Origin of the sequence: Roseateles sp., from assembly GCF_039929605.1 — a bacterium.
In the GTDB taxonomy this organism is placed as follows: domain Bacteria; phylum Pseudomonadota; class Gammaproteobacteria; order Burkholderiales; family Burkholderiaceae_C; genus Pelomonas.
The window spans coordinates 1-53113 of the sequence record NZ_JBDSQX010000194.1 but is presented as its reverse complement, the minus strand read 5'-3'; the positions used below and the strand labels follow the sequence as shown (position 1 = coordinate 53113).

The 53113-nt window shown below is 67.5% G+C and carries 54 protein-coding genes; 36 read left to right on the top strand and 18 right to left on the bottom strand.

All coding sequences use genetic code 11. The features are described from left to right. The 4 genes from ABIS05_RS26460 to ABIS05_RS26445 all read right to left on the bottom strand — a co-directional run. Window positions 1-860, bottom strand: an 860-nt coding sequence (locus ABIS05_RS26460; protein ID WP_348011591.1) for a sugar phosphate nucleotidyltransferase, incomplete at its 3' end; no start/stop codon positions are given. A 13-nt stretch (window positions 861-873) separates the two neighbouring features. Further along, the gene (galE, locus tag ABIS05_RS26455; RefSeq protein ID WP_348011590.1) at window positions 874-1890 is read right to left on the bottom strand and encodes a UDP-glucose 4-epimerase GalE; all 1017 of its coding nucleotides are present in this window, start codon (window positions 1888-1890) and stop codon (window positions 874-876) included. Then, entirely contained in the window at window positions 1890-3113 is a 1224-nt protein-coding gene (locus tag ABIS05_RS26450; RefSeq protein ID WP_348011589.1) for an outer membrane beta-barrel protein, read from the bottom strand. Before ABIS05_RS26450 ends, galE begins: the two co-directional genes overlap by 1 nt. A 10-nt stretch (window positions 3114-3123) precedes the next feature. Next, window positions 3124-4512 carry an undecaprenyl-phosphate glucose phosphotransferase gene (locus tag ABIS05_RS26445; RefSeq protein ID WP_348011588.1) on the bottom strand — a complete coding sequence of 463 codons (1389 nt, stop codon included), beginning with the start codon at window positions 4510-4512 and terminating at the stop codon, window positions 3124-3126. 167 nt (window positions 4513-4679) lie between these two features. On the opposite strand from ABIS05_RS26445, the gene ABIS05_RS26440 reads away from it, so the two are divergent. The 6 genes from ABIS05_RS26440 (at window position 4680) to aspS (ending at window position 11210) form a co-directional block, all read left to right on the top strand. Then, the gene (locus ABIS05_RS26440; protein WP_348011587.1) at window positions 4680-5174 is read left to right on the top strand and encodes a hypothetical protein; all 495 of its coding nucleotides are present in this window, start codon (window positions 4680-4682) and stop codon (window positions 5172-5174) included. After that, complete coding sequence (gene ubiB / locus ABIS05_RS26435; protein ID WP_348011586.1) at window positions 5171-6733, top strand: ubiquinone biosynthesis regulatory protein kinase UbiB; 1563 nt, start codon at window positions 5171-5173, stop codon at window positions 6731-6733. The genes ABIS05_RS26440 and ubiB overlap by 4 nt, the downstream gene beginning before the upstream one ends. A gap of 67 nt (window positions 6734-6800) precedes the next feature. Next, window positions 6801-8264, top strand: coding sequence for a sodium:solute symporter family protein (locus tag ABIS05_RS26430; protein ID WP_348011585.1), 1464 nt, complete (start codon window positions 6801-6803; stop codon window positions 8262-8264). 44 nt (window positions 8265-8308) lie between these two features. After that, window positions 8309-8647: an FmdB family zinc ribbon protein gene (locus tag ABIS05_RS26425; protein ID WP_348011584.1), complete on the top strand. Its 339-nt coding sequence runs from the start codon at window positions 8309-8311 to the stop codon at window positions 8645-8647. Window positions 8648-8658: 11 nt separating this feature from the next. After that, window positions 8659-9342: a DUF502 domain-containing protein gene (locus tag ABIS05_RS26420; protein ID WP_348063366.1), complete on the top strand. Its 684-nt coding sequence runs from the start codon at window positions 8659-8661 to the stop codon at window positions 9340-9342. Window positions 9343-9425: 83 nt separating this feature from the next. Beyond that, window positions 9426-11210 carry an aspartate--tRNA ligase gene (aspS, locus tag ABIS05_RS26415; RefSeq protein WP_348011582.1) on the top strand — a complete coding sequence of 595 codons (1785 nt, stop codon included), beginning with the start codon at window positions 9426-9428 and terminating at the stop codon, window positions 11208-11210. Between the two features lie 121 nt (window positions 11211-11331). Here the strand turns inward: aspS and mpl are convergent, their stop codons facing one another. Genes mpl through ABIS05_RS26400 form a run of 3 tightly spaced genes read right to left on the bottom strand, consistent with a single transcriptional unit; the run spans window position 11332 to window position 15001 of the window. Further along, on the bottom strand, window positions 11332-12711 hold the full coding sequence (gene mpl / locus ABIS05_RS26410; RefSeq protein ID WP_348011581.1) for a UDP-N-acetylmuramate:L-alanyl-gamma-D-glutamyl-meso-diaminopimelate ligase: 1380 nt from the start codon (window positions 12709-12711) through the stop codon (window positions 11332-11334). 27 nt (window positions 12712-12738) lie between these two features. Next, entirely contained in the window at window positions 12739-14025 is a 1287-nt protein-coding gene (gene hemL / locus ABIS05_RS26405; protein WP_348011580.1) for a glutamate-1-semialdehyde 2,1-aminomutase, read from the bottom strand. Window positions 14026-14044: 19 nt separating this feature from the next. After that, on the bottom strand, window positions 14045-15001 hold the full coding sequence (locus ABIS05_RS26400; RefSeq protein ID WP_348011579.1) for a bifunctional hydroxymethylpyrimidine kinase/phosphomethylpyrimidine kinase: 957 nt from the start codon (window positions 14999-15001) through the stop codon (window positions 14045-14047). Window positions 15002-15184: 183 nt separating this feature from the next. On the opposite strand from ABIS05_RS26400, the gene ABIS05_RS26395 reads away from it, so the two are divergent. From ABIS05_RS26395 to ABIS05_RS26365, 7 genes are all read left to right on the top strand, one after another. Then, the gene (locus tag ABIS05_RS26395; RefSeq protein ID WP_348011592.1) at window positions 15185-15337 is read left to right on the top strand and encodes a rubredoxin; all 153 of its coding nucleotides are present in this window, start codon (window positions 15185-15187) and stop codon (window positions 15335-15337) included. Window positions 15338-15398: 61 nt separating this feature from the next. Beyond that, a complete protein-coding gene (locus ABIS05_RS26390) occupies window positions 15399-15803 on the top strand; it encodes a response regulator (RefSeq protein WP_348011578.1) in 405 nt (134 codons plus the stop codon). Window positions 15804-15814: 11 nt separating this feature from the next. Further along, a complete protein-coding gene (locus tag ABIS05_RS26385; protein ID WP_348011577.1) occupies window positions 15815-16180 on the top strand; it encodes a response regulator in 366 nt (121 codons plus the stop codon). Between the two features lie 17 nt (window positions 16181-16197). Then, a complete protein-coding gene (locus ABIS05_RS26380) occupies window positions 16198-16728 on the top strand; it encodes a chemotaxis protein CheW (protein ID WP_348011576.1) in 531 nt (176 codons plus the stop codon). A 69-nt stretch (window positions 16729-16797) separates the two neighbouring features. Continuing rightward, window positions 16798-19170 (top strand): methyl-accepting chemotaxis protein, encoded by a 2373-nt coding sequence (locus ABIS05_RS26375; RefSeq protein WP_348011575.1) that lies wholly within the window; start codon window positions 16798-16800, stop codon window positions 19168-19170. Between the two features lie 197 nt (window positions 19171-19367). Beyond that, the gene (locus ABIS05_RS26370) at window positions 19368-25328 is read left to right on the top strand and encodes an Hpt domain-containing protein (RefSeq protein ID WP_348011574.1); all 5961 of its coding nucleotides are present in this window, start codon (window positions 19368-19370) and stop codon (window positions 25326-25328) included. Between the two features lie 4 nt (window positions 25329-25332). Further along, complete coding sequence (locus ABIS05_RS26365; RefSeq protein ID WP_348011573.1) at window positions 25333-26376, top strand: GGDEF domain-containing protein; 1044 nt, start codon at window positions 25333-25335, stop codon at window positions 26374-26376. On the opposite strand, the gene ABIS05_RS26360 is transcribed toward ABIS05_RS26365, so the two are convergent. After that, entirely contained in the window at window positions 26373-27806 is a 1434-nt protein-coding gene (locus tag ABIS05_RS26360) for a deoxyribodipyrimidine photo-lyase (protein WP_348011572.1), read from the bottom strand. The two genes, ABIS05_RS26365 and ABIS05_RS26360, sit on opposite strands and share 4 nt — an antisense overlap. Window positions 27807-27829: 23 nt before the next feature. Between ABIS05_RS26360 and ABIS05_RS26355 the strand changes: the two genes are divergently transcribed. The 6 genes from ABIS05_RS26355 (at window position 27830) to ABIS05_RS26330 (ending at window position 32590) form a co-directional block, all read left to right on the top strand. Next, on the top strand, window positions 27830-28408 hold the full coding sequence (locus ABIS05_RS26355; protein WP_407074859.1) for a YqgE/AlgH family protein: 579 nt from the start codon (window positions 27830-27832) through the stop codon (window positions 28406-28408). A 164-nt stretch (window positions 28409-28572) separates the two neighbouring features. Further along, window positions 28573-28971: a Holliday junction resolvase RuvX gene (gene ruvX, locus ABIS05_RS26350; protein WP_348011570.1), complete on the top strand. Its 399-nt coding sequence runs from the start codon at window positions 28573-28575 to the stop codon at window positions 28969-28971. Continuing rightward, window positions 28968-29453 carry a bifunctional pyr operon transcriptional regulator/uracil phosphoribosyltransferase PyrR gene (pyrR, locus tag ABIS05_RS26345; RefSeq protein ID WP_348011569.1) on the top strand — a complete coding sequence of 162 codons (486 nt, stop codon included), beginning with the start codon at window positions 28968-28970 and terminating at the stop codon, window positions 29451-29453. The genes ruvX and pyrR overlap by 4 nt, the downstream gene beginning before the upstream one ends. Continuing rightward, entirely contained in the window at window positions 29453-30415 is a 963-nt protein-coding gene (locus ABIS05_RS26340) for an aspartate carbamoyltransferase catalytic subunit (protein ID WP_348011568.1), read from the top strand. The genes pyrR and ABIS05_RS26340 overlap by 1 nt, the downstream gene beginning before the upstream one ends. Before the next feature lie 142 nt (window positions 30416-30557). Then, complete coding sequence (locus tag ABIS05_RS26335) at window positions 30558-31862, top strand: dihydroorotase (protein ID WP_348011567.1); 1305 nt, start codon at window positions 30558-30560, stop codon at window positions 31860-31862. 8 nt (window positions 31863-31870) lie between these two features. Beyond that, window positions 31871-32590 carry a lysophospholipid acyltransferase family protein gene (locus ABIS05_RS26330; RefSeq protein ID WP_348011566.1) on the top strand — a complete coding sequence of 240 codons (720 nt, stop codon included), beginning with the start codon at window positions 31871-31873 and terminating at the stop codon, window positions 32588-32590. Here the strand turns inward: ABIS05_RS26330 and ABIS05_RS26325 are convergent. Both ABIS05_RS26325 and ABIS05_RS26320 read right to left on the bottom strand, forming a co-directional pair. Next, window positions 32587-33351: a TIM barrel protein gene (locus ABIS05_RS26325; protein ID WP_348011565.1), complete on the bottom strand. Its 765-nt coding sequence runs from the start codon at window positions 33349-33351 to the stop codon at window positions 32587-32589. The genes ABIS05_RS26330 and ABIS05_RS26325 overlap by 4 nt on opposite strands. Continuing rightward, a complete protein-coding gene (locus ABIS05_RS26320; RefSeq protein WP_348011564.1) occupies window positions 33348-33941 on the bottom strand; it encodes a DUF4254 domain-containing protein in 594 nt (197 codons plus the stop codon). The genes ABIS05_RS26325 and ABIS05_RS26320 overlap by 4 nt, the downstream gene beginning before the upstream one ends. Before the next feature lie 65 nt (window positions 33942-34006). Between ABIS05_RS26320 and ABIS05_RS26315 the strand changes: the two genes are divergently transcribed. Beyond that, the gene (locus ABIS05_RS26315; protein WP_348011563.1) at window positions 34007-34942 is read left to right on the top strand and encodes a glycosyltransferase family 9 protein; all 936 of its coding nucleotides are present in this window, start codon (window positions 34007-34009) and stop codon (window positions 34940-34942) included. 34 nt (window positions 34943-34976) lie between these two features. Here the strand turns inward: ABIS05_RS26315 and gpmA are convergent, their stop codons facing one another. Further along, on the bottom strand, window positions 34977-35720 hold the full coding sequence (gpmA, locus tag ABIS05_RS26310) for a 2,3-diphosphoglycerate-dependent phosphoglycerate mutase (protein ID WP_348011562.1): 744 nt from the start codon (window positions 35718-35720) through the stop codon (window positions 34977-34979). A gap of 88 nt (window positions 35721-35808) precedes the next feature. On the opposite strand from gpmA, the gene ABIS05_RS26305 reads away from it, so the two are divergent. From ABIS05_RS26305 to ABIS05_RS26290, 4 genes are all read left to right on the top strand, one after another. Next, entirely contained in the window at window positions 35809-36219 is a 411-nt protein-coding gene (locus tag ABIS05_RS26305; protein ID WP_348011561.1) for a rhodanese-like domain-containing protein, read from the top strand. Between the two features lie 13 nt (window positions 36220-36232). Further along, the gene (gene grxC, locus ABIS05_RS26300; protein ID WP_348011560.1) at window positions 36233-36493 is read left to right on the top strand and encodes a glutaredoxin 3; all 261 of its coding nucleotides are present in this window, start codon (window positions 36233-36235) and stop codon (window positions 36491-36493) included. A gap of 130 nt (window positions 36494-36623) precedes the next feature. Continuing rightward, window positions 36624-37097, top strand: a complete 474-nt coding sequence (secB, locus tag ABIS05_RS26295; protein ID WP_348011559.1) for a protein-export chaperone SecB — start codon at window positions 36624-36626, stop codon at window positions 37095-37097. Between the two features lie 72 nt (window positions 37098-37169). Further along, complete coding sequence (locus ABIS05_RS26290; protein ID WP_348011558.1) at window positions 37170-38177, top strand: NAD(P)H-dependent glycerol-3-phosphate dehydrogenase; 1008 nt, start codon at window positions 37170-37172, stop codon at window positions 38175-38177. 3 nt (window positions 38178-38180) lie between these two features. On the opposite strand, the gene ABIS05_RS26285 is transcribed toward ABIS05_RS26290, so the two are convergent. The 3 genes from ABIS05_RS26285 to ABIS05_RS26275 all read right to left on the bottom strand — a co-directional run bounded on the left by ABIS05_RS26285 (window position 38181) and on the right by ABIS05_RS26275 (window position 40981). After that, window positions 38181-39632: a SulP family inorganic anion transporter gene (locus tag ABIS05_RS26285; RefSeq protein WP_348011557.1), complete on the bottom strand. Its 1452-nt coding sequence runs from the start codon at window positions 39630-39632 to the stop codon at window positions 38181-38183. A gap of 91 nt (window positions 39633-39723) precedes the next feature. After that, entirely contained in the window at window positions 39724-40194 is a 471-nt protein-coding gene (trmL, locus tag ABIS05_RS26280) for a tRNA (uridine(34)/cytosine(34)/5-carboxymethylaminomethyluridine(34)-2'-O)-methyltransferase TrmL (protein ID WP_348011556.1), read from the bottom strand. 31 nt (window positions 40195-40225) lie between these two features. Continuing rightward, on the bottom strand, window positions 40226-40981 hold the full coding sequence (locus ABIS05_RS26275; protein ID WP_348011555.1) for a ComF family protein: 756 nt from the start codon (window positions 40979-40981) through the stop codon (window positions 40226-40228). Window positions 40982-41004: 23 nt separating this feature from the next. On the opposite strand from ABIS05_RS26275, the gene ABIS05_RS26270 reads away from it, so the two are divergent. From ABIS05_RS26270 to ABIS05_RS26240, 7 genes are all read left to right on the top strand, one after another. Continuing rightward, on the top strand, window positions 41005-41922 hold the full coding sequence (locus ABIS05_RS26270; protein WP_348011554.1) for a biotin synthase: 918 nt from the start codon (window positions 41005-41007) through the stop codon (window positions 41920-41922). Window positions 41923-42103: 181 nt separating this feature from the next. Next, window positions 42104-43294 carry a cytochrome c oxidase subunit II gene (gene coxB / locus ABIS05_RS26265; protein WP_348011553.1) on the top strand — a complete coding sequence of 397 codons (1191 nt, stop codon included), beginning with the start codon at window positions 42104-42106 and terminating at the stop codon, window positions 43292-43294. 28 nt (window positions 43295-43322) lie between these two features. Continuing rightward, on the top strand, window positions 43323-44978 hold the full coding sequence (gene ctaD, locus ABIS05_RS26260; RefSeq protein WP_348011552.1) for a cytochrome c oxidase subunit I: 1656 nt from the start codon (window positions 43323-43325) through the stop codon (window positions 44976-44978). A gap of 6 nt (window positions 44979-44984) precedes the next feature. Continuing rightward, window positions 44985-45095, top strand: coding sequence for a cytochrome oxidase small assembly protein (locus ABIS05_RS26255; protein ID WP_348011551.1), 111 nt, complete (start codon window positions 44985-44987; stop codon window positions 45093-45095). Window position 45096: 1 nt separating this feature from the next. After that, a complete protein-coding gene (locus ABIS05_RS26250; RefSeq protein WP_348011550.1) occupies window positions 45097-45711 on the top strand; it encodes a cytochrome c oxidase assembly protein in 615 nt (204 codons plus the stop codon). Then, complete coding sequence (locus ABIS05_RS26245) at window positions 45708-45947, top strand: DUF2970 domain-containing protein (protein ID WP_348011549.1); 240 nt, start codon at window positions 45708-45710, stop codon at window positions 45945-45947. The genes ABIS05_RS26250 and ABIS05_RS26245 overlap by 4 nt, the downstream gene beginning before the upstream one ends. 35 nt (window positions 45948-45982) lie before the next feature. After that, window positions 45983-46867: a cytochrome c oxidase subunit 3 gene (locus tag ABIS05_RS26240; protein ID WP_348011548.1), complete on the top strand. Its 885-nt coding sequence runs from the start codon at window positions 45983-45985 to the stop codon at window positions 46865-46867. 56 nt (window positions 46868-46923) lie between these two features. Here the strand turns inward: ABIS05_RS26240 and ABIS05_RS26235 are convergent, their stop codons facing one another. Continuing rightward, the gene (locus ABIS05_RS26235) at window positions 46924-47142 is read right to left on the bottom strand and encodes a twin transmembrane helix small protein (protein ID WP_348011547.1); all 219 of its coding nucleotides are present in this window, start codon (window positions 47140-47142) and stop codon (window positions 46924-46926) included. A 30-nt stretch (window positions 47143-47172) separates the two neighbouring features. Here ABIS05_RS26235 and ABIS05_RS26230 point away from each other — a divergent pair, with 30 nt between their 5' ends. The 5 genes from ABIS05_RS26230 to ABIS05_RS26210 are packed head-to-tail and all read left to right on the top strand — an operon-like array spanning window position 47173 to window position 51154. Beyond that, entirely contained in the window at window positions 47173-47883 is a 711-nt protein-coding gene (locus ABIS05_RS26230; RefSeq protein WP_348011546.1) for an SURF1 family protein, read from the top strand. Beyond that, window positions 47849-48538 carry a hypothetical protein gene (locus ABIS05_RS26225; protein WP_348011545.1) on the top strand — a complete coding sequence of 230 codons (690 nt, stop codon included), beginning with the start codon at window positions 47849-47851 and terminating at the stop codon, window positions 48536-48538. The genes ABIS05_RS26230 and ABIS05_RS26225 overlap by 35 nt, the downstream gene beginning before the upstream one ends. Beyond that, window positions 48538-49638 (top strand): COX15/CtaA family protein, encoded by a 1101-nt coding sequence (locus ABIS05_RS26220; protein WP_348011544.1) that lies wholly within the window; start codon window positions 48538-48540, stop codon window positions 49636-49638. Before ABIS05_RS26225 ends, ABIS05_RS26220 begins: the two co-directional genes overlap by 1 nt. Window positions 49639-49640: 2 nt before the next feature. Beyond that, window positions 49641-50543 carry a heme o synthase gene (gene cyoE / locus ABIS05_RS26215; protein WP_348011543.1) on the top strand — a complete coding sequence of 301 codons (903 nt, stop codon included), beginning with the start codon at window positions 49641-49643 and terminating at the stop codon, window positions 50541-50543. Beyond that, the gene (locus ABIS05_RS26210) at window positions 50540-51154 is read left to right on the top strand and encodes an SCO family protein (protein ID WP_348011542.1); all 615 of its coding nucleotides are present in this window, start codon (window positions 50540-50542) and stop codon (window positions 51152-51154) included. Before cyoE ends, ABIS05_RS26210 begins: the two co-directional genes overlap by 4 nt. Window positions 51155-51198: 44 nt before the next feature. Here the strand turns inward: ABIS05_RS26210 and rpoH are convergent, their stop codons facing one another. The 3 genes from rpoH to ABIS05_RS26195 form a co-directional block, all read right to left on the bottom strand. Beyond that, window positions 51199-52116 carry an RNA polymerase sigma factor RpoH gene (rpoH, locus tag ABIS05_RS26205; protein ID WP_348011541.1) on the bottom strand — a complete coding sequence of 306 codons (918 nt, stop codon included), beginning with the start codon at window positions 52114-52116 and terminating at the stop codon, window positions 51199-51201. Between the two features lie 145 nt (window positions 52117-52261). After that, window positions 52262-52762, bottom strand: a complete 501-nt coding sequence (locus ABIS05_RS26200) for a chemotaxis protein CheW (RefSeq protein ID WP_348011540.1) — start codon at window positions 52760-52762, stop codon at window positions 52262-52264. Between the two features lie 32 nt (window positions 52763-52794). Next, the coding region (locus ABIS05_RS26195) for a response regulator (RefSeq protein WP_348011539.1) at window positions 52795-53113 on the bottom strand (319 nt) is incomplete at its 5' end.

Genomic DNA, 53113 nt, shown 5'->3' with positions numbered 1-53113 from the left:
GCCTCCCAGGCGCCGAGGTCGTTCCAGCCGGCGTCCAGCGCGACCATGCGCAGCGGGATGTCGGTGCCCGGGCAGCGCTCCATGACGGCGTAGTCGACGGACTCGCTCGGCACGGTGGCGAACTCGGTTTTGCCCGGGCGAACGAACTTCGCGTCGGTCTTGCGAACAGCCCAGGCGGCGCGGGTGGCCCCGGCGATGTCGGGGCGGAAGCGCTCCAGCGCCTTCATCCAGACGCTGGCGCGCAGCACAAACATGCCGCTGTTCCAGTAGTAGTCGCCCTCAGCGAGATAGCGCTGGGCGGTCTCTAGGTCGGGCTTCTCGACGAACTGGGCCACGGCCAGGCCGCCGGCATCGCCCTGGGTGCGGATATAGCCGTAGCCGGTCTCGGGCCGATCCGGCGTGATGCCGAGGATGGCGATGGCGCCGTCTGCGGCCAGGCGGACGGCGTCCTGCAGCGCGGCCGTGAAGGCGGCGCCGTTGGTGACGGTCTGGTCGGCGGGCGTGACGACGAGTACGGGATCATTGCCGCCTTCGAGGCCGGCCAGGGCGGCCAGCGTCAGCGCCGGAGCGGTGTTGCGGCCCAGCGGTTCGAGCAACACGCTGCTGGGTTCATGGCCGGTTTCGCGCAGCTGGTCGAGCACCAGAAAGCGGTGCTCTTCGTTGCCGACGATGCAGGGGCCGGTCATCTCGAACTCGGGTGAGGCGAGGGCCGCGAGGCGGCGTGCAGCGAGCTGGAACAGGCTCTCATTGCCCGACAGCACGAGAAACTGCTTGGGATAGCCGGCACGCGACAGCGGCCACAGCCGGGTGCCGGAGCCGCCGGCCATGATGACGGGCAGAACGGAGATCTTGGAAGCCATAGCGCTTTTTAATTCAGTCGAAACCTTGGGGATTGGTGTGCTGCCAGCGCCAGCTGTCTTCGCACATGCGGGCGAGATCCAGTTGCGCCTCCCAGCCAAGCAACTCGCGGGCCATCGCGGGGTCGGCCCAGCAGGCAGCGATGTCACCGGCGCGGCGGGCGACGATCTCGTAGGGCACGCTACGGCCACTGGCGGCCTCGTAGGCGTGCACCAGATCGAGCACGCTGTAGCCCTGGCCGGTGCCCAGGTTGACGGTCAGCGAGCCGGGGTGATCCAGCAGGCGGCGCAGCGCGGCGACATGGCCTTCGGCCAGGTCGGTCACGTGGATGTAGTCGCGCACGCCAGTGCCGTCCGGCGTGGCGTAGTCGCCGCCGAACACCGACAGCTTGTCGCGCCGGCCCACCGCCACCTGCGCCACATAGGGCATCAGGTTGTTGGGCGTGCCGCGTGGGTCCTCGCCGATGCGGCCACTCTCGTGGGCGCCGACCGGGTTGAAGTAACGCAGGCAGGCGGTCTGCCAGGCACTGTCGGCCACGCCGAGGTCGCGCAGGATCTGTTCGCCCATCAGCTTGGTGGCACCGTAGGGATTGGTGGCCGAGGTCGGCGCGTCCTCGCGCAGCGGCAAGGCCTCCGGTGCGCCGTAGACGGTGGCGCTGGAGCTGAAAACGATGCGCAAGCAGCCGTGGCGCTTCATCGCCTCGCAGGTGTTGACGAGGCCGCCGAGGTTGTTGCGGTAGTAGGCCAGCGGCTGGCTGACCGATTCGCCCACGGCCTTGTAGGCGGCGAAATGCACGACCGCTGCGGGTTGGTAGCGCGCGAAGATTTCGTCCATCTGCGCTGCGTCGCAGACGTCGGCACGCTCGAACTCAATGGGCGCCGTAGCCAATTCAGCCAAGCGCTCCAGCACGAGCGGCGAACTGTTGACGAAGTTGTCGACGCCGACGACACGGTAGCTGGCGCTCTGCAGCGCAAGCCAGGTGTGCGAGGCGATGTAGCCGGCCGCGCCGGTGAGCAGGACGGTGGTGGTCATCAGTAGACGATGGCTTGGCCGGTGCAGCCGTAGCTGTTGGCGCTGTAGATGTACTGAGGCACGCTGTTGTCGCGGTTGACGTGGTCGTACTGGCAACCCAGGCTGAAGCTGCGCGAGATGGCCCAGCGCAGGCCGACGTTGTAGCTCTTGGTGTCGTCCAGGGCGCCGGTCAATGCGACGCCGGAGTCGCTGTTGCGCCTGGCGCTGTTGGCGCTGGCGCGGGCGCTGAGACTCAGCTTGCTCGTCAGCGCATAGCTGCTGCCGAGCTGCCACGTGGTGTAGACACGATTCAGGTCGCCTGTATTGACGCTACTTTCCTGCCCCGTGTCGCGCGCGTAGTTCAGATTGAACTGCAGCTTGGCCGTCGGCGACCAGTTCCAGCCGACCGAGCCCGTCGTGCCGCTGAAGTCGCGCAACCGATCCATGCTGTTGTTGGCCTTGCTGCGGCTGATGCGCGTGTTCACGGTACTGTGGCCGCCGATGCGCCAGCGTGTTGTGAAATCGATGTCGTCTCGGGTGTAGTCGTTTTGATCGGTGATCGCCTTGGGCAGCAAGGTGTCAGGATCTAGCGTGAAGAGGCCTGTGGGATATCGCGGGTTCGTGCCCTTGGTGCGGCGACCCGCGAGGCCCAACCGAACATTGCCTGCAGGTGTCAAGTAAATGCCCAGCGAGCCGGTGTTCTGGCGGTAGACGTAGCGGTCGTACTCTTCTGCGCTGAAGTTGCGGCTGCGTTGCGTCCAGGCGCCTTCCAGCGTGTAGCGCGTAGCAACACCCATGCGAATTTGAGCCTGGTATTCGTCCGTGCTTTCAATGTTCTTTTTGAAGATTTGCGCAACGCCGCTGGTGTTGAAGTCGGCCAGCGACCGGTCCGATTTGGCACTCAGCACACCGGACAACTTGCCCACCGTCTGCCAGTTCAGCGCACCTCGAATGCTGTGCGAACGGTAGTTCAGATCGCGGTTGGTGGAGTAGCGGTTGTTCTGCAGTGAACCGTCGACGGTCAGGTGCTGGCGGCCCAGGCGCTGGTCGATGCCGCCGAGCAGCCCGGCGCTGGTGACCGTGTCGCTGTTGGGCGCACTGGACTGCCGATAGACGTTGGAGACATGCGAGGCGCCGAGCGAGCCGCCGGCGTAGAACGGCGCCGTGTCATCCGTCTGGGCCTGGGCGGGGTTGGTCAGCGCAGCGATCGCGGCCAGAGCGATAAGCCCGATTCGGCAATCCATCAGAAGATTCTCAGTAGGCATGACGGTCAAACACCACCAGCCGCACCGTGCGCAGGATGATCTGCAGATCCAGGGCCAGCGACCAGTTGCGCAGATATTCAAGATCGTATTCAACCCGCGCGATCATCTTGTCGATGGTGTCGGTCTCGCCGCGCAGGCCGTTGACCTGGGCCCAGCCGGTGATGCCGGGCTTGACCTTGTGACGCACCATGTAGGCCTTGATGAGCTGGCGGTATTCCTCGTTGTGGGCGACCGCGTGCGGCCTCGGACCCACGATGCTCATGCGGCCTTGTAAAACGTTGATGAATTGTGGCAGTTCGTCCAGCGAGGTGCGGCGGATGAAGGCGCCAAAGGGCGTGATGCGGGAGTCGCCTTTGGTGGCCTGCTTGACGACGGCGCCGTTGTCCTGGGCGCGCATCGAGCGGAACTTGTAGACGACGATCTCCTCACCATCCAGGCCGTTGCGGCGCTGCTTGAAGATGACGGGCCCGGGCGAGCTGAGCTTCACGCCGATGGCTAGCGCCAGCAGGATCGGCGAGATCAGGATCAGGATGATCGATGCCAGCACCATGTCGCTGACGCGCTTGATGAGCTGGTTGGTGCCGGTGAAGGGGGTCTCGCAGATACCGACGACCGGCACGCCGCTGATGTCCTGCAAGCGGCCCTGGATGATGCTGATGCCGAACACATCGGGCACGAAGAACAGCGACGCCGTGGTGCCCTGCACCTGCTCCAACAGCTCGACGATGCGCGGCTGCGAGCCCAGCGGCAGCGTGATGTAGACCTCGCGCACACCCTTTTCGCGCACGAACTCGCTGAGCTTGGTGAGTGGGCCGATCAGTTCTGCTCCAGCGTCCGGGTGCAGGCGCTCGCGGTTGCGATCGTCGAAATAGCCCAGGCAGATGACGCCCTGGTTGTCGCGCAGCGCCTTGGTCACCTTGTGGCCCAGTGAGCCAGCACCCACGACCACCGCCGTGCGCCGGGCACTGGGGTCGCGTGAGCGCCAGCGCTGCAAACGGCGGCCCGCCTCGATGGCGATGATCTGGACGACCGGCGTGATGACGGCCCACCAGATCAGCACCTCTTCCTCGAAGTAGTGAAGGCTGCTGGTGGCATAGCCGCACAACAGCAGAATGCCCAGCAGCACCAGCCAGGATGAGATGACGTCGACCAGGGCGCTGGCCGGGTGGTCGTTGAAGCGGTTGCGACCGGGGAAGGTCAGTGCGAACACCAGCAGGCACAGCGTCAGCGTCGGGCGCAGGACGGGCTCATCGAAATGACCGTTCACCAGCAGGAAGGTCAGCACGATGATGCCGGGCTCCAGGAACGCGGCAATCAGCGATTCGACCGACTGCGGCGCGCTGTAGAACGTCCTTTTGTAGCTTCGATCCTCGAACATCGTGTCAGTCAGTGGCCCAGGTAGGGTAGTGGCTTGCAAAAAGCGATCCGGGATTCTCTACCAACAATTTTGACAACCGTTGCAGGCCCGTCCCCTGTTCAGGGTCCTGCCTACAATCTTGTCCTATGTCTGCGCACTGGCCATTTCCCTCTCTTTCGCCGCTGTTGATGCCTGCCCTTCAGGATCGCTTGGTGCTGCTCATCAACCATGTCGTTTCGCGCGAGCCCATCGCCGCGAAACGCCTGCAGCCACTCGCCGGGCGAGGGCTGGTGGTGCACCTGGCGCGGTGGCCGGCGCTGCTGCCGGCGGCGCCGGATTTGATACTTGGTGTTACACCCGCTGGACTGTTTGAGCGGCTGGACTCACCACCGCCGGGCGTTGGCGGCCTGCGCATCGAGATTGACGCTGCCAATCCTGCGAAGCTTGCCTTGGGTGCATTGAGCGGCGAGGCGCCCAGCGTCGGCGTGCAGGGCGATGCCGCCTTTGCCGGTGAAATGCACTGGCTGATGGACAACCTGCGCTGGGACATCGAGGACGACCTGGCCGGCATCGCCGGCCCCTTGGCCGCCCGCCAGCTGGCCCAGTTCGGTCGTGCCTTGCGGCGCACCCTGTCGGGCATGGTCGAACGCTTCGCGCCCAAGACGCCCGGTAGCGGCGCATGAGGTTTGTCTCTCGGTTGCTGGTCATCCTGTGGACGATCTGGCGTTTCGGCCTCGATGACCTGGCGCTCTCGGGCCTGCGCCGGCGGCGTTTCCAGGTCCTGAGGCGCATCACCCGGCTGGGTCGCCGCTGGCAGGAGCCTCGCGGCGTGCGTCTGCGCCTCGCTTTGGAGCGCCTGGGCCCCATTTTTGTGAAGTTCGGCCAGGTGCTGTCGACGCGGCGCGACCTGCTGCCGGTCGACGTTGCGCTGGAACTCGCCAAGCTGCAGGACCGGGTGCCGCCCTTCCCGGCGTCGTTGTCGCGCGAGATGGTCGAGCGTGCCTTCGGCCTGCCGCTGGAGGAGTTGTTCGGCAGTTTCGATGCCGAGCCCGTGGCGAGCGCCAGCATTGCCCAGGTGCATTTCGCAACGCTCAAGGATGGCCGCGAGGTGGCCGTCAAGGTGTTGCGCCCCGGCATGCTGGACGTCATTGACGACGACCTGTCGCTGATGCGCCGGCTCGCCGTGTGGGTCGATCGCTTCTCGGCCGACGGCCGGCGGCTCAAGCCGCGCGAGGTCGTCGCCGAGTTCGACATGTATCTGCACGACGAGCTGGATCTCGTCCGCGAGGCCGCCAACGCCGCCCAGCTTCGCCGCAACATGGCCGGGCTGGAGTTGGTGATGGTGCCCGAGATGCACTGGGACCTGTGCAGCCCCGAGGTCATCGTCATGGAGCGCATGAAGGGCGTGCCCATCTCGCAGCTTCAGACGCTGCTGGACGCCGGCATCGACATCAAGAAGCTGGCCCGCGACGGCGTGACCATCTTCTTCACGCAGGTGTTCCGCGACGGTTTCTTCCACGCCGACATGCACCCGGGCAACATCCAGGTGAGCCTGGCGCCCGAGACCTTCGGCCGCTACATCGCGCTGGACTTCGGCATCATCGGCACGCTGACCGAGGTGGACAAGGACTACCTCGCGCAGAACTTCATCGCCTTCTTCCAGCGCGACTACAAGCGCGTGGCCGAGCTGCACATCGCCTCTGGCTGGGTGCCGCCCGAGACCCGTGTCGACGCGCTGGAAAGCGCGGTGCGGGCGGTCTGCGAGCCTCATTTCGACCGGCCACTGAAGGACATCTCGCTCGGCCAGGTGCTGATGCGTTTGTTCCAGACCTCGCGCCGCTTCAACGTCGAGATCCAGCCCCAGCTCGTGCTGCTGCAGAAGACGCTGCTCAACATCGAAGGCCTGGGCCGCCAGCTCGACCCCGAGCTCGACCTCTGGGCCACGGCCAAGCCCTTCCTGGAGCGCTGGATGAACGAGCAGGTCGGCTGGCCGGCGCTGACCAAGCAGCTTCAAAAGGAGGCGCCGCGCTTCGCGCAGCTCATCCCTGCGTTGCCGCGCCTGCTGCATGACGCGCTGAAAAGCCAGGCGCAGCGCGGTGGCGACGCCGACATGCGCGCCCTGGTACGGGAGTTGCGCAGCACCAACCGGCTGCTGTCCGGCCTGGTGTGGGGCGCGGCTGGCTTCGGCATCGGTGTCGCGCTGGCCTGGCTGGCCCTGCGCGTTCTCGACCTCGGCTTCTGAGCCAGGCGCCAGCGCGGCGCCGCCATAATCCGCGCGAATTTTTTAGGCCCAACCCGTCGCCTCGTCCATGAACACCACGCTCATCGTCTTCGTCGTGCTCTATCTGCTCGGCACCCTGGGCATCGGCGTGTGGGCCGGCACGCGGATCAAGAACACGACGGACTTCGCCGTCGCTGGCCGCAGCCTGCCGCTGGTCATGGTCATCACGACCACCTTCGCGACCTGGTTCGGCGCCGAGACGGTCATGGGCATCCCGGCCAAGTTCGTGCAGGGCGGCCTCGGCGCCATCATCGAGGACCCCTTCGGCGCCGGCCTCTGCCTGGTCTTGGTAGGCGCCTTCTTTGCCGCCAAGCTGTATCGCAAGAACCTGCTGACCATCGGCGACTTCTACCGCCGGCGCTACGGCAAGGGCGTCGAGGTGTTCTGCTCGCTGGCCATCATCCTCAGCTACCTCGGCTGGGTGGCGGCCCAGGTCACGGCGCTGGGCCTGGTCTTCAACATCCTGACGGATGGCGCCATGAGCGCCGAGATGGGCATGATCGTCGGCTTGGCGGCGGTGCTGGTCTACGTCGTCATCGGCGGCTTCCTGGCCGTGGCCTGGACCGACTTCATCCAGATGATCGTGCTGGTCATCGGCCTGTCGGTGATCGCCGTTTTCTCGGCCGACCTGGCCGGGGGCGCCGGCAAGGTGCTCGACCTGGCCCGGCAGAAGGAGCTCGGCAAGGTCCTGCCCAATCCGAGCTTCACGGACATCGCGATGTTCCTCGGTGCTGCGCTGACGATGATGCTGGGCTCCATCCCGCAGCAGGACGTGTTCCAGCGCGTCATGTCCGCCAAGGACGCCAAGACCGCCCAGCGCGGCGCCATGATCGGCGGCTTCAGCTACATCGCCTTCGCCTTCGTTCCCATGTTCATCGTGCTGGCCGCCGTGGCCGTGATGGGCGACAAGGCGCTGGACCTGGCCCAGAACGACTACCAGCGCGTGCTGCCCACCTTCATCATGGGCCACATGCCGCTGCTGATGCAGATCCTGTTCTTTGGCGCGCTGCTGTCGGCCATCAAGAGCACGTCGTCGGCCACGCTGCTGGCGCCGACGACGAGCTTCGTCGAGAACATCCTCAAGCAGATCCGCCCGGGCATGAGCGACAAGCAGGCGCTGCTCGCGATGCGGGTGACGCTCGTTGTCTTCGCACTCGCGGTGCTGGCCTATGCGATCGCGCTACAGGGCACGCCCATCTACGAACTCGTCAGCTCCGCCTACCAGGTCACGCTGGTCGCGGCCTTTGTGCCGTTGGTCTTCGGGCTGTACTGGAGCCGCGCCACGACGCAAGGCGCCGTGTTCTCCATCTTTGCCGGCATTGCCGTCTGGGTGGCCTTCTTCCCGCAGATCTCGACCTGGGGCGAGTTCTTCCCCGGCCAGCTTGCAGGCTTGCTGGCCGCCCTGGTTGGCATGGTGATCGGCTCGCTGGCGCCGCAGTGGCTGACCGATCGGCAGGAGCACGTCAGCCATCATCTGCAGCCCCGCCCCTGAGCCTCCCCTAAAATGGCGGGCTTTTCGCCTTTGACCGAGCCGCCATGCCCATTTACGCCTACCGCTGCAGTGCCTGTGGCCACGCCAAGGACGTGCTGCAGAAGATGTCCGACGCGCCGCTGACCACCTGCCCGGCCTGCGCGGCTGAGAGCTTTACCAAGCAGGTCACTGCCGCCGGCTTCCAGCTCAAGGGTTCGGGCTGGTACGCGACCGATTTCAAGGGGAGTGGCACAGCCGCCCCGGCGGCCGCTGCCGTGACTGGCGCTGCGCCGGCTGCTGCGGGCGACGCACCCAAGGCTGAGAAGGCCGAGGCCAGCGCGACCCCATCGACGTCGCCCTCGTCATCGTCCACGCACGGCGGCGGCTCCTGCGCCTGCCATTGAACCGGGTCAACGTGGGCGCTTCCTTCCGCAAATATCTCGTCGCCGGCCTGCTGGTCTGGTTGCCGTTGGCCATCACCATCTGGGTGCTGGCCCAGGTGCTGGACGTCGTCAACGGCGTCTTCGGCTCCATGCTGGCGGCGCTGGCCCTCATCGTGCCGGCCTCGCTGCGCGACGGCCTGCTGGAGCTGCGCCACGTGCCGGGCCTGGGGCTGGTCATCCTGGTCGGCAGCCTGCTGGTCACGGGCGTTTTCGTGGCCAACATCTTCGGCCAGTGGCTGCTGACGCAGTGGGACCGGCTGATGTCCCACATCCCCATCGTCAAGAGCATCTACAGCTCGGTCAAGCAGGTGTCGGACACGCTGTTTTCCAGCAGCGGCAATGCCTTCCGCGAGGCGGTGCTGGTGCAGTACCCGCGCGCCGGCTCCTGGACGATCGCCTTCGTCACCGGCACGCCCAGCGGCGAGGTGGCCTGCCACCTGGAAGACGAGCACGTCAGCATCTACGTGCCCACCACGCCCAACCCCACGTCGGGCTTCTTCCTCATCGTGCCGCGCACCGACATCAAGCCGCTGCAGATGACGGTGGATGAAGCGCTGAAATACATCATCTCGATGGGCACCGTCGCCCCCATGCCGCATGGCGCGCAGCCCTGCGCGGCCGCCGCCGACGCCGTGAATCGAAATCAGCCGGGCTGAACGCCCCGGCAGGCGTTCAGCCCTGAGGGCCCCGCCCCCGACAGTGCCCACCCGACACCCCCGAAAAGAATCTGGAGATCTCCATGCGTACCTGCTATGCCGGCCAAGTCAGCGAAAAGCTGCTCGACCAGACCGTGACCCTGATGGGCTGGGCCCATCGCCGCCGCGACTTTGGTGGCGTCATCTTCATCGACTTGCGTGACCGCGAAGGCCTTGTGCAGATCGTCTGCGATGCCGACCGCGCGGACGTGCTCAAGGTGGCTGAAGGCGTTCGCAGCGAGTACTGCCTCAAGATCGTCGGCAAGGTGCGCGCGCGCCCCACCGGCACCGAGAACGCCAACCTCGTCAGCGGCAAGATCGAAGTGCTCTGCCACGAGATCGAGGTGCTGAACCCGTCGGTGCCCATCCCCTTCCAGATCGATGAGGACAACCTCAGCGAGACGACGCGCCTCACGCACCGCGTGCTGGACCTGCGCCGCCCCTACATGCAGAACAACCTGATGCTGCGCTACCGCGTGGCGATGGAAGTCCGCAAGTTTCTGGACGAGCACGGCTTCGTCGACATCGAGACGCCGATGCTGACCAAGTCCACGCCGGAAGGCGCGCGTGACTACCTCGTGCCCAGCCGGGTGCATGACGGCCACTTCTTCGCGCTGCCGCAGTCGCCCCAGCTGTTCAAGCAGCTGCTGATGGTGGCGGGCTTCGACCGCTACTACCAGATCACCAAGTGCTTCCGCGACGAGGACCTGCGCGCCGACCGCCAGCCCGAGTTCACGCAGATCGATATCGAAACCTCGTTCCTGACCGAGGAAGAGATCCGCTCGATGTTCGAGGGCATGATCCGCCACGTCTTCCGCAAGAACCTCAATGTCGAGCTGGGCGACTACCCGGTCATGAAGTACTCGGAAGCCATGCACCGCTTCGGGTCCGACAAGCCCGACCTGCGCGTCAAGCTCGAGTTCACCGAGCTGACCGACGCGATGACGACGGTGGACTTCAAGGTGTTCAGCGGCCCGGCCACCACGCCGGGCGGCCGCGTCGTCGCGCTGCGCGTGCCCAAGGGCGCATCCATGAGCCGTGGCGAGATTGACGCCTACACCGAGTTCGTCAAGATCTACGGCGCCAAGGGCCTGGCCTGGATCAAGGTCAACGAGGTGGCCAAGGGCCGTGAAGGCCTGCAGTCGCCCATCGTCAAGAACCTGCACGACGAAGCCGTTGCCGAGATCCTCAAGCGCACCGGCGCGCAGGACGGCGATCTGCTGTTCTTCGGCGCGGACAAGGCCAAGGTCGTCAACGACGCCATCGGCGCGCTGCGCCTGAAGGTCGGCCACAGCGAGTTCGGCAAGGCCAACGGCCTGTTCAACGACGTCTGGGCGCCGCTGTGGCTGGTCGACTTCCCGATGTTCGAGCACGACGAGGAGAACAACCGCTGGTCGGCCGTTCACCACCCCTTCACGGCGCCCAAAGACGGCCATGAAGAGCTGATGAAGACCGACCCGGGCGCCTGCATCGCCAAGGCCTACGACATGGTGCTGAACGGCTGGGAGCTGGGCGGCGGCTCGGTGCGTATCCACCGCGCCGAAGTGCAGGCCAAGGTCTTCGAGGCGCTCAACATCAGCGAGGAAGACCAGCGCGTGAAGTTCGGCTTCCTGCTGGACGCGCTGCAGTACGGCGCGCCCCCGCACGGCGGCCTGGCTTTCGGCCTGGACCGCATCGTCACGATGATGACCAAGGCCGATTCCATCCGCGACGTGATCGCCTTCCCCAAGACCCAGCGCGCCCAGTGCCTGCTGACCGGCGCGCCGTCGCTGGTGGACGAGAAGCAACTGCGCGAGCTGCACATCCGCCTGCGCACGCCGGCGGTCTGAAATGGTCGCCCCTCGCCCAGCGTCGCCGCGCTGAGCAAGGGCGAGGCTGGTCGGTCTCCGTAGGGGCGGCTCTAGGAGGCCGACGCGGCCAGCAACTTGTCGTGGACGCCGACCTCGGGCCTCAGGCCCGTGCGGCCAAGCTCTGCTGCAGCTTCTCGTGAATGCCGCCAAACGCGCCGTTGCTCATGCACAGCAGATGGTCGCCCGGCTTGGCGGCCTTGACGACGGCAGCCACCAGCGCATCCACGTCGGCACCCACGACGGCCTGAGCGCCCATCGGCGCCAGCGCTTCCTTGGCGTCCCAGGTCAGCCCCTGCTGGTTGCAGAAGACCAGGTCCGCCTCCTCCAGCGCCCAGGGCAGTTGCGCCTTCATCGTGCCCAGCTTCATCGTGTTGGAGCGCGGCTCGAAGATGGCCAGGATGCGCTCGGCCGGCGCGATGCGGCGGCGCAGGCCGTTGATCGTCGTACGGATGGCCGTCGGGTGATGGGCGAAGTCGTCGTAGACCTTGATGACGCCGCCAGTGCGGGCAACTTCGCCGCGCAACTCCATGCGCCGGCGCACGTTCTGGAACTCGGCCAGTGCCGCAGCCGACTGCTCGGGTGACACGCCGACATGCTCGGCCGCCGCGGTGGCTGCCAGTGCATTGAGCTGGTTGTGCTCGCCGATCAGACCCCACTCGACGCGGGCTACCTTCAGGCTGCCACGCAGCACGTCGAAGGCCTGCGGCTCGCCGCGCGCGCGCAGCATGCCGGCCTCTTCCTTCTTGGCGCCGAAGCGCTGCACCTCGCTCCAGCAGCCGCGCGAAATCACTCGCTGCAGCGCCTCCTCGCGGGCGTTGACGATGAGGCGGCCATTGGCCGGCACCGTGCGCACGAGGTGATGGAACTGCGTCTCGATGGCGGCCAGGTCCGGGAAGATGTCGGCGTGGTCGTGCTCCAGGTTGTTCAACACGGCCGTGCGCGGCCGGTAGTGAACGAACTTGCTGCGCTTGTCGAAGAAGGCGGTGTCGTACTCGTCCGCCTCGATGACGAAAGTCTTCCCTGCACCGAGACGGGCCGACACGCCAAAGTTCTGCGGTACGCCGCCGACGAGGAAGCCCGGTTGCTGCCCGGCATGCTCCAGGATCCACGCCAGCATGGAGGTCGTTGTCGTCTTGCCGTGCGTGCCGGCAACCGCCAGCACATGGCGGCCTTGCAGCACGTGATCGGCCAGCCATTGCGGGCCGGAGACATACGGCAGGCCAGCGTCGAGGATGGCTTCCATAAGCGGGAAGCGCTCGCCGCGCGTGACGACATTGCCGATGACGTAGGCATCGGGTTTGAGCTCCAGCTGCTCGGCGCTGAAGCCTTCGATCAGCTCGATGCCCAGTGCTTCAAGCTGCGTGCTCATCGGCGGGTAGACGCCGGCGTCGCAGCCGGTCACGCGATGACCTGCCTCACGAGCAAGCGTCGCCAGGCCACCCATGAAGGTGCCGCAGATGCCGAGGATATGGAGATGCATGTCGATGGGCCCAAGCGAGGGCAGGGGTCAGCGCAGGGCGGTGCGAGCGGCCGAAAGCGTGGCGTCGAGGTCGACCTGCGTGTGAGCCGCTGACACGAAACCCGCTTCGTACAGGGCCGGAGCAAGATAGATGCCGGCATCCAGCATCGCGTGGAAGAAGCGGTTGAAGCGCTCCTTGTCGGTGGTCATGACCGTCGTGTAGTTCTGCGGCAGGTCCGACATCAGGAAGAAGCCGAACATGCCGCCCTCGCTGTCGGCGCTGAAGGGCACGCCGTTCTCGGCGGCAACGGTCTTCAGGCCGTCGACCAACTGCCGCGTCCGTGCCGACAGCGCCTCGAAGAAGCCCGGCTTCTGGATCTCGCGCAGCGTCGCCAGCCCACAGGCCGTGGCCACCGGGTTGCCTGACAGCGTGCCGGCCTGGTAGACACCGCCGAGTGGCGCCAGGTGCTGCATGACTTCCCGCCGGGCGCCAAAGGCCGCCAGCGGCATGCCGCCGCCGATGACCTTGCCGAAGACCGAGATGTCCGGCGCGAAGCCGGGAATCAGCCCGGCATAGTGGGCCTGGGCGCCGCCGAGGCCGACGCGAAAGCCCGTCATCACCTCGTCCAGCACCAGCAGCGCGCCATGCTGCGTGCACAGGCGGCGCATCGCGCTCACGAAGGGCAGCGAGGCGCGCACGAAGTTCATGTTGCCCGCGATGGGCTCGACGATGACGCAGGCCAGCTCAGCGCCGAGCTCCGCGAAAGCGGCTTCGAGTTGCTCGACGTTGTTGTATTCCAGGACGACCGTGTCCGCCGCCGCGCCCGGCGTCACGCCCGCGCTGGTCGGGTGGCCGAAGGTGGCCAGGCCCGAGCCGGCCTTCACCAGCAGCGCGTCGGTGTGGCCGTGATAGCAGCCCTCGAACTTGATGAACTTGGCCCGGCCGGTCGCACCGCGCGCCAGGCGGATGGCGCTCATCGTCGCCTCGGTGCCCGAGCTGACCAAGCGCACCTGGTCCATGCTGGACACGAGCTTCAGGATCTCTTCGGCCAGCTCGATCTCGCGCTCCGTCGGTGCGCCGAAGGAGAAGCCGTCGACCGCCGCCTTCTGCACAGCCTCCAGCACGGCGGGGTGGCCGTGGCCGAGGATCATCGGCCCCCAGGAGCCGATGTAGTCGACATAACGCTTGCCTTCAGCGTCGTAGATATGGGCACCTTCACCGCGGGCGATGAAGCGCGGTGTGCCGCCGACGGCACGGAAAGCCCGCACGGGCGAGTTCACGCCGCCGGGGATGACGCGCGCGGCGCGCTCGAAGAGCTCGGTATTGCTGGCCATGGAAAAAGGGGGAATGGGCTCAGTGCATGCGCCGCGGCATCTTGGGCGACGGCTCGGTTTCGGCTTCGGCCTCAAGCGGCTCGAAGGTCGGCTCGGCGCCGTCGTCGTCGTCCTCCGGCGGTAGCGCCCAGAAGAAGCGGTCGGGCACGACATTGCCCATGCCGGGCCGGAAGCCCGAGTCCAGCGACTGGTCCAGGAAGGACAGCGCCTCGCTGACCGCCGAGTGCAGCTCCGCGCCCACCGACAGCAACGCCGCCAGCGCCGCCGACAGCGTGTCGCCGGCGCCGACGAAGGAGGTCTCGAAGCGCTCGAACTTCTCACCGGTGATGGGCCCCTGCGAGTTCGCCAGCACGTTGTCGATGAACTGGTTGGGCAGCTGGATGCCGGTCACCAGCACATGCTGAGCGCCCGACTGAGCGGCGGCCACGGCCAGCTCGCGGGCCGACGGCGAACGCTCGTTGTCCCAGTCGGGCAGCAGGAAGTCGGTCAGTGTCTTGTGGTTGCCGACCAGCACCACCGTCTGCGGCAGCACCAGCTCGCGCAGCGCGTCCAGGTACTGCTGCTGGTCGTCCTCGTCGATCCAGGCGACCGAGGGTACGTAGGTCACCAGCGGCACGTCCGGGTAGTCGCTCAGCACCTCGGCCACGGCGCTGACGGCCTCGGCGTTGCCGAGGAAACCGACCTTCCAGGCCGTGATGGGTACGTCTTCCAGGATGTGGCGCGCCTGCTCGGCGACGATGTCGGCGTCGAGATTCTCGTGTTCGAAGATCTCGGCCGTGTCGCGCAGCACGATGGCCGTGACGACCGGCAGGCAGTGCGCGCCCATGGCCGCGATGGTGGCTACATCACCGGCCAGGCCGCCCGCGCCGGAGGCATCGCTGGCGTTGAAACTCATCACGCAAGCGGGCGGCGGGCTTTCTTGTTCGTCCTGCAGTTGGTCGACCTCAGGGGTAGGGGAGAGGGGATTTGGGCTCATGGGAGGTCGTGGCGGTCGCGGCCGAAGAGCTGCCGAAAAGCGTGAAGTCTGCCGCTAAAAGGGCGTTTTCTGGGCCCTAGGCACAGGCGTTTGCCCTCAGCATTGCGCTTCTGAGCACTGGCTAGAATCAGCCGATTGTAGTGAGCAAACTCTGAGCGACACGTGAGCGAACCCAGTACCTGGATGTGCCTGATCTGCGGATGGATCTATGACGAAGAAACGGGTGACCCCGATCATGGCATTGCGCCCGGCACCAAGTGGGTCGATGTGGATATGAACTGGGTCTGCCCAGACTGCGGCGCGCGCAAGGAAGATTTTGAGATGGTGCGCATCTGACGCGCCTTTGCAAGCCGCCGAGTAGGCCCGGACCCGAGCTCAAGCTCCGAGGAGACAAGGTTTGAACGAGCAAGTTTCCGCTGCAGGCCCGACCCGGGTCCTGGTCATTGACGACAGCAACACCATTCGCCGCAGCGCCGAGATTTTCCTGAAGCAGGGCGGCCATGAGGTGGCCCTGGCCGAGGACGGCTTCGACGCGCTGGCCAAGCTGGGCGACTTCCGGCCCGACCTCGTTTTTTGCGACATCCTGATGCCGCGACTTGATGGCTACCAGACCTGCGCCATCATCAAGCGCAACCCGGAGTTCTCGGGCGTGCCGGTCATCATGCTGTCGTCCAAGGACGGCCTTTTCGACAAAGCGCGCGGGCGCATGGTGGGCTCGCAGGACTACCTGACCAAGCCTTTCACCAAGGACCAGTTGCTCCAGGCGGTGCTGCAACACCGTCGGCAAGAAGCGCGTACCTAAAGAGATCTGCCATGAGCATTCACAACATCCTGCTGGTTGACGATTCCAAGACCGAACTTCACGCCCTCTCCGAGATGCTGGTCAAGCGCGGCTACAGCGTGCGCACGGCCGAGAACGGCGAGGAGGCGATGAAGCGTCTGGCCGAGGCCAAGCCCGACCTGATCCTGATGGACGTCGTCATGCCCGGCCAGAACGGCTTCCAGCTGACCCGTGCGATCACGCGCGACGAGCGCTACCTCGGCGTGCCCGTCATCATGTGCACGAGCAAAGGCCAGGAGACCGACAAGGTCTGGGGCATGCGTCAAGGCGCCAGCGACTACGTCGTCAAGCCCGTCAAGGCCGAAGAGCTCTTGGCCAAGATCAAAGCCCTCGGCTGAAGCCACAGGGCGCTGACATGGCGAACAAGACTGCACTGCGTGAACTGCAACAGCGCCTGGCCGAGCGCATGCAGGCCGCGCGCGAGACCACCCTCATCGCCAGCTGGCTGGCTGTCGAGTCCGCGGGCGTTGGCCTGCTGTTCTCGCTGAAGCAGGCCAGTGAAATCTTCGCGCCGGTGCCCATCAAGCCTGTGCCCTACGCCAAGCCCTGGCTGGCCGGCGTGGCCAACCTGCGCGGCGGCCTGTTCACGGTCGTGGACCTGGCCGTCTATCTCGGCCTGCGCGAGGTGGCGGCCACCCGCGCCGTGGCACCCCAGGCCCGGCTCGTGTCGCTGAGCACCGAGCTGAACCTGAACTGCGCGCTGCTGGTCGACCGCTTGGCCGGCCTGCGCAGCGACGAACAATTGCCGCTGGCTGCCGAGCAGCCCGCTGGGCCACTGCCGCGTTTTGCTGGCGCCCTGCGCCGCGACGAGGCCGGCCGCCACTGGCAGGAAATCAATCTGGAAGCGTTGTCAAAGCAGGAGAACTTCCTGCACATCGTTGCGTGATGCGCGCTTCCTAGCTTCAAAGCCTGCGCAGGTACGCGGGCACCACAAACACTGAAGAACGAGGGTCAGATGAGCCTGCTGGACAAGATCAGGGGAAAGTCCGAAGTCGATGAGTCGCCGATGGCGACGCGTGAGGCTCCCGATACGACCATCGACTCGCGCGGCGGCGCTGGTTTCGACGCGACCCGCAACGCCGACTCCACGCTCGCCGGCATCGAGGTGCCCGTGCGCACCGTAGCCTTCGTGCGGGAGGATGCACCGTCCATCATCTCGCCGGCCATGCCGACCGAGCCGGGCCCGAACAGCGAGTTCCCGGCCAGCTCCCTCAATTTTGCGCACACGACCAGCCAGGCGGCCGACTCGGCGACGCTGACTTCGGCTCCGTCGACAGGCGCCGAGAAGCTGGGCGACCTCGTTGGCCGCCACCGCCAGACGGTGCTGACCGGCCTTGTTGCCCTGGGCCTGCTCGGTACTGCGGCGTCCGTCGGCCTCGTGCTCGTCAACTCCAACCGCAGTGCGGCGCAGGTGCGCGCGGCGGGCCAGGCGCTGATGCACTCGCAGCGGATGGCCAAGTCGGTGTCTGCGGCGCTGGTGGGCAACCCCGCGGCTTTCGCGGAATTGCGCGAGTCGGTGGGCACGCTCAGCGGCGTCGTCAACAACCTGCGTACCGGTGTGGGTGAACTGAAGGTCGCGCCGGCCAGCGTGCAGCCGACGCTGAACTCGCTCATGCCTTTCGTCCAACGCGCCGAGAAGAACGGCGCGATCGTTCAGAACCAGGAAAAGATCCTGACCCAGGTCGGCCAGGCGCTGCGCGCCATTAACCGCCAGTCCAGCGACCTGCTCGAAAGCGCCGAGGCCGTGTCATCTCAAGCGCTGCAGATCGGCGCCACGGCGGGCGAGGTCTCCGCAGTCGGCCAGTTGGTCATGCTGACCCAGCGTATCGGCAAGAGCGCCAATGAGTTCCTGACGCAGGAAGGCGTGAACCCCGAGGCGGTGTTCCTTCTGGGCAAGGACTTGAACTCCTTCAAGCTCATCACCGAGGCCCTGATCAACGGCAGCCCCGAGTTGCGCCTGAACGCCGCGCGCGACCCGCAGCTGAAGGAACGCCTGCAAACCCTGCTGAAGCAGTACGAGCAGACCCGCACGCAGGCGGCTGCCATTCTGGGCAACCTGCAGGGCCTGGTGTCGGCCCGTGAGGCGCAGACGGCCATCCTGGGCGACTCGGAACCCCTGCGCAAGAGCCTCGAGCAAGCCGCGTCCGAGCTGGAGACGTCCGGCGGCGCCGGTTGGGGCCTGATCCTCTTGCTGGTGGCCTCGCTGGCTGCCCTCGTGGCCGGTGCCTTCGGTTTCCTGCGGCTCTTCGTGGCCGATCAGTCCGAGCGTGCGGCGCTGGCCGAATCCCAGCAGCGCGACGCCGAAGCCCAGGAGCAAGAGGCCAAGCGCGTCAACGACGCCAACCAGGCGGCCATTTTGCGTTTGATGAACGAACTGTCCTCGGTCGCTGAAGGCGACCTGACGCAGCAAGCCACCGTGACGGAGGACATCACCGGCGCCATCGCCGACTCGGTGAACTACACGGTGGAAGAACTGCGCAACCTGGTCGGCCAGGTGCAGATGACGGCAGCCCGTGTGACGGATACGACCGGCGCGGTCGACCAGACGTCCACCGACCTGCTGGCCGCGTCCAAAGAGCAACTGCACGAGATTCGAGCCACCGGCGAGGCCGTGCTCGGCATGGCGAGCCGAATCACCGACGTGTCTGCCCAGGCGCAGACTACGGCCGGCGTGGCGCGCCAGAGCCGGCAGGCCGCCGAACAGGGCCTGGCCGCGATGCAGAACAACATCGCCGGTATGAACACCATCCGGGACTCCATCCAGGAGACCTCCAAGCGCATCAAGCGCCTGGGCGAGTCTTCCCAGGAAATCGGCGAGATCACGGAGCTGATCTCGGACATTACGGAACAGACCAACGTGCTGGCCTTGAACGCCGCCATCCAGGCCGCGTCCGCCGGTGAAGCCGGCCGCGGCTTCTCGGTGGTTGCGGAAGAAGTGCAGCGACTGGCCGAACGCTCCGGCGACGCGACGCGCCGGATTGCCGCGCTGGTCAAGACCATTCAGACCGACACCCACGACGCCGTTGCCGCCATGGAGCGCTCGACGCGCGGGGTGGTGGAAGGTACCCAGCTGTCCGACGCGGCCGGCCGCGCGCTGGAAGACATCGACAGCGTGTCCCGCCAGCTGGACGGACTGATCGGGCAGATCTCCACACAGGCGCAACAGGAGGCCGAGCACGCCAACGAGGTGGCATCGAACATCCAGCACATTTTTGCGGTGACGGAGCAGACCTCCGAGGGCACACGCTCCACCGCCCAGATGGTGCATGAGCTGTCCCGTTCCGCCGAGGCGCTGCGTGCGTCCGTGTCCCGTTTCAAGGTCGCCTGACATGAGGCCCCTCGCCAAGTCTTGCCGCGCTGAACGCGGGCAAGCCCAGTCGCTCCCCCGAGGGGACGGCGATGCTCGCGGTATCGAACCGCAAGCACATCGCCCAACGCGGGCCGGCTTGGGAGCGGCCCGGCGCTCGGCCCGCAATACCCGCATTTCATCCATTGGGGTGGCGCGTGGCGCCGTGAATCACTGATATGGACAGCTCCCTGAGAGACTCCGAACTCCCGGCCGACCTCAGCCCACTGGCGTGGGTGCAGGAGGAATTGCGCCGTTCGCTCGAGGCGGTGCACAAGACGCTGCGCCGCCTCGTTCGCGACGGCAGCGACAACCGCCTGACGGCCTTCGGCACCGACACCCAGCCCAGCGTGCCGCTGCAGCAGGCTGCGGCCCAGCTCCACCAGGTCAGCGGCGTGCTGTCGCTCGTCGGCCTGCCGGCCGGCGCGGCTGTGCTGCGCGCCGCCGAGACGGCCGTCGGCCGCCTGGCCGAGCGTCCGCTTGAGGTCGAGGCCAGCACGGTCGACACCATCGAGCGTGCCGACTTCGCCCTGCTCGCCTACGTGGCCCGCCTGCTGGCCGGCAACAAGACCTCGACGCTGGCCCTCTACCCCAGCTACCGCGAGCTGCAACTGCTCAACGGCGCCGAGCGCGTGCATCCGGCCGACCTGTGGCAACACGACTGGGCCTGGCGCAGCGTGCCGATCGAGAACGGCGTGCTGCCGCGTTCGCCCGAGGCCGTGCGCGCGCCCTTCGAGGCCGCCTTGCTGCGCCAGATGCGCGAGCCCGGTTCGGCGCATGCGGCCCATCTGTCCGGCCTGTGCGCCGGCCTTTCGGCGGCCTTGCCCGCCGGCCAGGGCCGCACGCTGTGGCAACTCGCCGCTGCCGTCTTCGAAGGCCAGGCGCTCAAGCTGCTGCCGAGTGACGGCTACACCAAGCGACTGGGCTCCAAGCTGCTGCATGAGCTGCGCCTGATTGGCGCCAGCGGCCGCGGCGAGCAGGACGATCCCCAGCGCGAACGTCTCGCCCAGGACTTGCTGTTCTTCTGTGCCCAGTGCCGCGTCACCCAAGGTGCCGGCCCGCGCCTGGCGGCCGTGCACGAGGCCTACCGCCTCGGTGACGAGCACGTCGGCGACTATGAAGACGCCAGCCTCGGCCGCATCGATCCGGCCTGGGTCATCCAGGCCAAGCGCCGCGTGATGGCCGCCAAGGAGGGCTGGTCCAGCGCCGCCGAGGGTGACCAGCACCGCATCGGCAGCCTGGACGAGCAGTTCGCCGGCCTGGCCGAGTCTTTGACACGCCTGTTCCCGAGCGGCGAGGTGCTGGCCCAGACGCTGCAGCGCGCCGTCGTCGCGACCTTGCGCTCGCGCAGCACGCCGCCGCCCGCGTTGGCGATGGAAGTTGCCACCAGCCTGCTCTACGTCGAGGCCGCGCTTGAAGACGCCGCCTTTGACCAGCCCGAACAGGCCGAACGCGTCCGCCGTCTGGCGCGCCGCGTCGAGGCCGTCGCCCACGGTCAGCCGGCCGAGCCGCTGGAAGGCTGGATGGAGGAGCTCTACCGCCGCGTCTCCGACCGCCAGACCCTGGGCAGCGTCGTTCACGAATTGCGTGCCAGCCTGTCCGAGGTCGAGAAGCAGTGCGACGACTACTTCCGTGACCCAGCTCGCCGCGAGCTGCTCATCCCCGTGCCTGGACAGTTACAGACCATGCGCGGTGTGCTCAGCGTGCTGGGCCTGGATCAGGCCGCCCAGGCCACGCTGCGCATGCGCGACGAGGTGGACAGCCTGGCCAGCACCGAGATCGACTTCGAGCGCGCGGCTGCGCGCGGCGTTTTCGAGCGTCTGGCCAACAACCTCGGCGCCCTGGGTTTCCTCATCGACATGCTGAGCGTGCAGCCGGCCCTGGCCAAGCGCATGTTCGAGTTCGACGAGTCCACCGGCCGCCTGGATGCCGTCATGGGCCGCCGTGACGGCGCCGTCGAGCTGCCTGACTTCGAGGCCAGTGGCTTCCATGTCGACATGGGCGACGAGCCCGTTGATTCATCGTCATCGCACGTGGCCACGCAGCCGCTGCGCATCGACCTGGCGTCGCTGGACCTGCCCGACCTCAGCCTGCCGGACCTGGATCTGTCTGAATCGGCCCCCGCCCCCGCCCCCGCCCGCGTGTCAGCGCCCGCCCGAGCCCCGGCCGAACCGAGCGTTGCAGACGACCCGGAGATGCGCGAGATCTTCCTGGAGGAGGCCGAGGAAGTCATCGGCAATGCCCGCGCCGCGCTCGCCACGCTGCGCGAGGCCCCGGCCGACCATGGCCAGCTCACCATCATCCGCCGCGCCTTCCACACCCTTAAGGGCAGTGCCCGCATGGTGGGTCTGAACGAATTCGGCGAAGGCGCCTGGTCGTGCGAACAGCTCTACAACACCCGACTGGCCGAGCACTCGCCGCACGCTGATGCAGCGTTGCTGGGCTTCACGGTCGAGGCGCTGGACTACTTCACCCACTGGCGCGAACAGATCGCCGGCAACGAGCCCGGTCAGAGCTCGCCCGAGCCGCTGCGCCGCAGCGCCGATGCGCTGCGCCTGAATGGCGAGCAGCTGCCGTTGACACCGGCCGGTTCGTCGAGCGAAGTCGACCTGCCGCTGGAACCCGAAGGTGGCGTCGAGGTCATCGAGTTCGACATCGATCCGATGGCCGAGGCAGCACCGGAGCCCGAGCACATGCCCGAGCACATGCCCGTGCCCCAGGGCCTCGACATCAGCCTGCCGGCCGCCGACGAAGCCGAGAGCTTCGCGCCGGACTTCCTCCTCGACCTGCCCGAGCCGGCCGCTGCTGACGTGCTTGCCGCCGAGGTTGCGCTGGCCCTGCCCGAGGAGGAGCCCACGCTGGACTTCAGCGAGCACCCGACCGAGCTGATGCCGCATCAGGCAGAAACCACCCAGCCGATGCCGCTGGCGGCTCCCGACGAATTGACGCTGGCCAACTTCCGCCTGGAGCTCGATCTGGACGAGCCCGCCGCCGAGCCGCAGCCGCTGCCTGCCGGCGAGCCGCCGCAGCAGCCCGAGGAAACCACGCTGGTCATTCCGGCGCTGCAGCCGCTCGAAGCCGAACCCGAGGCCGAGGCCGCCGTCGAGGAGCCCGACACCGAACTGCTCGAGGCGGACGAAGGCTACAAGGTCATCGGCTCGCTGCGCATCAGCATCGCGCTGTTCAACATCTTCCTGAACGAGGCCGACGAGCTGTCCCGCAAGCTGTCCATTGGGCTGGCCGAATGGTCGGTAGAGCAGCACCACACCGTGCCGCAGAGCTGCGAGGTGCAGGCCCATGCGCTGGCCGGCAATGCCGGTACCGTCGGCTATGACGATCTCTCCGCCCTGGCGCGCGAACTCGAGCACGCGCTCGGCCGCGCCCAGCGCGCCGTCGGCTACGAGCCGGAGGATGCCGAACTCTTCGTGCGCGCCGCCGACGACATCCGCCGCCTGCTGCACCAGTTCGCTGCCGGCTTCCTGAAGCCCAACGATCCCGACGTCATTGCCCGCCTGCACGCCTATCAGCCGCAGGAAGAGCCCCTGACGGCGGCCGCCCCGCTGGACGACCGGCCCATGCCTGTCCCCGCGCTGCATGACACCTTCGCCGGCGACCTCGAGGCCTTCCAGCCGGAAGGCCCGGCCACGCAGGCAGCGCCTCTCGTCGATGCCCCGGCTTTGCCGGCGCTGGCGGCTGCTGGCTTCGAACCCGAGCCCGAAGCCGGCCTGCCGGACAACATCGAGCCCGAGCTCTATCCGATCTTCGAAGAAGAAGGTCGCGACCTTCTGCAAGACCTGCACGGCGCCTTGCGCGACTGGCTTGCCGAACCGGGCGAGCTGGGCCGCTCCGACGCCTGCATGCGCGCCCTGCACACCTTCAAGGGCGGCGCCCGTCTCGCCGGCGCCATGCGCCTGGGCGAGCAAGCCCACAACCTGGAGTCGGCCATCGAGGCTCTGCTGCAAGCCGGCACGGCCGACCACGGCCAGGTCCAGGCGCTGCAGCATGACGGCGATGCGTTGGAGCACGCCTTCGAGGAACTCGGCCGCAGCCTGAGCGCGCCCGCCACCGTTGCACCGGTGGCGACACCCGTGGCGGCCCCCGTCGTCGCTGCGCCGGCCCCCGCGCCGGTGGTGGCACCGGAGCCGGAGTCTCGCTACGAGCCGCTCGCCCGTTTCGCGCAGCCGGCGCCGGTCGTCGAGGAGGTCGCGTCCGAGCCGGCCCGTCAGATCGACTGGAGCCGCTTCGCCGACAACACCGAGGTCGCTGCCGGCAGCGACAACCTCGCCATCGGCCAGGCCCTGGTGCGCGTGCGCGGCAGCTTGCTGGAGCGCATGGCCACCCAGGCCGGCGAGGTCAGCATCCGCCGCGCGCGCATGGAGTCCGAGCTGGCCCAGATGAAGGGCGCGCTGCTCGACCTGGACGACAACCTGGAGCGCCTGCGCACCCAGCTGCGCGAGCTGGACCTGCAGGCCGAAGCCCAGATGCATGCCCAGCAGGAGCTGGCGCAGCAGGGCGGCCGCGAGTTCGACCCGCTGGAGTTCGACCGCTACACCCGCTTCCAGGAACTGACCCGCATGCTGACCGAGTCGGTCGGTGACGTGGCGACGCTGCAGCGCACGCTGAGCCGCAACGTGCAGGCCGGTGAAGACGAACTGGCCGCGCAATCGCGGCTGACGCGCGAGCTGCAGGACGACCTGCTGCGCACCCGCCTCGTCGACTTCGATTCCGTTGGCGAGCGCATGCACCGCGTCGTGCGCCAGGCCGCGCGCGATGCCGGCAAGCAGGTCAAGCTGGAGATCACCGGTGGCCAGACCGAGCTGGACCGCTCGGTGCTGGAACGCACGGCAGGCGCCTTCGAGCACCTGCTGCGCAACAGCGTCGCGCACGGCATCGAGGCACCGGAAGTGCGCGTGGCCGCCGGCAAGGAGGCGGCCGGCACGTTGCGCATCGAGGTGGGCCAGCACGGCAACGAAGTGCGGCTGAATTTCGTCGACGACGGCGCCGGCCTGAACCTCGCCCGCATCCGTGAGCGTGGCCTGCAGTTGGGCCTGATCGCGCCGGATGCCGAGCTCGATGACGCACAGCTGCGCCGTCTCATCTTCGCGCCCGGCTTCTCCACGGCCAGTCAGATCACCGAGCTCAGCGGTCGCGGCATCGGCATGGACGTCGTGCGCGCTGAAGTCGGCACGCTGGGCGGCAGCATCGAAACCACGTCCACCACTGGCAAGGGCACCAGCTTCCTGCTGCGCCTGCCGCTGACCACGGCGCTCACCCAGGTCGTGTTGCTGAAGAGCGCCGAGCAGGTGGTGGCCGTGCCGGCGGCGTTGATGCAGTCGGTGCAGCGCGTGCCCGTTGATGCGGTCGAGGCGGCCTATGCCACCGGCAAGCTGCAGCACGGCGGCGCCGAGTTGCCGTTCTACTGGCTGGGCGGCCTGCTTGGCCACGGCGGCCGCGGCCACACCCACGGCAAGCATGCAGCCGTCGTGCTGGTGCGTAGCGCTCAGGCCTCGCTGGCGCTGCACGTGGACGAAGTGGTTGGCAACCAGGAAGTCGTCGTCAAGAACCTCGGCGCTCAGCTCAACCGGGTGCCGGGCCTGGCGGGCATCAGCCTGCTGGCCTCTGGCGACGTCGCGCTGATCTACAACGTCGTGGCCCTGGCCGACTGGTACGGCGCCGACGCCCAGGCACGCCTCGCGGCGGCGCGGGGTGAGTTGTCCGAGCACAAGCCGGTTGCACCGGACGCCGAGGAACTCGTGCTGGCGCCGCTGGTGCTGGTGGTCGACGACTCGTTGACCGTGCGCCGCGTGACGCAGCGCCTGCTAGAGCGCGTGGGCTTTCGTGTCACGCTGGCCAAGGACGGCCTGGATGCGATGGAAAAACTGTCGGGCGACGAGCTGCCCTCGGTCGTGCTGTCGGACATTGAAATGCCCCGCATGGACGGGTTCGACCTGGTGCGCAACATGCACGCCGATTCGCGCCTGGCCAAGCTGCCGGTCATCATGATCACCTCGCGCATCGCCCAGAAGCACCGCGACTACGCGGCCCAGCTCGGCGTTGACCACTACCTCGGCAAGCCCTATGACGAAGAGCATCTGCTGGGGTTGATCCGGCAATACACGAAATCTGCGGTGGTAGTCTGACGGCATGTCCCAGGTTGTCGACCATCTTGCGGAGCTGACCGGCTTCCGTGACCGTGACGTCATGGACGTCACGCTCGTCATGGCGCTGCGCGACCTGCTCGAGCCCGAGTCGGCCGCCATCTACCGTGCCGTCGGTGAGCCCGGCCAGGAACGCTGGCTGACCCGCGCCCACCTGCGCGCGGGTGACGCCGTCGCCACGGCCGACCCGCTGTGGGCCAAGCCCGAGACGCTGCCGCTCGTGGCCACCCATCCGCTGCGCCTGGAGGCCATGCGCACTCGCAGCGTCACGCAGGTGGCCCAGGGCGGGAAGTGGCTGTACCTGTTTCCCATTGCCACGGATCGCGACGTCATCGGCGTCATCGAGATCCTGTCCACGCGCCGGCTCGGCACGGGCGCGCAGCGCATGGTCAGCAGCGTGCTGCGGATCTATCACAACTTCCAGGGCCTGCTCGACTACTCCGAGCGCGACACGCTGACCGGCCTGCTCAACCGCAAGACCTTCGACGAGAGCTTCCTGAAGGTGCTCTCCGACATCCCGGCTCGGCCGGCGGCCTCCCATGAGGCCGAGGACCGCCGCCATGAACCGGCCCAGCAGCACTACGTGATCGGCGTCATCGACATCGATCATTTCAAGACCGTCAATGACCGTTTCGGCCACCTGATCGGCGACGAAGTGCTGCTGCTGCTGTCGCGCCTGATGCGCGGCTCCTTCCGCTTCCACGACATGCTCTACCGCTTTGGCGGCGAGGAGTTCGTCGTCTTGATGCGTTGCGACGAAGAGATCCACGCAGGCGAGGCTTTCGAGCGCCTGCGCCTGAACACCGAGCGTTATGTCTTCCCCCAGGTCGGCTGCATCACTGTCAGCATCGGCTTCACCGAAGTGCGCAGTGGCGACGGGCCGGCAACCGCCTTTGAGCGCGCCGACAAGGCCGTCTACCACGCCAAGGGTCACGGCCGGAACCAGGTTCACAACTACGCGGCGCTGGTGGCCAGTGGCTTGATCCAGGAAACCGTCCAGCACGACAACAGCGACGCCGAGCTGTTCTAGACCTTCCGGGTCTTCACGACCGCATAGCGCGCCAGCGTCCGTTCCCGGGCCACGGCGTGGTCGACGACCGGCCTTGGATAGTCCACCCCCTGCATCGCCAACGGCGCGCGCTCCCAGGGCGCGTGGATGGCCTTGGCGTCGATGCCGGCCAGCTCCGGGCAGTGGCGGCGGATGAAGCGGCCCTCGGCGTCGAACTTCTCGCTCTGGCTGGTCGGGTTGAAGATGCGGAAATAGGGCTGGGCGTCGCAGCCGCTGCTGCTGGCCCATTGCCAGCCGCCGTTGTTGGCGGCGAGGTCGTAGTCCAGCAACTGCTGGGCGAAGTAGGCCTCGCCCCGCCGCCAATCAATGCCGAGATCCTTGGTCAGGAAGCTGGCCGTGATCATGCGCAGGCGGTTGTGCTGGTAGCCGGTCTGGTTGAGCTGGCGCATCGCGGCGTCCACCAGCGGGTAGCCGGTGCTCCCGAAGCACCAGGCCTGGAACAGCGTGTCGGCATGCTCGCCTGTCTCCCACGCGATGCCGTCGTACTCGGGCCGGAAGGCCGCGCCCATCGCGTGCGGGTGGTGGTGCATGACCTGGTGATAGAAGTCGCGCCAGATCAGCTCCGACAGCCAGACCTCGGCGCCGTGGTCGCCGCCCTGCATCAACTGATGGGCGATGCGCGCCAGCCGGCGGATGGACACCGTGCCGAAGCGCAGGTGCACGCTCAGGTAGCTGGGGCCCTTGACGGCGGGGAAGTTGCGCTTCTCGTCGTATTGGTCGATGCGGTCCAGGAAGTCGTCCAGCAGCGCCTCGGCGCCGCGGCTGCCCTGGCCAACGTGTTCGGTCAGCCCGGCCGGCTCGAAGCCGATGTCCTTCAGCGAGGGCACGCCCTTGGCCAGCGTCGTCTTGGCAAACGCATGCGTGCGCCGCTCGACCGGGTAGCTGCTGAGGTAGAACTCATCCACCTTGCGCAGCCAGGCGTTCTTGTAGGGCGTGAAGACGCCATACGGCCCGCCCGCAGCCGTCATCACTTCGCGGCGCTCGAAGACGACGTGATCCTTGAACGTGCGCAGCTCGGCGCTAAAGGTTTTCAGCCGCTCGGCCACCAACGCGTCGCGCAGCAGCGCCTGCGGCTCGTCGTCGTGGTTGGCGAACACCGCCTGCGCGCCCAGCTCAGCGGCCAGCTTCGGGATCTCGTCCGTAGCAAAGCCATGGCGCACGATCAGCGCCCCGCCGAGCCGGCGCAGGTCTTCGTCCAGCGCCTGCAGCGCGCCAAGGATGAACTCGACGCGCCGGTCTGCGCGGGGCAGGGTGTCGAGGATGTCGCGGTCCAGGATGAAGGCGCAGAAGACTTGCTTGGCGCTGGTCAGCGCACGGTAGAGCGCGGCCTGGTCATCGGCGCGCAAATCGCGGCGGAACCAGATCAGCGCGCGGTCCAGAACGGGTTTCATCCCTGAAGAATAAAATGCCCCGCATGCCTGCCGCCCGGATCGTCCTGACCAATCAATTCCTCATCGCCATGCCCGGCATGGCCGACGAGGCCTTCGCAGGCACCGTGATCTACCTCTGCGAGCACAACGACAACGGCGCCCTGGGCCTCGTCATCAACAAGCCCATCTCGCTGACGCTGGGCACGCTGTTCGAAAAAGTCGAGCTCAGCCCGCCCAGCGACCCGCTGGCCGAGACGCCCGTCTATTACGGTGGGCCGGTGCAGACCGACCGCGGTTTCGTGCTGCATGAGCCACTGGACGAGCAGGGCGGCCACTACAACGCCACGCTGGCCGTGCCCGGCGGGCTGGAGATGACGACCAGCCGCGACGTGCTCGAGGCGCTGTCCAACGGCGCCGGCCCGCGCAAGATCCTCGTCACGCTCGGCTACAGCGGCTGGGCCGCCGGCCAGCTCGAAGAAGAGATCGGCCGCAACGGCTGGCTGACGGTGGACGCCTCGCCGGAAATCATCTTCGACACGCCGGTGGAGCTGCGCTACGAGCGTGCCCTGGCGCTGCTGGGCGTGGACCGGCGCATGCTCAGCTCGGACGCGGGCCACGCGTAACGTGAAGCCCCTCGTCCAAGGCTTACCTTGGCCGGTCCCCCGAGGGGACGGCGATGCTTGCGGCAGCGAACCGCAAGCACATCGCCATGGCGGGCCGGCTTGGGAGCGGCCCGACGCTCGGCCCGCAAGTTCCGGGTGGTTCGATGTGCAGCGGGTTCGTTGAAATGAAGCCCGACGCCTTAGCGACGACGCACCAGTTCTTTCTTGCTTTTGACTTCGGCACCCGTCGCATCGGCGTGGCCTCGGGCACGCGCCTGCTTGGCGCCGCCGAACCGCGCGGCACGGTCAAGAGCGGCGACTTCTCGGCAATCGCGGCGCTCGTCAAGACCTGGCAGCCCGACGCCCTCGTCATCGGCGTGCCGCGCTACCCCGACGGCGTGCCGCACGAGATGACGACCAAGGCAAGGAACTTCGGCCGGCGCCTGGCCGGGCGCCATCACCTGCCGGTCTTTGAGGTGGACGAGCGCTACACCAGCGTCGAAGCCGAGGCCGAAGGCGCGCATGACGTGGACGCCGCCGCAGCCGCCCTGATCCTCGAACAATTCTTCAGAGAACATCCATGAGTGAACTGCTGCTCGACGCCGAGGCGCTGTACCTCGAACTCAAACGCGGTGTGCAGCGGCTGCTGACACCCGAGACCGCCCTCGTCGGCATCTGGAGCGGCGGTGCCTGGCTGGCGGAGCGGCTGGCGGCCGACCTGGGCGTCGCGGCCGGCACCATCTCCAGCGCCTTGCACCGTGACGACTTCGGCTCGCGCGGCATGGCCAAGGCGGACCACACCAAGCTGCCCTTCGACGTCAACGGCCGCGACATCCTGCTCATCGACGACGTGCTCTTCACCGGCCGCACGACGCGGGCGGTCATCAACGAGCTGTTCGACTTCGGCCGCCCAGCCAGCGTGCAACTGGCCGTGTTGGTGGATCGCGGTGGGCGGCAGTTGCCGATCGAGGCGGCCTTCTCGGCTGCGCGGGTGACGCTCAACAGCGAGCAGAGCCTGCGTCTGATCCGCAACGAGGCCGGCGCCTTCAGCTTTGAGGTGAAGTGATGCTCAGCAAACGCAACCCTCAACTCAACAAGCACGGCGAGCTGATCCACCTGCTGTCCACCGAAGGCCTGCCGCGGGCGGTCATCGAGCAGATCCTGGACACGGCCGGCAGCTTCCTTTCTGTCAACGACCGCGAAGTCAAGAAGGTGCCGCTGCTGCGCGGCAAGTCGGTGTTCAACCTGTTCTTCGAGAACAGCACGCGCACGCGCACCACCTTCGAGATCGCCGCCAAGCGCCTCAGCGCCGACGTCATCAACCTCGACATCGCGCGCAGCTCCACCGCCAAGGGCGAGACGCTGTTGGACACGGTGGCCAACTTGAGCGCCATGCACGCCGACATGTTCGTCGTGCGCCACAGCGAGAGCGGCGCGGCGCACCTGATCGCCCAGCACTGCGCGCCGCATGTGCACGTCGTCAACGCCGGTGATGGCCGCCATGCGCACCCGACGCAGGGGCTGCTGGACATGTACACGATCCGGCACTTCAAGGGCGACTTCCGCAACCTGACGGTGGCCATCGTGGGCGACATCGTCCACTCGCGCGTGGCCCGGTCGGACATCCACGCGCTGAACATCCTGGGCGTGCCCGAGATCCGCGCCGTCGGCCCCAAGACCCTCGTGCCGGGCGACCTGCGCGACATGGGCGTGCGCGTCTGCCACGACATGGCCGAAGGCGTGAAGGATGCCGACGTCATCATCATGCTGCGCCTGCAGAACGAGCGCATGAACGGCGGCATGCTGCCCAGCAGCGGCGAGTTCTTCAAGCACTTCGGCCTGACGCCCGACAAGCTGCGCCTGGCCAAGCCCGACGCCATCGTCATGCACCCGGGCCCGATCAACCGCGGCGTCGAGATTTCGTCGAGCGTCGCCGACGGCAAGCAGAGCGTCATCCTGCCGCAGGTCACCTTCGGCATCGCCGTTCGGATGGCGGTGATGGCCATCCTCGCTGGGAACGAAGCATGAGGATGACCCACCCCCGCGGCGCTACGCGCCACCCCCTCAAGGGGGCACTCTCGGCCGCCCGGCAAAGCCGGATCGGCGAGAGTCACTGGATGAGCGGCGGCGCTGCGCGCGCCTGTTCTGGCTTGGCGTTGGAGTGCTGCAAGTGAAGATCCTTATCAAGAACGGCCGCCTCGTTGACCCGGCATCCGGGCTCGACCGCATCGGCGATGTCGCCATTGCCAATGGCCGCATCGTGCACCTCGGCGATGTGGGTGACTTCGGCGCCGAGCGCACCGTGGACGCGACCGGCCTCATCGTCGCGCCGGGTCTCGTGGACTTGTGCGCCCGCCTGCGCGAGCCGGGCCACGAGCACGAAGGCCTGCTGGAGAGCGAGCTCGCCGCCGCTGCCGCCGGCGGCGTGACCAGCCTCGTCTGCCCGCCCGACACCGACCCCGTGCTCGACGAGCCCGGCCTTGTCGAGATGCTGAAGTTCCGCGCCCGCAAGCTGAGCCGCTGCCGCCTCTTCCCGCTCGGTGCGCTGACGCGCCAACTGGGCGGCACGGCACTGACCGAGATGGCGGAGCTGACGGAGGCCGGCTGCATCGGCTTCTCGCAGGCCGAGGTGCCGATCAAGGACACGCTGGTGCTGAGCCGCGCGTTGCAATACGCAGCCACCTATGGCTACACCGTGTGGCTGCGCCCGCTGGACGCCTATCTGGGCGGCGGCGTCGCGGCCAGCGGCGCGGTGGCCACGCGGCTGGGCCTGTCCGGCGTGCCGGTCAGCGCCGAGACGGTGGCGCTGCACACCCTCTTCGAGCTGGTCCGTGCGACCGGTGCGCGTGTACACCTGTGCCGCTTGAGCAGCGCTGCCGGTGTCGAGCTGGTGCGGGCCGCGAAGAAGGAAGGCCTGCCCATCACGGCCGACGTGTCGATCAACTCGCTGCACCTCAGCGACGTCGATATCGGCTACTTCGACTCCGCCATGCGCCTGACGCCGCCGCTGCGCCAGGGCCGCGACCGCGATGCGCTGCGCGCCGGCCTGGCCGATGGCACCCTCGACGCGCTGGTTTCCGACCACATGCCCGTCACGACGGACGAAAAGGCCGTGCCCTTCGCCGAAGCCACGCCGGGCGCGACCGGGCTGGAGCTGCTGTTGTCCTTGAGCCTGCGCTGGGCCCAGGACTCCGGCCTGCCGCTGCAACGTGCGCTCGCTGTCATCACTGCCGAGCCGGTGCGCGTACTGGGCAACGCGCTGGGGTCGCTTGCTGCCAGCGCGGGCCGTTTGGTGGAAGGCGGCGTGGCCGACGTCTGCGTGTTCGACGCGGGCGCCAGCTGGGCCGTCACGCCCGAGCTGCTGGCCAGCCAGGGCAAGCACACGCCGTTCGCGTTCGCGTCCAGTGGCTTCGAGCTGCCGGCGCGCGTGCACTGCACGCTGGTGGCGGGGCACATCGCTTACACCGCTGAATGACGCCCAGCTTGAGGGGCCTCTGGCGCCTGGTGCGCCTGACGCCGCATGTGCTGCACGGCCTGTGGATCGTGCGCACCGCGTTCGCCAGCATGACGCCGGAGCAGCGCCACGAGCGCATCCAGTGGTGGTCGCGCAAGACCTTGCGGGTCCTCGGTATCGAGCTGACCTGCTCCGGCAGCGAGCTGGCGGCAGGTCATCTCGTGGTGGCCAACCACGTCTCCTGGCTGGACATCGCCGCCGTCCACGCCGTGCTGCCGCAGGCGCGCTTCGTCTCCAAGGCCGATGTGAAGCACTGGCCGGTCGTCGGCGCGCTGGTCACGGGCGCCGGCACGCTCTACATCGAACGCACCAGCAAGCGCGATGCGCTGCGCGTCGTGCACCAGGCGGCCGAGGCGCTGCAGGCGCGCGACTGCGTGGCTGTGTTCCCCGAAGGCACGACCGGCGCCGGCCCCGAGTTGTTGCCCTTCCACGCCAACCTGCTGCAGGCGGCGGTGGCCACGCAGTCCCCGGTGCTGCCTGTCGTGCTGCGCTGGCACGAGCCGGGCGAGTGTTTCAGCCCGTCGGCACGCTTCATCGGCGACACGACGCTGGTGCAGAGCCTGTGGGCGATCGCCTCGGCGCGCGGGCTGGGCATTGACGTGCAAATCCTGCCGCCCGTGCCCACGGCGGGATTGGACCGGCGCGCGCTCGGTGAGGCGCTGCGAGCCGCGATCAGCGCGCGTCTCTAAGCCAGGCCAAGCCAGGCCAAGCCGGCCGACGTGTCGCCGCGCGGCTGGTATTCGAGGCCGATGACGCCGGGCCAGGCGCGGTCTTGCAACAGCTTGAGATCGGCTGTGTATTCGCTGGCCTCAGGTTCATGACGACCGGCCACGCCGGCGACCTGCACATGGCCGACGACGCCGAGGTCAAGCGCCCGCGCCAGATGCGTCATCGACTCGCCCTCGGCAACGCGGCACTGATAGAGATCCAGCTGCAATTGCACGCGCGGCGAGTTCAAGGTCGCCAGCAGCGCCAGTGCCTGGGCCTGCCGGTGCAGGAAATAGCCCGGCATATCGCGCCGGTTGAGCGGCTCCACCACCAGTGGCAACGGCGATTGCTCGGCGACCCAGCCGAGGTTGGCCAGCCAGGCCGCGCGGGTTTCAGGGGTGTCTTCGGCGAGGCCGGACAGCAGGTGCATGCGCTCGGCGCCCAGGCGCGCGGCCAGGTCCAGCCCGCGCAGCGTCGTGTCGCGGAACTCGGCCTCGCGGCCGGGCAGCGCCGCAAAGCCGCGTTCGCCGGCCGCCCAGTCGCCGGCCGGGGCGTTGATCAGCGCAACGCGCAGGCCAGCCAGTCGAGCGGCAAGTTCGTCGCTGTCGTGCAGGTGCGGCTGTTGTAGCTCGACGCACTGGAAGCCATCGGCCCGAGCGGCGTCCACGCGGTCGAGGTAGGCGTGCTCCGTGTAGAGCCAGTCCAGGTTGGCGGCAAAGCGCGGCGAGATCACTTGAGTCACTTGGACTCGGCCACCAGCGCCGGATTCAGCTGCGGATCGTTGTACATCTTGAACTGGCGGTAGACCTTGAAGTAGGCCCGGCCGGCGCGCGAGTCGGCCAGCAGTTCGTCGAAGCAGTTGCCCAGGTCGGCGCGCTGCTGGACGAGCCGCTGCAGGCGCTCGCCGCAGGCTTGTCGATGCGCGTCGTCGACATCGCCACGCAGCGTCTGCTCGCGCATCGCGGCGATCTTCAGGCCGAGGATGGAGATGCGGTCCAGCATCGAGCCGGCCGTCTCGCTATTCAACCGCGCGTTCGCCAGCGTCGCGGCGTCGACGAGGCCCAGCGCACTCAGCAAGACCTCGTCGATGCGCTCGATGGCGTCGTTGCGGGCCTGGTTGTGGCGGTCGATGGCGCGCTTGTTGGCGACGATCTCGGCGTCGGCGGCCAGCGTGCGGCGGGCCAGGTCTTCCTGCGCCCACAGGCTGCGGTTGTGGAAGTGGTTGACGGCGATCCAGCCACCCAGGTCGTTGGCTTGGACAGCCACGGGCGGCGTGACCAGTGCCGTGTCGTGGCCGGCGATCACGTCAGCCGATGAGAGCAGGGGGGGCATCAGGGGTGCGCTGGCAAAATCCCGCGCCACTGTGTAAAGAGCTGCGAATGATAGAAGCCCGCCCCTTGATCGTTCGCCTGCGCAACTTCGTCGGCGACACGGTGCTGAGCCTGCCGGCGCTGCGGCTGCTGGAGGCTCACGGCTATCGGCTGGAACTGGTGGGCAAGGGCTGGGCGCGCGGGTTGCTGGAGGCCGAGGGCTGGACGGTGCACGTGCGCCCTAACGATCTGCGCGAGCGCATTGCGCAGCTGCGCGCGCTGCGGCGGCGCTTCAGGGCGGAGGACGCGAGCTTCGACAAGCGTGCGAACACGCTGCTGTTCCCCTACGCCTTCTCGGCCGCGCTGGACGCGCGCATGGCCGGGCTGAAGGCCGAGGGCCACGCGGGCGACGGCCGAACTTGGTTGATGCGCCGCGGCCACCCTAAGCGCGAGGGGCGGCACACGCTGGTCGAGTACTGGGAGCTGGCCTGCGACTTTCTTGGCATCACCGCCGAGCCACCGGTGGACATCCAACTGAAGGTCAGCGACGCGCAGCACGAACTCGCGCGTGCGCTGCTGGTGACCCATGGCGTAGCGCCGGGCCGCTTCGTGCTGATCTGCCCGTTCGCGAACGGCAAGGTGGAGTTTCTGGACCGCAGCTGGCCGGCCTTCCCCGACTTCGTGCGGCGCCTGCATGCAGCGGGCCGCCAGGTCGTCATCGTGCCGGGGCCGGCGGAGGTGGCGGGCGCAAAAGCGCTCTACCCGAATGCCATCCGCCTCGACGGCGTCGCGCTGGGCGTCTACAACGCGTTGCTGCAGGCGGCCGGCGTGGTTGTCGCCAACGACACCGGCCCCGCCCACATGGCAGCAGGCGTGGGTGCGAATTTGGTCAGCGTGCTGGGGCCGACCGATCTGGCGCGTTGGGCGCCCTGGGGCTCGACGGTGACTTTGATGCGACGCGGACCGGGGGAGTGGTCCAGCGTCGAGGAGGTCATGTCAGCTGTGAGGGCCTGTTCGCCCTGAGTCAATGGGCCCATTGCCTCAGGGCGAACAGACCCTAGGCCTTGCCCTGATTCGCCACGGCCGCCGCCGCCTTGGCCGCCGCTTCCGCGTCGCCGAGGTAGTAGCTCTTGATGGGCTTGAGATTGGCGTCCAGCTCATAGACGAGCGGGATGCCGTTGGGGATGTTGACACCGACGATCGCGTCGTCCGCGATGTTGTCGAGGTACTTCACCAGCGCGCGGATGCTGTTGCCGTGCGCGGCGATGAGGATGCGCTCGCCGCCCTTGATGGCCGGTGCGATGGTGTCGTTCCAGAACGGCAGCACGCGGGCCACGGTGTCCTTCAGGCATTCCGTCAGCGGAATGTCTTCAGCGTCCAAGTTGCGGTAGCGGCTGTCGCTGCGTTCGCTGCGCGGGTCGCTCGCTTCCAGCGCGGGCGGCGGCGTGTCGTAGCTGCGGCGCCAGATCAGCACCTGCTCGTCACCGTACTGCTTGGCCGTCTCGGCTTTGTTCAGGCCTTGCAGGCCGCCGTAATGGCGCTCGTTCAGGCGCCAGGCGTGGCGCACCGGCAGCCAGGTGCGGTCCATCTGATCCAGCGCGTGCCACAGGGTCCACACCGCGCGCTTGAGCACCGAGGTGTAGGCGATGTCGAAGTCGTAGCCGGCTTCCTTCAGCAACCGGCCGGCGCTCTTGGCCTGCTCCACACCGGTGGGCGTCAGGTCCACGTCGGTCCAGCCGGTGAAGCGGTTTTCGAGGTTCCAGGTCGATTCGCCGTGGCGGATGAGGACGAGCTTGTACATGGGCAGAGGACGCGCAAGGTGGTGGAAGCCCCGGATTATCGGACCCGGCGATAATCACCGGCTTCGTTGAATTACACGGGACGCTTGCTTGAACTTCCTGCTCCAGAACTGGTACTTGATCCTTGCCGCCCTTGCCTCGGGTGGCTTGCTGCTGTGGCCCCTGGTGGTGTCGGGCTCGCAGGGCGCCGCCGTCAGCCCGGCGCAGGCCGTGCAGCTGATGAACCGCGAGAAGGGCATCCTCATCGATGTCAGCGAACCTGACGAGTTCGCCAAGAGTCATCCGGTGGGCGCACGCAACGTGCCGCTGGCCCAACTCGAGGGCCACAAGGCGCTGCCGTCCAACAAGGCCCTGCCGCTGGTGGTGGTGTGCCCGACCGGCGCGCGTGCCGGCCGCGCTGCGGGCATGCTGCGCAAGCTGGGCTACGAGAAGGCCCAGGTGCTGGGCGGCGGCTTGAAGGCCTGGCGGGAGGCAAATTTGCCGGTGGAAAAAACCGCGTAACAGGAGACCGACCATGGCCCACGTGAAGATGTACACGACGCTGATCTGCCCCTTTTGTATCCGCGCCAAGATGCTGCTGAAGCGGCGTGGTGTGGAGCAGATCGAGGAGATTCGCGTTGACCTGAACCCGACCGAGCGCGACGCGATGATCAACATGACCGGCCGCCGCACGGTGCCGCAGATCTTCATCGGCGACACCCATGTCGGGGGGTGCGACGACCTCGTTGCGCTCGACCAGCAGGGCCGGCTGGAGCCCTTGCTCCAGGCTGCCTGATTTCAACCCCGGGCAAGTCCCTGCAATCCCGTGCCAGGCCTGTCATGAGGCCTCACCCATAATTCAGTCACCGCCCGCAGCACGCCGCTTGCGGGCTTTTGTTTGACGCTTCGTTCGAAAGAAGAGTTCCATGGCCGACGAGATCCAAGCTGCCGCCGAAGGCACCCCCGTGTTCCAGATCCAGCGCATGTATCTGAAGGATCTGTCGCTTGAGCAACCCAATGCGCCCCACATCCTGCTGGAGCAGTCGCAGCCCCAGGTCGACATCAACCTGACGCTGTCGGCAGAGAACGTCACCGACGGCATCTACGAAGTCACCGTCACGGCGACCGTGAACACCAAGGTCGGCGACAAGACGCTGTTCCTGGTGGAAGCCAAGCAGGCCGGCATCTTCGAGATCCGCAACGTGCCGCAGGACCAGGTCGAAGGCATCCTGGGCATCGTCTGCCCGCAGATGGTCTACCCCTATCTGCGCGCCGTCGTGTCCGACGTCTGCACCCGTGCCGGCTTCCCGCCCGTGCTGCTGACGGAAGTGAACTTCCAGGCCATGTTTGAAGCCCAGCAGGCGCAGCGCGCCGCGCAGGGCGGCCAAGCGGTCAACTGATCGCCCGCTGCTGCAACGACGCCCCGCCCAGCGGGGCGTTTTACTTGGTGGACACTGCTGCGCATGACGACGATGAAGATCAGCGTTCTCGGTGCCGGCGCCTGGGGCACGGCCCTGGCCATCCAGGCCGCCCGGGCCGGCCACGACGTGAGCCTGTGGGGCCGCGACGCCCAGGCCGTGGCGCAGATGCGCGCCAGCCGCCGCAATGCCGCCTACCTGCCCGACAGCGACCTGCCGCCCGCGCTCGGGTTGACGGCCGATCGGGGCGCGGCAATAGCCCACGCGGCCGGCGGCCTGACCATCGTCGCGACGCCGATGTCCGGCCTGCGCGAGACGCTGGCGGCGCTGCCGGCCACGCATCGCGTGCTGTGGCTGTGCAAGGGCTTCGAGGCCGGCACGGGCCGCCTCGGCCACGAGATTGCCGGCGAACTGCAGCCGACCATGCCGAATCGGCCGATCGGCGTGCTGTCCGGCCCCAGCTTTGCGCAGGAGGTGGCCGCCGGCCGGCCGACGGCGCTCGTTGCGGCCAGCAAGAACGCTGCACTTGCGCAAGCGGCCGTTGACGCCTTCCACGGTGACCGGCTGCGCGTCTACACGTCCAGCGACCCGGTCGGCGTGGAGGTGGGCGGCGCGGTCAAGAACGTCATGGCCATCGCCGTGGGCATCTGCGACGGCCTGTCCGGCTCGTCACCCGAGGCGCCGGGGCTGAACGCCCGCGCCGCGCTGGTCACGCGCGGGCTGGCCGAAATGCTGCGTCTGGGTTTGGCGTTAGGCGCCAAGGCCGAGACCTTCATGGGCTTGTCCGGCCTGGGCGACCTCGTGCTGACCGCCACGGGCGACCTGTCGCGCAACCGCCGCGTCGGCCTGATGCTGGCCCAGGGCCTGGCGCTGCCGCAGATCCTGGCGCAGCTCGGCCACGTGGCCGAGGGCGTCTACAGCGCACCGACCGTGCTGGCACGGGCGCGTGAAGCCGGCGTCGAGATGCCGATCACCGAAGGCATGGTGGCCTTGCTCGACGGCCGCCTGCCGGTGGCCGAAGCGGTCGAGTACCTGATGGGTCGCGAAGCGCGGCCTGAGTAGGCGCTACTCGACGCCGAGGTCCAGCTTCGAGACCAACGCGCGGCTCTGCTCGTTCATGCCGACGACCTCCACCGCGCTGCCGTGCTTGCGCAGTCGCTGGCACACCTTGTCCAGCGCGTTCACCGCCGTGACGTCCCAGAAGTGCGCGCCGCTCAGGTCGATGCGGACCGGTTTGCCTTCGATGTCCCGGACGTCGAAGGCGTCGACCAGCAAATCGGCGGACGCGAAGAAGACCTGCCCCGAGACGCGGTAGGTGACGGTCTCGCCGCCCAACATCACGACGTCCAGCAGGCGCGCCACCTTGAAGGTGAAGAAGACGCCGCTCAGCAGCACGCCGACCGAGACGCCGGCGGCCAGGTTGTCCGACAGCACCGTCACCGCCACGGTCGCCGCCATCACGGCGCTGGAGAGCTTGGGATGCTTCAGCAACGCCCGCGCCGATCCCCAGTCGAAGGTGGACGCCGAAACCATCACCATGATGGCCACCAGGGCCGCCACCGGCACCTGCGACACCCAGGATTTGAGCAGCACCATCAGGACCAACAGGAAGGCGCCGGCAAAGAGCGTGGACAGCCGGCCGCGGCCGCCGTAGCGGACGTTGCTGACCGTCTGGCCGATCATGCCGCAGCCGGCGATGCCTCCGAACAGGCTGGCCGCGATGTTGGCGGCGCCCAGGCCGGCGCACTCGCGGTTCTTCGAGCTGGGTGTATCGGTGAGGTCATCGACGACGCTCGCCGTCATCAGCGATTCCAACAAGCCGACCATGGCGATCGCCACGGCCGGCAGTGCGATGAGCTGGAGGGTCTCCAGCGAGAGCGGCAGTTGCGGCAGACCGAAGCTCGGCAGACCCTGCGGCAGCAGGCCGAGGTCCGCGACCGTTTTCAGCGGCAACTGCAGCCACTGCGCCACCAGCGTGAGCACGACGATGCAGACGAGCGGCGAAGGCACGCGGGTCGTCAGACGGGGCAGGCCGTAGATGATGACCAGGCCGGCGCCGACCATGGCCCAGGTGGCGCCGTTCGCGCTGATGAGATGCGGCATCTGCGCCGAGAAGATGAGGATGGCCAGTGCGTTGACGAAGCCCGTGCGCACCGACGCGGACACGTAGCGCATCAGCACGCCCAGCCGGAGCCAGCCGAACAGGATCTGAACGATGCCGGCCAGGATGCCGGCGGCAAACAGGTACTGCACCCCGTGGGCATGCACCAGGGGCGCCGCGACCAGGGCGACGGAGCCCGCAGCGGCGGACACCATCGCAGGGCGCCCGCCGGCGAAGGCGATGACGAGGCTGATGACGAAGGACGCGAACAGGCCGACGGCGGGATCGACGCCGGCGGCGAACGAGAAGGCGATGACCTCGGGGATGAGGGCGAACGTGGCGACCGCGCCGGCCATGAGCTCGCGCGGGATGCTCGGCGCCCATTCGGCGCGGAATGGATGGAGGTGTTTGGACATGAGACGGCGGCTCGGTGCGTGGTGGTGCTGGTGGACAAATTTGAATCGGGCGACTGCGGCCTGCAGCGCCATGGAATGGGCGCTTCGCCTGTCAAGCGCCGCCCGCGTAGCCGTTCTGCCGCCAGGCTTCGAACACGGCCACGGCGACGCTGTTGCTCAGGTTGAGGCTGCGTTGGCCCTCGCGCATCGGCAGGCGAACGCGCTGTTCGAGCGCAAAGCCGTCGCGCAGCGCGGGCGGCAGGCCGGCGGTCTCGCTGCCGAAGACGAAATAGTCGCCCGGCTGCCAGCTCACGTCACCGAAAGGCCGGCTGCCGCGCGTCGTGAAGGCGAACATGCGTGCCGGCTCGGGGGACTCGGCAGCCAGGAAGGCCGCCCAGTCGGCATGGCGTTGCACGCGGGCGTACTCGTGATAGTCCAGCCCCGCTCGTTGCAGCAGCTTGTCTTCCATCGAGAACCCCAGCGGCTCGATGAGGTGCAGCGTGCAGCCGGTATTGGCCGCGAGCCGGATCACGTTGCCGGTATTGGGCGGGATTTCGGGGTGGACGAGGACGATGTGGAACATGGGACGGGAGTATCCCGTCAGCCCATCGTTGTTACTCGTCCCCGGGCTCCGGCGTCCTTGCGATGACCCAGGCCTGCACGCTCATCGCGCCGGCTTGCAGCAGCACGCGGGCCAGTTCGAACAGCGTGGCGCCGCTGGTCATCACGTCGTCCAGCACGGCGACGCTGGCGCCTTGCAGCCGGGGCGCCTTCAGCGGCTCGACGGCGAAGACGCCGCGCACGTTGGCCGCGCGTTCCTGCAGCTTGAGGCCAGCCTGGGCGGCGTTGTGGCGCACGCGCAGCAGCATGTCGGGCTCGCAGCGCAGGCCGCGTCGCCGCGCCAGCGCCTTGGCCATTTCGTGCGCCTGGTTGTAGCCGCGCTCGCGCAACCGCTCGACGGACAGCGGCACCGGCAGCAGCCAATCCGGCGTGGCGACCTCGGCGGAGCCTAGCGCCGAGTTCAGTCGCTCCAGCAGGCTTTCGCGCAGTTCCAAAGCTTGGTGGTACTTGAAGTGCTGGAGCAGGCCGTCCCAGGGGAAGCGGTAGTCCAGCGCGGCCACCGTGCGGTCCAGCGGCGGGGCATCGACGAGGCAGCGCCCGCACTGTGGATGAGGCCTGGACGTCAGCGCCAGCGGGAGTCGCGCGGCGCAGGTCCAGCAGCGGGGTTGCGGGCGTGCGTAGAGGGCCAGGCATTGCTCGCAGATCGTCTGGTGGCTCCAGGCGCGGCAGACGGCGCACTGGCCGGCGCAGCGCAACAGCACCCGCTCGACGAAGGCGGGCTTGGGCTTGGCCGGGGAGCTTTCGGGCATCGGCTCAATATACTGACCGGCCCATGAACGAGCCGGCCCCGACCCCCACTTCAAACAAGGGGCCGCGGCCTCAGGATCTCGACGTCGCCGCGCTGCGACGCCATGCCAGGCGCCTGGCCACAGCCGCGCAGCCGCCCTGGCTGCATGCCGAGGCCGCACGCCGCATGGCCGAGCGCCTGCCCTTCATCAAGCTGCAGCCGGCCCGCGTGCTGGACGCCTCGCCCGCGCTGGGCGCGAGCACCGAGCTGTTGCGGCTGGCCTACCCCAAGGCAGAGATGCGCTGGCACGAGGCCGACCCGGCGCTGGCCGAGCGCGCGGCGGGTGCGCGGTCCCTGGGCTGGTGGCAGAAGCTGCGTGGCGCGGGCTCTGGTCAGGTCGACGCGCTGCCGGTCATGCCCGAGGTCGAGCTGCTGTGGTCCAACATGGCCCTGCATGCCAGCGCCGACCTACCCGGTTTGTTGAGCGCATGGCAGGCCAGCCTGGCGGTCGGCGGCTTCGTCATGTTCTCGTGCCTCGGGCCGGACAGCTTCGTCGAGCTGCGCCCGCTGTACAAGCGCGCCGGCTGGGGGCGCCCCGCGCCGGACTGGTGGGACATGCACGACATCGGCGACCTGGTGCTCAAGGCCGGCTTCGCCGACCCGGTGATGGATCAGGAGCGACTTCGCCTGACCTGGGCGGATCCTGAAACCCTCTTGGCCGACCTGCGCGCGCTGGGTGGCAATCTCGCCCCGGCGCGTTTCGCCGGCCTGCGCGGCCGCAGCTGGCGGGCAGAACTCGTCGCGCAACTGGAAAGCCTGCGCGGCGCCGACGGGCGGTTGGGGCTGACGCTCGAGCTTGTCTTTGGCCACGCTTTCAAGGCGGCGCCCAGGCTCACCATGGCATCAGAAACCCACGTCTCGGTCGATGCTATGCGCGCCACCCTGCGCAAGGGGCGCTCCTAGGTGATTCCCAGGGGCTGGCCTGCGGCGGTCACCCTGGTGACCTCGGGCTAAAATCCCGGGCCGCTAAGAGGGTCAAGGGTAGAACCCGGCCCAATCCGGATCTTTCGGCAGCAGGTCCGGCCCATTCCTTCGCGTTGGGCGGACCAGCGAGTCCTGCTCTTCAAAGAACCAAGTGACAACCATGACGATGATGAACGCACGAGTGCATAGCGCCTCACGCGGCTGGGCCCAGCGGGCCGCCGTGGCGGTGACGGTGGCCCTGGCAACGGGTTCAGCCCTCGCGGTGAACGACCTCAAAGGCGGCCCGGGCGTCAATCAGCTCAATCTGCACGACCCGGTCACGGGTATCGCGCGGGATCAGATGTGGTTGCACAACTTCATGCTGGTCGTCTGCCTCGTCATCTTCGTGGCGGTGTTCGGCGTGATGTTCTATTCGATCTTCAAGCACCGCAAATCCAAGGGTGCGGTGTCGGCCAACTTCCACGAAAGCGTTGCCGTCGAGATCGCCTGGACCGTGGTGCCGCTGCTGATCGTCATCGGCATGGCGCTGCCGGCCACCAAGGTCGTCGTCGCGATGAAGGACACCACGAATGCCGACGTGACCATCAAGGCCACCGGCTACCAGTGGAAGTGGGGCTACGACTACCTGAAGGGCGAGGGCGAGGGCATCGGCTTCCTGGCCACGCTCGACACCGCCCAGCGCGAATCCTCCGACTCCGGCCACCCCGAGAAGGTCGACAACTACCTGCTGAAGGTCGACAACCCGCTGGTCGTGCCGGTGGACAAGAAGATCCGCATCATCACGACGGCCAATGACGTCATCCACGCCTGGATGGTGCCGGCGTTCGGCGTCAAGCAGGATGCCATCCCCGGATTCGTGCGCGACGCATGGTTCAAGGCCGAGAAGCTCGGCGACTTCTACGGCCAGTGCGCCGAGCTGTGCGGCAAGGAACACGCCTACATGCCGATCCACGTGAAGGTCGTGTCCGCCGAGGACTACACCGCGTGGGTGGCAGTCAAGCAGAAGGAAATCGCCGCCAAGGCCGACGACCCGAGCAAGGTCTGGGAGCAGGCGGCGCTCATCGCTCGCGGCGAGAAGGTCTATGGCGCCAACTGCGCGGCCTGCCACAAGGCCGACGGCAGTGGTGCCGGTCCCGTCAAGCCGCTCGATCATTCGCCCGTCGTTCTGGACGCCGACAAGCTCAAGCAGATCGAGGTCGTGCTGAACGGTCGCCTCGACAAGGGCATGCCGACGTGGAAGCAGCTCAGTGACACCGATATCGCTGCCGTCATCACGTACACGAAGAACAGCTGGTCCAACAAGACGGGCCAGACCGTTCAGCCGGCCGAAATCGTCGCGGCCCGCAAGTAATTCCGAACGCCGAATCCGAGGAATCCAAATGAGTGCAGTGCTCCCCCCTAACGGCGTTCACGGTGGCCACGTTGGCGACCATGGCCACGACGACCATCACGACGACCACCACGACCACGCCCCGAGCGGCTGGCGGCGCTGGGTCTTCGCCACCAACCACAAGGACATCGGCACGCTGTATCTGCTGTTCAGCTTCACGATGCTGATGATCGGCGGCATCCTGGCCCTGTGCATCCGCGCCGAGCTGTTCCAGCCGGGCCTGCAGTTCTTCAACCCCGAACTCTTCAACCAGTTCACGACCATGCACGGTCTGATCATGGTGTTCGGGGCCATCATGCCGGCCTTCGTCGGCTTCGCGAACTGGATGATCCCGCTGCAAATCGGCGCGGGAGACATGGCCTTCGCGCGGATGAACAACTTCAGCTTCTGGCTGCTGATCCCCGCAGCGCTGATGCTGGTCGGCAGCTTCTTCATGCCCGGTGGCGCGCCCGCCGCCGGCTGGACGCTGTACGCGCCGCTGACGCTGCAGATGGGCCCGTCGATGGACGCCGGCATCTTCGCGATGCACATCATGGGCGCCTCGTCCATCATGGGCTCGATCAACATCGTCGTGACCATCCTCAACATGCGCGCCCCCGGCATGACGCTGATGAAGATGCCGATGTTCGCGTGGACGTGGCTCATCACCGCCTACCTGCTGATCGCCGTCATGCCCGTGCTGGCCGGCGCCATCACGATGACGCTGACGGACCGCCACTTCGGCACCGCCTTCTTCAATCCCGCTGGCGGCGGCGACCCGGTGATGTACCAGCACATCTTCTGGTTCTTCGGCCACCCCGAGGTCTACATCATGATCTTGCCGGCCTTCGGCATCGTCAGCCAGATCGTGCCGGCCTTCGCCCGCAAGCGCCTGTTCGGCTACGCATCGATGGTGTACGCGACGGCCTCCATCGCCATCCTGTCCTTCATCGTCTGGGCCCACCACATGTTCGCTACCGGCATGCCGGTGACGGGCCAGCTGTTCTTCATGTACGCGACCATGCTGATCGCGGTGCCCACGGGTGTGAAGATCTTCAACTGGCTGGCGACGATGTGGCGCGGCTCGATGACCTTCGAGGCGCCCATGCTGTTCGCGGTCGGCTTCATCTTCGTGTTCACGATGGGCGGCTTCACCGGCCTCATCCTGGCCATGGCGCCGATCGACATCCAACTGCAAGATACCTACTACGTCGTGGCCCACTTCCACTACGTGCTGGTGGCCGGCTCGCTGTTCGGCATGTTCGCCGGCTACTACTACTGGTCGCCGAAGTGGACCGGGGTGATGTATTCGGAGACGCGCGGCAAGTGGCACTTCTGGGCCTCCCTGGTGTTCTTCAACATCACGTTCTTCCCGATGCACTTCCTGGGGCTGGCCGGCATGCCGCGGCGCTACGCCGACTACCCGATGCAGTTCACCGACTTCAACCAAGTTGCCAGCATCGGTGCCTTCGGTTTCGGGATCACGCAAGTGCTGTTCTTCCTTTTCATCGTCGTGCCGGCGATGCGCGGCAAGGGTGCGAAGGCTCCCCAGAAGCCTTGGGAAGCCGCCGAAGGTCTGGAATGGGAAGTGCCGTCGCCGGCGCCTTTCCACACCTTCGAAGTGCCGCCCAAGCTGGACGCTTCGGCCACCAAGATCATTGGGTAATCTGACATGACACCGGAACAGCGCAAGGCCAACCGTCGATTGGGATTGATCCTGCTGTCGATCGCGCTGGTCTTCGGCCTGGGCTTCGTCGCCAAGATGGTCATGCTCGCCCACTGACATGAACTTCCTGGCCGCCCTGCATCGCGACAACCGCCAGCTCGTCGGCAAGCTGGCGGTCGTCGTCGCGTTGATGTTCGGCTTTGGCTATGCGCTGGTGCCGCTCTACAGGGCGATCTGCAGCGCGCTCGGCATCAACGTGCTGTCGCTGGCCGAACGCCAGACTGTGCTGGGCGACAAGGGGCTGGCCAACGGCAACGGCCAGATCGACTTCAGTCGCGAGATCACGGTCGAGTTCGACACTAACGCCCGCGGGCCCTGGGATTTCAAGCCTGCGGTGCGGCACCTCACGGTCCACCCGGGCGAGCTGACCACGGTCATGTACGAGTTCCGCAACATGCAGGACCGCACGATGGCCGCGCAGGCGATCCCGAGCTACGCGCCCAAGCAGGCCATGGCGCATTTCAACAAGCTCGAGTGCTTCTGCTTCAACGAGTACACGTTGAAGCCGGGCGAAAGCAAGCAGTGGCCGGTCGTGTTCGTCATCGACCCCAAGCTGCCCAAGGATGTGAAGACCATCACCCTGTCCTATACCTTCTTCGAGGTGGCGGGCAAGGGCGGTGTGAAGCTGGGACAGGCGCCACAGGGCGCTTCCGCGAAGGGTGGTGCGCTGTGAAGCCGGGCCAGGATTTCAAGGACGCAATAGGCCGCAAGGCCTCGCTGCGCCAGACGATCTCGGCCGTGGCCTGGAGTTTTTTCGGCGTGCGCCGGGGCAAGGACCATGAGCAAGACATGGCCAAGCTCAACCCGGTGCACGTGATCATTGCGGGCGTGCTGGGCGCGGCCCTGTTTGTATTGGTGCTGGTGCTGCTGGTCCGTTGGGTCATCAGCAGTGGCGTGGCCGGCGCCTGAACGTCGGTTGCAACAAGGTTAACGAGGAGAACAATATGTCGGCAGCGACTACCCCGGGCAAGACCCCGTACTACTTCATCCCGGCGCCCTCGCGGCATCCGGTGATGGCCGCCATCGGCCTGTTCTTCGTCATCCTGGGCGCGGGCCAATGGGTCAACGGCCACGGCTGGGGCATGTATTCGCTGTTCGGTGGACTGCTGTTCTGGGCCTTCGTGCTGCAGCAGTGGTTCCGCCAGGCCATCGGCGAGAGCGAGAGCGGCCTCTACAGCGACCGCATCGATGTCTCTTTCCGCTGGAGCATGGGCTGGTTCATCTTCTCGGAGGTGATGTTCTTCGCCGCGTTCTTCGGCGCGCTTTACTGGGCGCGGGTGCACTCCGTGCCGTCGCTGGGCAGCCTCGAGAACGGCCTGCTGTGGCCCGACTTCAAGGCCATCTGGCCGAGCAGCGCTGCTGGCTTCACGGCCGCACCGGGCGGCACGGTCGAGCCCTTCAGCACGATGGGCCCCTGGCCCATCCCGACGATCAACACCGCGCTGCTGCTGACCTCGGGCGTGACGCTGACCATCGCCCACCATGCGCTGATCGCCGGCCATCGCGCCAAGACCATCGCCTGGATGTGGATCACCGTGCTTCTGGGCGTGACCTTCCTCGGTTTCCAGGCCTTCGAATACCACCACGCTTACACCGAACTCAACCTCAAGCTCAGTTCGGGTGTGTTCGGCTCCACCTTCTTCATGCTGACCGGCTTCCACGGCTTCCACGTCTTCGTGGGCATGCTGATGCTGCTGTTCATCACGATCCGGCTGATGAAGGGCCACTTCACGGCCGATCGTCACTTCGGCTTCGAAGGTGCGGCCTGGTACTGGCACTTCGTCGACGTCGTCTGGCTGGGCCTGTACATCGTCGTCTACTGGATGTAGGGCGCCCCGGCGCTGCACAAACAAAGCGCCGCAGAAGCGGCGCTTTTTTTTGAACTTCAGCGGCTCAGTGGCACCCCGGTCGGGTGTATCCAGCCCATCCACCAGCTCAGCAGGATGACGAGAAACAGCGCCACCGACACACCGACGCGAACCGCCAGTGCTCGCGCCATGTTCGGGCTGCGCCGGTCGCCGCGCCCCTTGCGCAGCATGAAGAAGCCAGCGGCCGCCAGCGCGCCGAGGATGCCGATGAAGGCGATCAGGATCACGAATTTCATGGCTGTGGATTATCCGCCCGGGGTCTCGCCGTGCTGACGCGGCGCGGCTGGCTGGTGCTGCTGGCCACCCTCGTCGGCGCTGCGTTGACGGCCCGCCTGGGCGTCTGGCAGCTCGACCGGGCGGCGCAGAAGGTCAGCCTCCAGGCGGCACTGGACGCTGAAGGGCAACGACCGGCCCTCGGCAATGCCGAACTGGCCAGCGCCGATCAACTGCACCGGCGCGTCGCGCTGCGCGGCACCTGGGTGGTCGCGCACACCGTCTGGCTGGACAACCGCCCCATGGACGGCCGCGCCGGCTTCTTCGTCGTCACGCCGCTGCGCCTGGCCGGGCGCTCCGAGGCCGTCCTCGTGCAACGCGGCTGGGCGCCGCGCCATTCGGTGGAGCGCAGCCGCTTGCCGCCGCTGACGACGCCGGCAGGCGAGGTCGAGGTGATCGGCCGCCTGGCCGCCTCGCCTTCGCGGCTCTATCAGTTGGGCGAGGGTTCGGCCGGGCCGATCCGGCAGAATCTCGACCCTGTGGCTTACGGCGCCGAAGCGGGCCTGACGCTGCTGCCGCTGACCGTCGTGCAGACCACCGCCAGTGCCGACGACGGCTTGCTGCGCCACTGGCCGGCGCCGGATCTCGGCCTTCACAAACACTACGGCTACGCCTTTCAATGGTTCTCGCTCTGCGCGCTGATCCTCGTCCTCTATGCCTGGTTCCAACTTGTCCGCCCCCGGCTCCGCCGCCAGCCCTCCTGAGCCGCTGAGCTTTGCGGTGCACAGCCTGCCCGACCCGCGTGTCCATGCTCGCGGTGCGCAACGCGCCGGCCGCTGGAAGATGCTGCTGGTGGTGGCCACCTGCGCGGCGCCGGTCATCGCGTCCTACTTCACCTTCTATGTCGTCAAGCCGAGCGGCTCGGCCTACGGCGAGTTGATCGCGCCGGCCGTCGACATGCCGGCGGACCTGCCGCTCACCGACCTGCAGGGCCAGCCCGTCTCGCCGGCCGCGCTGCGTGGCCAATGGCTGCTGGCCGTCGTGCACGGCTCGGACTGCCCGGCCGCTTGCGAGCGCCAGCTCTTCGTGCAGCGCCAGGTGCGCGAGATGCTGGGCAAGGAGCGCCCACGTGTCGACAAGCTCTGGCTGATTCCCGATGCCGGCACGCCGCGCCCCGAGGTGCTGGCCGCCGTGACGCAGAAGGGCGCCGAGGTCACCGTGTTGCGCGTGCCGGCCGACCGTCTGGCTGCCTGGCTGAAGCCCGCTGACGGCCGCAAGCTGGCAGATCACTTCTTCGTCATCGACCCGATGAACCGCTGGATGGAGCGCACGCCGGCCGAGCCCGAGCCCAAGAAGCTGCTGGCCGACCTCAACAAGCTGCTGAAGGCCAGCGCCAGCTGGGACACCGCAGGCCGATGATGGACAGCCTGCTCCCACTCGGCCAAGTGGCCGCGATCGGCGGCGCCGTCGCCATCGGGCCGCTGCTGTGGTGGCGTCAACGCTCGCGCGCCAGCACATCGACCGGCCGGTTGCGCGCGCTCACCGCGCTGACGTTGTTTCTGACCTTCGACCTCATCGTCTTCGGTGCCTTCACGCGCCTGACCGACTCCGGCTTGGGCTGCCCCGACTGGCCCGGCTGCTACAGCTCAGCCAGCCCGGTCGGCGCGCGCGAGCACATCGAGGCGGCGCAGGCGGCTATGCCGACCGGCCCGGTCACGCACGGCAAGGCCTGGATCGAGATGACGCACCGCTACCTCGCCAGCGGCGTGGGACTGCTGATCCTCGTCATGACGGTGCTCAGCTGGCGCCTCAAGCGGCTCGAGCACCACGACGGGCAGCGCGAGCGCGTGCCTTCGCCCTGGCTGCCGACGCTGACGCTGGTCTGGGTCTGCGTGCAGGGCGCGTTCGGCGCGCTGACCGTGACGATGAAGCTTTTCCCGGCCATCGTCACTCTGCATCTACTGTTCGGCGTCGGCCTGCTGATGTTGCTGCCCTGGCAGCACGAAGCCTATGAGCCGCGCCCGCTCGCCGTGCCGCAGACGCTGCGTGCTGCGGTGGTGGCCGTGCTCGTGCTGGCGATCATTCAGGTCGCGCTGGGCGGCTGGGTCAGCACGAACTACGCGGTGCTCGCCTGCGATGAGTTCCCCACCTGCCATAACGGCCAGTGGTGGCCGGCGCTGGACTTCGCCCAGGGCTTCCAGCTTTGGCGCGAACTCGGCCACCGCGCCGGTGGCGGCTTCCTCAGTTTCGAAGCGCTGGCCGCCATCCACATGGCCCACCGCATCGGCGCAGCTATCGTCTTCACGGCCATCCTCGGCCTGGCCTGGCTGCTGCGCCGGCATGCGCCGAACTGGTCGCGCTGGTTGCTGGCCGCCGCCGGCTGGCAGCTTGTCACAGGCCTGTCCAACGTCGTGCTCGACTGGCCCATCGTCGCGGCCCTGGGCCACACCGCCGGCGCCGCCATGCTGCTGGCCCTGCTCACCACCTTGCTTGCTCGCCTGAAGAAGGCGCTGCCCTGACCATGTCGACCTCCACCGCCAGTGCCCTCGTGCACAGCCCACGCTGGCAGCAGTTCTACCAGCTGACCAAGCCGCGCGTCGTCCAGCTCATCGTCTTCTGCGCCGCCATCGGCATGGCCCTGGCCGTGCCCGGCCTGCCCGACATGTCTCAGGCGCTGACCATGCTCGCGGCGGTCGCCGGCATCTGGCTCGTGGCCGGCGCGGCTGCGGCCTTCAACTGCCTCATCGAAGACGGCATCGACGCGCGCATGAAGCGCACCGCCTGGCGCGCCACGGCCAAGGGCGAGCTCAGCCGCAAGCAGACGCTGGCCTTCTCGGGCCTGCTGTGCGCCGCCGGCATGGTCTTGCTGGGTGTCTACGTCAACGTGCTGACGATGTGGCTGACCTTCGCCACCTTCATCGGCTACGCGGTCATCTACACCGTCATCCTCAAGCCGATGACGCCGCAGAACATCGTCATCGGCGGCGCCTCGGGCGCCATGCCGCCGGTGCTGGGCTGGGCCGCGCTGCGCGGTGACCTCGGGCCTGAGCCCTGGCTGCTCTGCCTGATCATCTTCCTGTGGACGCCGCCGCACTTCTGGGCGCTGGCGCTGTACCGCGCCGAGGACTACGCCCGCGCCGGCCTGCCCATGCTGCCCGTCACCCACGGCAACGACTACACGCGACTGCAGATCCTGCTCTACACCTGGGTGCTGTTCGCCGCCACGCTGTTGCCCTTCCTGACCGGCATGAGCGGCTGGTTCTATCTCGTCAGCGCGGTTCTGCTGGGTCTGGGCTTTTGTGGCTATGCCTTCCGGCTCTGGCGCTCGTATTCGGAGATGCTCGCGCGGCGGACCTTCTGGTTCTCCATCTGGCATCTGTCGCTGCTCTTCGCGGCCCTGTTGATCGACCACTACATCGCATGAACACCCGTCGTTTTGCCTTGGCAGCGCTGACTGCGTTGACTGCATTGACACTTGCCGGCTGCCAGAAGGCCAGCCCCGACAAACTCGCCTTCAAGGGCATCGATCTCACCGGCGCCGAGTACGCCCGCACGCTGAACCTCACCGATCAAGAAGGCCGCGCCCGCTCGCTGGCCGACTTCAAGGGCAAGGTGTTGGTGATCTTCTTCGGCTACACGCAGTGCCCCGACGTCTGCCCGACGACGATGGCCGAGGTGGCCGAGGTCAAGCGGTCGCTGGGCGCCGAGGGCGACAAGGTGCAGGGCATCTTCGTCACCATCGACCCGGAGCGCGACACGGCGGCGCTGCTGAAGGCCTACCTGGGCAGCTTCGACCCCAGCTTCGTCGGCCTGCGTGGCAGCGAGGAGCAGACCAAGGCTGCAGCCAAGGAGTTCAAGGTCTTCTACGCCAAGGTGCCCGGCAAGACGCCCGAGACCTACACGATGGACCACACGGCCGCGAGCTTCATCCTCGACACCGAAGGGCGCGTGCGCGTCTACGTGCGCTACGGCGCCGGCGCCCAGCCGCTGGCGGACGACATCAAGTTGCTGTTGGCCGAGGCCGGCAAGAAATGACAAAGGCCCCGAAAGGGGCCTTTGCTTTTGGACGCAGAAGAAGCTCAGGCAGCTTCGGTCAGTGCCTTCTTCATCTTCTTCATCGCCGCCACTTCGATCTGGCGAATGCGCTCGGCCGACACGCCGTACTCCGCCGCCAGCTCATGTAGCGTCATGCCGCCGGAGCTGTCGTCGTTCACCTTCAGCCAGCGCTCCTCGACGATGCGGCGGCTGCGCGGGTCCAGCACGTCCAGCGCGCGGTGGATGCCGTTGCCGGCGAGATCGTCGCGCGAGCGGGCCTCGATAACGCGCGTCGGCTCGCTGCTGTCGTCGGCCAGGTAGGCGATGGGAGCGAAGCTTTCACCTTCGTCGTCGGTCTGCGGCTCCAGGGCCACGTCGCCGCCCGACATGCGGGTCTCCATCTCCAGCACTTCCTCGCGCTTGACGTTCAGCGTGCTCGCCACATGGGCGATCTCGGCCTCGGTCAGCGTGTTGCGATGCGTCGCGCCATCGGCCTGGTTGGCCTTGAGCTGGTGCTTCATCGAGCGCAGGTTGAAGAACAGCTTGCGCTGCGCCTTGGTCGTGGCGACCTTGACCATGCGCCAGTTCTTCAGCACGTACTCGTGGATCTCGGCCTTGATCCAGTGCATGGCGTAGCTCACCAAGCGCACGCCCTGATCGGGGTCGAAGCGCTTGACGGCCTTCATCAGTCCGACGTTGCCTTCCTGGATCAGGTCACCCTGGGGCAGGCCGTAGCCCACGTACTGGCGCGAGATGGACACGACCAAGCGCAGATGCGACAGCACCATGCGGCCGGCGGCTTCTACATCGCCGTTGTCGCGCAGGCTGGTGGCGGCCGAGCGTTCTTCCTCAGCCGTCAGCAGCGGCAGGCGGTTGACGGCCGTGATGTAGGCGTCCAGATTTCCCAGCGAGGGCACCATGGCCCAGGGGCTGCGAACGGCAATGGTGGAAGAAGCAGACATCGTCTTGATTCCTAGCTAGCCGCCGCGTGAAGTGCGGCGGTGAAGCCATATTAGCACTCTGATCTATCGAGTGCTAAGAGCCTGGCGGCGTCAGCTGGAACGCAGTGTTTCCATCGCTGAAACAGTGGGCGGGCGCTAACTTTGCTTAGTCAACCAAGCCAAGATCGGGGCTTCTGATCATGGCCTCGATGTCCAGCAGGATCAGCATGCGCTCGCCGAGCTTGCCCAAGCCGGTGATGAAACGCGCGTCCAGCGCGGCCGGCACCTCGGGGCGGGGCTTGATCTCGTCGGCGGTCAGCGCGAGCACGTCGGAGACCGAGTCAACGACGATGCCGACCACGCGGCCGCCCACATTCAGCACGATGACGACGGTGAAGGCGTTGTACTCGCTGGCCTGGCCCAGGCGGATGCGCAGGTCCAGGATGGGCACGATGACGCCGCGCAGGTTGACGACGCCCTTGACGAAGGACGGCGCGTTGGCCACGCGGGTGGGAGCTTCGTAGGAGCGGATTTCCTGCACGCGCAGAATGTTCAGGCCGTACTCTTCCTCGCTGATGCGGAAGGTCAGGAACTGGCGGCCGTCCGTGCGGCCCTGGGTCTGCACGGCCTGAGCGCCGGTGCTTGGAACGAGGTCGGTAGAGCTCATCGGGGCGCTGCTGCGTGTTGGAGGCTGAGCCCTTATTCTGCCCGGTCCGACTCGGCTCCCGGTGCCAACAATTCATCGACCAGGGCCAGCAATTCGCGCACGTCCAGCGGTTTGGTCAGGTAATGCTGGGCCCCCGCCACCTGGGCGGCGGCGATTTGCTCCGGCTGGGCGTTGGCGGACACGACGACCACCGGCGGCGGCGCGATGCCCAGCTCGCGCAGGCGGCTCAACAGCGTCAGGCCGTCGCCGTCGGGCAGTTCCCAGTCCAGCAGCAGCAGGTCCGGCGGGCGCTCCTGCAGCGCGCGCAGGCCGGTTTCGACGGTGGTTGCCACCTCCAGCTCGATGCCGGGG

Bases quoted from the DNA above. Each gene is read 5' to 3' on its own strand.
- ABIS05_RS26380 (WP_348011576.1), top strand. From the start codon at position 16,198: ATGGCGAACAAGACTGCACTGCGTGAACTGCAACAGCGCCTGGCCGAG.
- ruvX (WP_348011570.1), top strand. From the start codon at position 28,573: ATGAAGCCCGACGCCTTAGCGACGACGCACCAGTTCTTTCTTGCTTTT.
- cyoE (WP_348011543.1), top strand. From the start codon at position 49,641: ATGTCGACCTCCACCGCCAGTGCCCTCGTGCACAGCCCACGCTGGCAG.
- ABIS05_RS26365 (WP_348011573.1), top strand. From the start codon at position 25,333: ATGTCCCAGGTTGTCGACCATCTTGCGGAGCTGACCGGCTTCCGTGAC.
- galE (WP_348011590.1), bottom strand. From the start codon at position 1,890: ATGACCACCACCGTCCTGCTCACCGGCGCGGCCGGCTACATCGCCTCG.
- ABIS05_RS26275 (WP_348011555.1), bottom strand. From the start codon at position 40,981: ATGCCCGAAAGCTCCCCGGCCAAGCCCAAGCCCGCCTTCGTCGAGCGG.
- secB (WP_348011559.1), top strand. From the start codon at position 36,624: ATGGCCGACGAGATCCAAGCTGCCGCCGAAGGCACCCCCGTGTTCCAG.
- aspS (WP_348011582.1), top strand. From the start codon at position 9,426: ATGCGTACCTGCTATGCCGGCCAAGTCAGCGAAAAGCTGCTCGACCAG.
- ABIS05_RS26270 (WP_348011554.1), top strand. From the start codon at position 41,005: ATGAACGAGCCGGCCCCGACCCCCACTTCAAACAAGGGGCCGCGGCCT.
- ABIS05_RS26425 (WP_348011584.1), top strand. From the start codon at position 8,309: ATGCCCATTTACGCCTACCGCTGCAGTGCCTGTGGCCACGCCAAGGAC.
- ABIS05_RS26240 (WP_348011548.1), top strand. From the start codon at position 45,983: ATGTCGGCAGCGACTACCCCGGGCAAGACCCCGTACTACTTCATCCCG.
- ctaD (WP_348011552.1), top strand. From the start codon at position 43,323: ATGAGTGCAGTGCTCCCCCCTAACGGCGTTCACGGTGGCCACGTTGGC.
- ABIS05_RS26235 (WP_348011547.1), bottom strand. From the start codon at position 47,142: ATGAAATTCGTGATCCTGATCGCCTTCATCGGCATCCTCGGCGCGCTG.
- ABIS05_RS26250 (WP_348011550.1), top strand. From the start codon at position 45,097: ATGAACTTCCTGGCCGCCCTGCATCGCGACAACCGCCAGCTCGTCGGC.
- gpmA (WP_348011562.1), bottom strand. From the start codon at position 35,720: ATGTACAAGCTCGTCCTCATCCGCCACGGCGAATCGACCTGGAACCTC.
- ABIS05_RS26445 (WP_348011588.1), bottom strand. From the start codon at position 4,512: ATGTTCGAGGATCGAAGCTACAAAAGGACGTTCTACAGCGCGCCGCAG.
- ABIS05_RS26400 (WP_348011579.1), bottom strand. From the start codon at position 15,001: ATGAGCCCAAATCCCCTCTCCCCTACCCCTGAGGTCGACCAACTGCAG.
- ABIS05_RS26320 (WP_348011564.1), bottom strand. From the start codon at position 33,941: ATGCCCCCCCTGCTCTCATCGGCTGACGTGATCGCCGGCCACGACACG.
- rpoH (WP_348011541.1), bottom strand. From the start codon at position 52,116: ATGTCTGCTTCTTCCACCATTGCCGTTCGCAGCCCCTGGGCCATGGTG.
- trmL (WP_348011556.1), bottom strand. From the start codon at position 40,194: ATGTTCCACATCGTCCTCGTCCACCCCGAAATCCCGCCCAATACCGGC.
- ABIS05_RS26450 (WP_348011589.1), bottom strand. From the start codon at position 3,113: ATGGATTGCCGAATCGGGCTTATCGCTCTGGCCGCGATCGCTGCGCTG.
- ABIS05_RS26385 (WP_348011577.1), top strand. From the start codon at position 15,815: ATGAGCATTCACAACATCCTGCTGGTTGACGATTCCAAGACCGAACTT.
- ABIS05_RS26360 (WP_348011572.1), bottom strand. From the start codon at position 27,806: ATGAAACCCGTTCTGGACCGCGCGCTGATCTGGTTCCGCCGCGATTTG.
- grxC (WP_348011560.1), top strand. From the start codon at position 36,233: ATGGCCCACGTGAAGATGTACACGACGCTGATCTGCCCCTTTTGTATC.
- ABIS05_RS26200 (WP_348011540.1), bottom strand. From the start codon at position 52,762: ATGAGCTCTACCGACCTCGTTCCAAGCACCGGCGCTCAGGCCGTGCAG.
- ABIS05_RS26255 (WP_348011551.1), top strand. From the start codon at position 44,985: ATGACACCGGAACAGCGCAAGGCCAACCGTCGATTGGGATTGATCCTG.
- ABIS05_RS26220 (WP_348011544.1), top strand. From the start codon at position 48,538: ATGGACAGCCTGCTCCCACTCGGCCAAGTGGCCGCGATCGGCGGCGCC.
- ABIS05_RS26210 (WP_348011542.1), top strand. From the start codon at position 50,540: ATGAACACCCGTCGTTTTGCCTTGGCAGCGCTGACTGCGTTGACTGCA.
- ABIS05_RS26375 (WP_348011575.1), top strand. From the start codon at position 16,798: ATGAGCCTGCTGGACAAGATCAGGGGAAAGTCCGAAGTCGATGAGTCG.
- ABIS05_RS26340 (WP_348011568.1), top strand. From the start codon at position 29,453: ATGCTCAGCAAACGCAACCCTCAACTCAACAAGCACGGCGAGCTGATC.
- ABIS05_RS26440 (WP_348011587.1), top strand. From the start codon at position 4,680: ATGCCTGCCCTTCAGGATCGCTTGGTGCTGCTCATCAACCATGTCGTT.
- ABIS05_RS26285 (WP_348011557.1), bottom strand. From the start codon at position 39,632: ATGTCCAAACACCTCCATCCATTCCGCGCCGAATGGGCGCCGAGCATC.
- pyrR (WP_348011569.1), top strand. From the start codon at position 28,968: ATGAGTGAACTGCTGCTCGACGCCGAGGCGCTGTACCTCGAACTCAAA.
- ABIS05_RS26290 (WP_348011558.1), top strand. From the start codon at position 37,170: ATGAAGATCAGCGTTCTCGGTGCCGGCGCCTGGGGCACGGCCCTGGCC.
- ABIS05_RS26430 (WP_348011585.1), top strand. From the start codon at position 6,801: ATGAACACCACGCTCATCGTCTTCGTCGTGCTCTATCTGCTCGGCACC.
- coxB (WP_348011553.1), top strand. From the start codon at position 42,104: ATGACGATGATGAACGCACGAGTGCATAGCGCCTCACGCGGCTGGGCC.
- mpl (WP_348011581.1), bottom strand. From the start codon at position 12,711: ATGCATCTCCATATCCTCGGCATCTGCGGCACCTTCATGGGTGGCCTG.
- ABIS05_RS26395 (WP_348011592.1), top strand. From the start codon at position 15,185: ATGTGCCTGATCTGCGGATGGATCTATGACGAAGAAACGGGTGACCCC.
- hemL (WP_348011580.1), bottom strand. From the start codon at position 14,025: ATGGCCAGCAATACCGAGCTCTTCGAGCGCGCCGCGCGCGTCATCCCC.
- ubiB (WP_348011586.1), top strand. From the start codon at position 5,171: ATGAGGTTTGTCTCTCGGTTGCTGGTCATCCTGTGGACGATCTGGCGT.
- ABIS05_RS26370 (WP_348011574.1), top strand. From the start codon at position 19,368: ATGGACAGCTCCCTGAGAGACTCCGAACTCCCGGCCGACCTCAGCCCA.
- ABIS05_RS26355 (WP_407074859.1), top strand. From the start codon at position 27,830: ATGCCTGCCGCCCGGATCGTCCTGACCAATCAATTCCTCATCGCCATG.